Genomic DNA, 56542 nt, shown 5'->3' with positions numbered 1-56542 from the left:
GGCCGTCATGTGCGGTGTAGTCGGCGCCCTCTCGGCCTTCTACCACGACTCCCTGGACATCAATAACCCGCAGCATCGCGAAATTTCCGCGATCCGTCTGGTTGCCAAGATGCCGACCCTGGCAGCGATGGTTTACAAGTACTCCATGGGCCAACCCATGATGTACCCGCGCAACGACCTGACGTACGCGGAAAACTTCCTGCACATGATGTTCAACACCCCGTGCGAGATCAAACCGATCAGCCCGGTACTCGCCAACGCCATGGACAAGATCTTCATCCTCCATGCCGACCACGAGCAGAACGCATCGACGTCCACCGTACGCCTGGCAGGCTCTTCGGGTGCCAACCCGTTCGCCTGTATCGCCGCCGGTATCGCCGCACTGTGGGGCCCTGCTCACGGCGGTGCGAACGAAGCCGTTCTGACCATGCTTGACGAGATTGGCGATGTTTCCAACATCGACAAATTCATCGCCAAGGCCAAGGACAAGAACGATCCGTTCAAACTGATGGGCTTCGGTCACCGGGTTTACAAAAACCGCGACCCACGCGCAACAGTCATGAAGCAGACCTGCGACGAAGTGCTGAAAGAACTGGGCATCACCAACGATCCGCAACTCGAACTGGCCATGCGCCTGGAAGAGATCGCCCTGACCGATCCGTACTTCATCGAACGCTCTCTGTACCCGAACGTCGACTTCTACTCGGGGATCATCCTCAAGGCGATCGGCATTCCGACCAGCATGTTCACCGTGATCTTCGCTTTGGCGCGGACTGTCGGCTGGATCTCCCACTGGAAAGAAATGCTCTCCAGCCCGTACAAGATCGGCCGTCCGCGCCAGCTGTACACCGGCTACGAGTCGCGTGACATCACCAAGCTGGAAGACCGCAAATAAGACTTGTCTTGCGATAACGTCTTGAAGTTGCACCGGGAACGGCCTCTTATATAGAGGCCGTTTTTGTCTGTCTGGGGTTTTTTTTGGGGGGGGGCATATCCGTTGCCGCGGTAACGGCCTCCTATGGTTTCGCTCTTACAGCGAGCCACTGTTTCCAAACGTGACCCGCCGTAAGGGCGCAGCCCTGGAAGCCGTTACCGCAGCAACGGATATAAACACACCATCAACAGACAACACGCCCACAAAAAATGCCCCGATCTCTCAACCGGGGCATTCAGCACAACCTATACAACCATCAAGCGATCAGTGCGAAACCGCCCCACTCGCCCCCAACCCCGTCTGCGAACGCACAAACTGCGGGAAGAACAGCGCCCGCTCGTTATCCGCCGCCGCCGACTTGTCGGTGATCGAGAAGAACCAGATCCCGACAAAAGCAATGACCATCGAGAACAGCGCCGGGTACTCGTACGGGAAGATCGCCTTCTCGTGATGCAGGATTTGCACCCAGATGGTCGGGCCAAGCACCATCAGGCCTACCGCACTCAACAGCCCCAGCCAGCCGCCGATCATCGCGCCGCGAGTGGTCAGCTTCTTCCAGTACATCGAAAGCAGCAGGACCGGGAAGTTACAGCTCGCCGCGATGGAGAACGCCAGGCCAACCATGAACGCGATGTTCTGGCTTTCGAACAGGATGCCCAGGCCGATGGCCAGAACACCCAGTGCGATGGTGGTGATCTTCGAAACGCGGATCTCGTCCTTATCGTTAGCCTTGCCCTTCTTGATCACGCTGGCATACAGGTCATGCGACACCGCCGAAGCACCGGCCAGGGTCAGACCCGCCACAACCGCCAGAATGGTCGCAAACGCCACGGCCGAGATGAAGCCAAGGAAAACACTGCCACCCACCGCGTTAGCCAGGTGCACCGCCGCCATGTTGTTGCCGCCGAGCAAAGCGCCCGCCGCATCTTTGAACGCAGGGTTGGTGCTGACCAGCAGAATCGCGCCGAAGCCGATGATGAAGGTCAGGATGTAGAAGTAACCAATGAAACCGGTCGCATACAGCACGCTCTTACGCGCTTCCTTGGCGTCACTCACGGTGAAGAAACGCATCAGGATATGCGGCAGGCCTGCGGTACCGAACATCAGCGCCAAAGCGAGAGAAAACGCCGAGACCGGATCTTTCACCAGGCCGCCAGGGCTCATGATCGCTTCACCTTTGGGGTGAACCTTGATTGCCTCGGAGAACAGCATGTTGAAGTCGAAGTTGACGTGCTTCATGACCATCAACGCCATGAAAGTAGCACCGGACAGCAACAGCACAGCCTTGATGATCTGCACCCAAGTGGTCGCCAGCATGCCGCCGAACAGCACATACATGCACATCAGGATACCGACCAGAATCACCGCAACGTAGTAATCGAGACCGAACAGCAACTGGATCAGCTTGCCGGCACCGACCATTTGCGCGATCAGGTAGAACGCCACCACCACCAGCGAACCGCAGGCAGACAGGGTGCGGATCTGGGTTTGCCCGAGGCGATAGGACGCCACATCGGCAAAGGTGTACTTACCCAGGTTACGCAGACGCTCGGCGATCAGGAACAGAATGATCGGCCAGCCCACCAGGAAGCCGATCGAGTAGATCAACCCATCGTAGCCGGAGGCAAACACCAGCGCGGAAATCCCCAGGAAAGACGCGGCCGACATGTAGTCACCAGCAATCGCCAGACCGTTCTGGAAACCGGTGATCTTGCCACCCGCCGCGTAGTAGTCGGCCGCCGAATTGTTGCGCTTGGACGCCCAGTAGGTGATGCACAGGGTCGCGCCGACGAACACCACGAACATGGCGATCGCGGAAACGTTGAGCGGTTGTTTGTGGACTTCGCCGGTCAAGGCTTCTGCGGCCCAGACTGCCGGAGCGAACGCTGCGATGCTCAAAAGAGCCAGTAGACGCCGGATCATTGCTGAGCCTCCTTGAGAATCGCATTGTTCAGGTCGTCAAACTCGCCATTGGCGCGGCGCACGTAGATAGCGGTCAGGACGAAAGCCGAGACAATCAGCCCGACACCGATCGGGATGCCCCAGGTGATCGAAGATTCAGGACTGAGCTTCGCCCCGAGCTCTTGCGGCGCATAGGCGATCAGAAGAATGAATCCCGAGTAGAGCCCGAGCATGATCGCCGAGAGTATCCAGGCGAACTTTTCCCTTTTCTGCACCAGCTCCTTGAAACGCGGGCTGTTTTGAATCGAGAGGTAAATGCTGTCGTTCATTGTTTTTATCCTCGCAGCACAGATTATTGTTGGAACAATACTCACTGTATGCGGCTGCGAGCCAGGTTCCAGACGACCTTAGTAGTATAACGCCATGACGTACTTGCCAATTTCAGGTACACACAAAACAACTGTGGGAGCGGACTTGCTCGCGAAAGCGTCGTGTCAATCAACACATCAGTCGACTGACAGACCGTTTTCGCAAGCAAGCCCGCTCCCACAGGGTTAGACGGTGAAGTGTTTATTTAGTCCATTCAGCTACACGATCCGGATGCTTGGCGACCCAATCTTTCGCCGCAGTTTCAGGTTTGGCACCATCCTGAATCGCCAGCATGACCTCGCCGATTTCGTCTTTCGACGCCCACTGGAAGTTCTTCAGGAACTTGACCACTTCCGGTGCCTTGGCATCCAGCTCTTTGCTGCCGATGCTGTTCACGGTTTCAGCTGCGCCATAAACGCCTTTCGGGTCGTCGAGGAAGCGCAGTTTCCACTTGGCGAACATCCAGTGCGGGACCCAACCGGTGACGGCGATGGATTCTTTTTTCTTCTCGGCACGGGTCAGCTCGGCGATCATGCCGGCGCCGGAACTGGCCTTGAGACTGTATTTGTCCAGACCGTAATCCTTGATGGCCTGATCGGTCTTGAGCATCACGCCTGAACCGGCGTCGATGCCGACGATGCGATTTCTGAAGCTGTCATCGGTTTTCAGATCTTCGATCGACTTGGCCTTCACATACTCCGGCACGATCAGGCCGATTTTCGCATCCTTGAAGTTCGGGCCGTAATCGACGACCAGATCCTTGTTTTTTGCCCAGTATTCGCCGTGGGTGACCGGCAGCCAGGCCGAGAGCATGGCGTCGAGTTTGCCGGTGGCAACGCCCTGCCACATGATCCCGGTGGCGACGGCTTGCAGTTTTACGTCGTAGCCGAGCTTCTGCTTGATCACTTCGGCGGCCACATGAGTGGTCGCGACGCTGTCGGACCAGCCGTCAACGTATCCGATGTTCAGGGTCTGTTTTTCAGCACTGGCAAATGTGGAACTCATCGCAAGCACCAGAGCGGCACCTGCGCCTAAAAGTCGTCGCATCTTCATCGTTACTTCCCCGAAATGCTGAGCCCGACGGATGCCGGGCATCGTCAACGTATTGTTATGGTGCACAGCGCCCCCATCACGCCTGACCGCAAACTCGTTCGAACATCAGCGGAGCACTGACGCTTTTGATCATCAACCCCACGCCTTCGACGACCTGCTCTGTCAGCGACCTCAAGGCAACGAGAAACGACATCAGAAGGCCATTAACCTTCTCTATATATAGATGACACCAGACAATCCGCCCGAACTTTGCATGTCAAAACCAAGGGCGCCCCTAACCCTATATAAATGCAGGTAACATGCGTCGCTTTGCAGCCACACGGCCTGACCATGTTCGCGACTTCGCGCTTTGCTTTTCTCCCCTATCTTTTCGCCTGCCTGCTGGGGCTGTTTGCACTGTGCGGCTTCTGGTACGGACTCGGTAAACCGGTGATCCTGCCGGATGCCGCCACCGCGACGCACAAACTGCAATGCGCGTCCTACACCCCGTTCGACAAAGACCAGTCGCCGTTCGACGTGCCGCTGAAACTGCGCCCGGAGCGCATGGACGCCGACCTTGCGCTGCTGGCGACGCGGTTTCAATGCCTGCGCACCTATTCCATGGCAGGGCTCGAGGCACTCCCCGACCTGGCGCGCAAACATGGCCTGAAATTGATGATCGGCGCCTGGGTCAACAGCAATCCGGTGGACACCGAGAAGGAAGTCGACCTGCTGATTGCTTGCGCCAACGCCAACCCGGACGTGGTCAGCGCGGTGATCGTCGGCAACGAAGCGTTGCTGCGTAAAGAAGTGACCGGCGGGCAACTGGTGAAGCTGATCAACAAGGTCAAAGGCCAGATCAAACAACCGGTGACTTACGCTGATGTCTGGGAGTTCTGGCAAAGGCATCCAGACATCGCCCCTGCCGTGGACTTCATAACGATCCACTTGCTGCCGTACTGGGAAGACCATCCATGGAACGTCGACGTGGCCTTGTCGCAAGTAGCCGCGATACGTCGCAGTTTCGGCAGCATGTTTGCACCAAAAGAAATAATGATCGGCGAAACGGGTTGGCCAAGCGAAGGCCGTCAACGCAAGACTGCCGTGCCGAGCCGGGAAAACGAAGCCAAATATATCCGCGGGTTTGTCGCGATGGCCGAGAAGGAAGGCTGGCATTACAACCTGATCGAAGCGTTTGACCAGCCATGGAAGCGCGGCAGCGAAGGTGCGGTGGGCGGGTATTGGGGGCTGTTCGATGCCGATCGTCAGGACAAGGGCATGCTCGCCGGGCCGGTGACGAATGTACCGTACTGGAAAGAATGGCTGGCCGTTGGCGGTTTGATTTTCCTCGGTACGCTGATCCTTGGCGGCCGCGTTCGCAATACTCGCTCAGCACTGGTATTGCCACTGCTGGGCGCCCTCGCCGCGTGCTCAATCGGTGCCTGGGGCGATATGGCCCGGGTCACCACGCGATTTGCCAGCGAATGGCTGTGGGTCGGACTGTTGACAGCGCTGAATCTGAAAGTACTGGCGCATGCCGCGCTGACATTGAGCGCGCGTACCGGCTGGCGTGAACGTGCTTTCAATCTGCTGGAGCGTCGCGCCGGCTGGCTGGTGGCCACAGCAGGTTTTGCAGCCGCGGTGATGATGCTGGAGATGGTGTTCGATGCGCGTTACCGCAGCTTTGCGAGCATGGCATTCATCCTGCCCGCGCTGGTGTACCTGTGCCGCCCGGTCAGCGTGCCGCGTCGGGAGATTGCTTTGCTGGCCCTTATCATCGGGGCCGGTATCGCACCGCAGTTGTTCGAGGAGGGGTTGCAGAACCAGCAGGCCTTGGGCTGGGCACTGGTCAGCGGCTTGATGGTGGCGGCATTGTGGCGATGCTTGCGGGTTCGCACTCGCTGATCTTCAGCGTCTGCGCCGGCCCCTTGGCGAGCAAGCCCGCCCCCACATTTGGACCTGACTGCACACAAATCCCTGTGGGAACGGGCTTGCCCGCGATGACTGATTGTCAGACGCCGCGAGATTGCCGGACCAGGCGCAACCCGGCAATCACCAGCGCAAACACCGCCAACGTGGTGTTGTACAGCGCCAGCGCCGGCAGCCCGAACACCAGCGCCAGCACCGCCAGCCACCACCCGGCCCTGCCCGGCAACACGAATCCGATCAATGCCGCACCCAACGCCGCCCAGCCCAACACCTTGAAGTGAGTCATCAGCCCCAGGCTGGAACGCATCTGGCACTCCCAGCGACTGGCCTCATCTACGCAGATGCCCACCCATTTGCCATCCTCCATGAAGCCGTATCGCGCGCCATAACTGGCGGCGAGCCATAACGGCAGCAGAACGAGCAACAGCATCACGGGCACGCGGCGGGACATGAATGACTCCAATCAACAAAAATCGGCGGCCAGCTTAATCTGCCGCCCGGCATACGCAAGCGCTAACAACAGTTAACTATTCATCCGCGCGATGCAAAGTGTATCGTCCGGCTACTATTACTCCGAATTCTGCCTGTTTGGTGCCGCGCCATGGCACTTTGGCACAACCCCGGTGGTCATAGCCTGCGAACCTCATTCGGCACCTTCCTCTAAGGGATCCAGTCATGCTCCGTTCCTTGCGCTTCGCCGCGCTGTTCAGCGGCCTTATCTTGAGTGCGTCCGCACTGGCGGCGGATATCGACGCCGCCAGTTATGGCTACCCCCTGACCAACCCGTTCGAGGCGACCATCGCCACGACTCCGCCGGACCTGCGCCCGGAACTGCCACTGGACGACGACATCAATCAGTCCGACCGCAGCGTCACCTTGCGCCCGGAGCGGGCATTCATCCTGCCGGACAATTTCTGGGCGGTAAAAAAACTCACTTACCGCATCGCCACCCAGGACAAACCAGCACCGCTGATCTTCCTGATTGCCGGCACTGGTGCGCGTTATGACAGCACGCTCAACGAATACCTGAAAAAACTCTATTACAAGGCCGGCTATCACGTCGTGCAGTTGTCCTCACCGACCAGCTTCGACTTCATCAGCGCCGCGTCGCGCTTCGCCACACCGGGCGTGACCAAGGAAGACGCCGAGGACATGTACCGTGTGATGCAGGCTGTGCGGGCGCAAAATCCGAAACTGCCGGTCACTGACTACTACCTCACCGGCTACAGCCTCGGTGCGCTTGATGCGGCGTTCGTCGCGCATCTGGACGAAACCCGCCGCAGCTTCAATTTCAAAAAAGTCCTGCTGCTCAATCCGCCGGTCAACCTTTACACCTCGATCACCAACCTCGACAGGCTGGTACAGACCGAAGTCAAAGGCATCAACAACAGCACAACGTTCTATGAGTTGGTGCTGGGCAAATTGACCCGTTACTTCCAGCAGAAAGGTTACATCGACCTCAACGACGCCCTGCTCTACGACTTCCAGCAATCCAAACAGCACCTGACCAACGAACAGATGGCGATGCTGATTGGCACCTCGTTCCGTTTCTCGGCCGCCGATATTGCCTTCACCTCGGACCTGATCAACCGTCGCGGCCTGATCACCCCGCCGAAATTCCCGATCACCGAAGGCACCAGCCTCACGCCGTTCCTCAAGCGTGCACTGCAATGTGACTTCGATTGCTACCTGACCGAACAGGTGATCCCGATGTGGCGCGCGCGCACCGATGGCGGCAGCCTGTTGCAATTGATCGATCAGGTCAGTCTGTATGCGCTCAAGGATTACCTGCACGACAGCCCTAAAATCGCCGTGATGCACAACGCCGACGACGTGATCCTCGGCCCGGGCGACCTGGGCTTCCTGCGCAAAACCTTTGGCGATCGCCTGACCGTTTATCCACTGGGCGGCCATTGCGGCAACATTAACTACCGCGTCAACAGCGACGCCATGCTGGAGTTCTTCCGTGGCTAAATATCTCCTGCTGATAGCAGCACTCCTCTGTGCAGGCATGGCCCAGGCCGATAACAGCAAAGCCAATGCACCGGTGGTGGTCGACAGTGACGGTTTCAAGGAGCCGCTGTCCAAACTCAAATTCAACCCGGGGCTGGACCAACGCGAATTCGAGCGTTCCACGCTCAACGCGCTGAACGTGTATGACCCGCTGGAAGAGTGGAACCGTCGCGTTTACCACTTCAACTACCGTTTCGATCAATGGGTATTTTTGCCGGTGGTCGACGGTTATCGCTACGTCACGCCGAGCTTCGTGCGCACCGGCGTGAGCAACTTTTTCAACAACCTGGGCGACGTACCCAACCTGATCAACAGCCTGTTGCAGTTCAAGGGCGAGCGCTCCATGAAAACGACTGCACGCCTGTTGTTCAACACCACCATCGGCGTCGCCGGTCTGTGGGACCCGGCGACCGCCATGGGCCTGCCACGCCAGAGCGAAGACTTCGGCCAGACGCTGGGTTTCTATGGTGTGCCGGGAGGCGCCTATTTTGTGCTGCCGGTCCTCGGCCCATCGAACCTGCGTGACACTGCAGGTCTGGCCGTGGACTACAGCGCCGAATCGGCGGTCAACTTCTTGAACGTGTCAGAAGTCAGCTCCAACCATCCGGAGATCTGGGCCCTGCGCGCAGTAGACAAGCGCTATCAGACCAGTTTCCGCTACGGTCAACTGAACTCGCCGTTCGAGTACGAAAAGGTGCGTTACGTGTACACCGAGTCGCGCAAGTTGCAGATTGCCGAGTAACGTTTTTACGGGAGCCACATCCGGCAAATGTGGGAACAAGCTTACTCGCGAAAAGGGAGTGTCAGTCACCTGTCCATTGACTCAGACGCCGCCTTCGCGAGCAAGCCCGCTCCCACAGGGGTAACGTGCTCAGCCTTTAAAGGCTTTCCAGAGCTTGTTGACGAACGAAGCTTTAGCCACCTTTCCCGCTCGGCATGTACGCCGCAGACTTGCTGGGCATTGAGCGCCAGGTCATCACCGAGCACACGGGGCATTCTTGAGCGCTGCGCGAGGCCGGTGCTACCATGCGCCACCGCCAGAACAGGCAAGGAACCACCGGGTTTATGAGCACAATCCGCGAGCGCAACAAAGAACTGATCCTGCGTGCCGCCAGCGAGGAGTTTGCCGACAAAGGCTTCGCAGCGACCAAAACCAGCGACATCGCCGCCAAGGCGGGATTGCCCAAGCCCAACGTCTACTACTACTTCAAATCCAAGGAAAACCTCTACCGCGAGGTACTGGAAAGCATCATCGTGCCGATCCTGCAGGCGTCGACGCCGTTCAACGCGGACGGCGTACCGAGCGAAGTACTGAGCGGCTACATCCGCTCCAAGATCCGCATCTCCCGCGACCTGCCCTTCGCGTCCAAAGTATTTGCCAGCGAAATCATGCACGGCGCACCGCATTTGAGCGCCGACCTGGTCGAGCAACTCAACGGCCAGGCCAAGCACAACATCAACTGCATCCAGACCTGGATCGACCGCGGCCAGATCGCGCCGATCGACCCCAACCATCTGATGTTCAGTATCTGGGCTGCCACCCAGACCTACGCCGACTTCGACTGGCAGATTTCTGCGGTCACCGGCAAGGACAAGCTGGACGAAGCGGATTATGAGGCGGCGGCGCAGACGATTATTCGGTTGGTGCTCAAAGGGTGTGAACCGGACTGAGACACCGCGATGACGCGATCGCGAGCAGGCTCACTCCTATAAGGGCTCGGAGGCATTCAGACATTTTGTGCCTGACCACGATCCTGTAGGAGTGAGCCTGCTCGCGATAGCGGTTAATCAGACGCTAAAGATCAAGAAACCACCCCCGCATCCGCCCGCAAGTCCAGCACCTCCACCGCTTTGATCGCCACCTGCTCATCAATATCCGACAGATCGCCGCTGATCCCGATCGCGCCGAGCACGTTCCCCGCCTGATCCCGAATCAACACACCACCCGGTGCCGGCACCACGCTGCCCTGGCCCATGCTGTTCAGTGCGGCAATGAAGGCCGGCCGTTGTTGCGCGTCCAGCGCCAGCAGGCGCGAGCCTTTACCTAGCGCGATGGCGCCCCAGGCTTTGCCGATGGCGATTTGCGGGCGAAGCAGGCTGGCGCCGTCTTCGCGTTGCAGGGCGACCAGATGACCGCCGGCATCAAGTACCGCGATGGTCAGCGGCGCGGCATTGATGCCTCGCCCTGCGCTGATGGCTTCACTGACCAGGTTGACTGCGACTTTCAAGGTTAAAGCGCTCATGGTGCCGTCCTCATTTTGTTATAGGGAAAGTCGTGGGACTGCGGTTTTGTGCCGCAGGCCAATGCAACAAATAGAACACAATGAGTTATTTTTTTGTATACAATAATTATCGAAAATCGCTACATGCGACGAAAAGCCACAGCAGAATCGGCTTCCGACGAATGAAACGAACGCTTGATAAAATGGATTGACCTGCGCCGTCCGCCGTGAATACACTCTGCGCAAAGCCACTTGTATACAATTACAAAACGTAAAGAGGCACAAAACCATGAGCAAAATGAGAGCAATCGAAGCCGCCGTTCTGGTGATGCGCCGTGAAGGGGTTGATACCGCTTTTGGCATCCCGGGCGCTGCAATCAACCCGCTGTACTCCGCCTTGCAGAAAGTCGGTGGCATCGATCACGTCCTCGCTCGCCACGTTGAAGGCGCCTCGCACATGGCCGAGGGTTACACCCGCACCAAGGCCGGCAACATCGGCGTGTGCATCGGCACCTCCGGCCCGGCCGGTACCGACATGGTCACCGGGCTCTACAGCGCCTCGGCCGACTCGATTCCCATCCTCTGCATTACCGGCCAGGCACCCCGCGCCCGTATGCACAAGGAAGACTTCCAGGCGGTCGACATCACCAGCATCGTCAAGCCCGTCACCAAGTGGGCGACCACGGTTCTGGAACCGGGCCAGGTGCCTTACGCGTTCCAGAAAGCTTTCTTTGAGATGCGCTCCGGCCGTCCAGGCCCGGTGCTGATCGACCTGCCGTTCGACGTGCAGATGGCTGAAATCGAATTCGACATCGACGCCTACCAGCCGCTGCCGCTGGCCAAGCCGACCGCAACCCGCGTGCAGGTGGAAAAGGCTCTGGCCCTGCTCGATCAGGCCGAGCGTCCATTGCTGGTCGCCGGTGGCGGCATCATCAACGCCGACGCCAGCGATCTGCTGGTGGAGTTCGCCGAGCTGACCGGTATTCCGGTGATCCCGACCCTGATGGGTTGGGGCACCATCCCGGACGATCACCCGCTGATGGTCGGCATGGTCGGCCTGCAGACTTCGCACCGTTACGGCAACGCGACGATGCTCAAATCCGACGTGGTACTGGGCATCGGTAACCGCTGGGCCAACCGCCACACCGGTTCGGTTGATGTCTACACCGAAGGTCGCAAGTTCATTCACGTCGACATCGAAGGTACGCAGATCGGTCGTGTGTTCACACCGGACCTGGGCATCGTGTCCGACGCCGCTGCCGCATTGACCGTGTTCATCGAAGTGGCGCGTGAATGGCAAGCCGCCGGCAAGCTGAAAAACCGCAGTGCCTGGCTGCAGGATTGCCAGCAGCGCAAAACCAGCCTGCATCGCAAAACCCACTTCGACAACGTGCCGGTCAAGCCACAGCGCGTTTACGAAGAAATGAACCAGGTGTTCGGCAAGGACACCTGCTACGTCAGCACCATTGGTCTGTCGCAAATTGCCGGCGCGCAGTTCCTGCACGTCTACAAGCCGCGTCACTGGATCAACTGCGGCCAGGCAGGCCCGTTGGGCTGGACCATTCCGGCAGCGCTGGGCGTGGTGAAGGCCGATCCGAACCGTAAAGTCGTGGCCCTGTCGGGGGACTATGACTTCCAGTTCATGATCGAAGAACTGGCGGTCGGCGCTCAGTTCAAACTGCCGTACATCCACGTCGTGGTGAACAACTCGTACCTGGGTCTGATCCGTCAGGCACAGCGCGGGTTCGAAATGGACTACTGCGTGCAGCTGTCCTTCGATAACCTCAACGCGCCGGAACTCAACGGTTACGGGGTTGACCACATCGCAGTGGCTGAAGGCCTGGGCTGCAAGGCACTGCGTGTGTTCGAACCGTCGGAAATCGCCCCTGCCCTGCGCAAGGCCGAACAGATGATCGAAGAGTTCAAGGTGCCGGTGATCGTCGAGATCATTCTGGAGCGTGTGACCAACATCTCCATGGGTACCGAGATCAACGCCGTCAACGAATTCGAAGACCTGGCACTCGTCGGCAACGACGCACCGACGGCGATTTCGCTGCTTGATTAACTGTTGACCGCTCTCCCTGTGGGAGCGGGCTTGCCCGCGAAAGCAATTGCACATCCGACAATGATGTTGGCTGATCCACCGCTTTGGCGAGCAAGCCCGCTGCCACAAGGGGAACTTCACAAGATTTACGGGAGACCACCATGCCGCGTTTCGCAGCCAACCTGTCCATGCTGTTCACCGAACAGGATTTCCTTGCCCGTTTCGACGCCGCCGCCAAGGCCGGTTTCAGTGGTGTGGAATATCTGTTTCCGTACGACTTCAGCTCCGCCGAAATCAAGGCAAAACTGGAGGCCAACGGTCTGACCCAAGTGCTGTTCAACCTGCCGGCCGGTGACTGGGCCAAAGGTGAGCGCGGTATCGCGTGCCTGCCGGATCGGGTCGAAGAATTCCGCGCCGGTGTCGATCTGGCCATTGCCTACGCGCAAGTGCTGGGCAACACCCAAGTCAACTGCCTGGCCGGTATCCGTGCGCAAGGCGTGGACGATGCCACCGTGGAAAAGACCTTCGTCGCCAACCTCAAGTACGCGGCCGACAAGCTGCAAGCGGCGGGCATCAAACTGGTGATGGAAGCGATCAACACCCGTGACATCCCAGGCTTCTACTTGAACAACACCGCGCAAGCCCTGTCGATTCGCGAACAGGTCGGCAGCGCCAATCTGTTCCTGCAATACGACATCTATCACATGCAAATCATGGAAGGCGATCTGGCCCGCACCCTGCAATCGCACCTGGGCGAGATCAACCATGTGCAGCTCGCAGACAACCCCGGGCGCAACGAGCCAGGTACCGGTGAAATCAACTACCGCTTCCTGTTCGAACACCTGGACCGCATCGGTTATCAGGGTTGGGTCGGTTGCGAATACAAGCCGCTTACCACCACTGAAGCAGGGCTCGGCTGGTTGAAAACCCACAACGCAATTTAAGAACAACGCAAAACCTGTAGGAACGGGCTTGCTCGCGAATGCGGTGGTTCAGTCAACACGGATATTGAATGTTCCACCGCATTCGCGAGCAAGCCCGCTCCCACCCAAAGCAACACCCCAAATTTGCTTGAGCAAGACAAAAACAAGAGGATTTTCTCATGGCTAAAATCGGATTTATCGGCACCGGCATCATGGGCCACCCAATGGCGGCGAACCTGCAGAAAGCCGGTCACAGCCTGTTCCTGTCGGCGCACCACGACCCCGCGCCTGCCGACCTGGTTGCCGCGGGTGCCGTCGCGCTGGCCAACCCGCGCGAAGTGGCTCAGGAAGCCGAGTTCATCATCGTCATGGTCCCGGATACCCCGCAGGTCGATGACGTGCTGTTCCGCGCCGACGGCGTCGCTGCCGGTATCGGCAAAGGCAAAGTCGTGATCGACATGAGCTCGATCTCGCCGACCGCCACCAAAGCCTTCGCGGCGAAGATCAACGAAAAAGGTGCGCAATACCTCGACGCACCTGTGTCCGGTGGTGAAGTCGGTGCCAAAGCCGCGACCCTGAGCATCATGATCGGTGGCGACGCCGATGCCTTCGAACGCGCACTGCCGCTGTTCCAGGCCATGGGCAAGAACATCACGCTGGTCGGTGGCAATGGCGACGGTCAAACCGCAAAAGTGGCGAACCAGATCATCGTGGCCCTGAACATTCAGGCCGTGGCTGAAGCCTTGCTGTTCGCTTCGAAAAACGGTGCCGATCCAGCCAAGGTGCGTGAAGCGCTGATGGGCGGCTTCGCATCCTCCAAGATCCTCGAAGTGCACGGCGAACGCATGATCAAAGGTACCTTCGATCCAGGCTTCCGCATCAGTCTGCACCAGAAGGACCTGAACCTGGCTCTGCAAGGCGCCAAGGAACTGAACATCAACCTGCCGAACACCGCCAACGCCCAGCAAGTGTTCAGCACCTGCGCGGCCATCGGTGGCAGCAACTGGGATCACTCGGCGCTGATCAAGGGCCTGGAACACATGGCCAACTTCTCGATCCGCGACAAGCAGTAAGCCTTTGCCCCGCGTTCCATGTGGGAGCGGGTTTGCTCGCGAAGAGGCAATGTCAGTCGACACCAAGGTTGACTGACCCCGCGCATTCGCGAACAAGCCCGCTCCCACACTGGATCTGAGTTGCCCTTTCGAATAACAAGAATTCCGGGAGCCCGCCATGTCGGTCGATCCGCAACAACTGCTGCGCGAGCTGTTTGCCACAGCCATCGACGCGGCCCACCCGCAGCAAGTCCTCGAAGCCCACCTGCCAGACGATCGCACCGGTCGGGTCATCGTCATCGGCGCCGGTAAAGCCGCGGCCGCGATGGCGCAAGTGGTCGAACGCTGCTGGCAGGGGGAAGTCTCTGGCCTGGTAGTGACTCGTTACGGTCACGGCGCCCCATGCGAAAAAATCGAAGTGGTCGAAGCTGCGCATCCGGTGCCGGACGCTGCCGGCCTGGCCGTGGCCAAGCGTGTGCTGGGCCTGGTGAGTAACCTGAGCGAAGACGACCGCGTGATCTTCCTGCTCTCCGGTGGCGGCTCTGCCCTGCTCGCCTTGCCGGCCGAAGGCATCACCCTCGCTGACAAGCAATCCATCAACAAAGCCCTGCTCAAATCCGGCGCGACCATCGGCGAGATGAACTGCGTGCGCAAGCACCTCTCGGCGATCAAGGGCGGACGCCTGGGTAAAGCCTGCTGGCCTGCCACGGTCTATACCTACGCGATCTCCGATGTACCAGGCGACCTCGCCACGGTCATCGCCTCTGGCCCGACCGTGGCCGACCCCAGCACCTCGGCTGAAGCACTGGCGATCATCAAGCGCTACGGCATCGAGATCCCGGCGTCGGTACGCACCTGGTTGCAAAGCCCTGAATCGGAGACCGTCAAACCCGGTGATCCGAGCCTGGCCCGCAGTCATTTCCAGTTGATCGCCCGTCCTCAGCAATCGCTGGACGCCGCGGCGGTGAAGTGCCGTCAGGCCGGTTTCAGCACGCTGATCCTCGGCGATCTGGAAGGTGAATCGCGCGAAGTGGCGAAAGTCCACGCCGGCATCGCTCGCCAGATCATCAACCACGGCCAGCCACTGGCGGCGCCGTGCGTGATCCTCTCCGGCGGTGAAACCACCGTGACCGTGCGCGGCAATGGCCGTGGCGGGCGCAACGCCGAATTCCTCCTTAGCCTGACCGATAGCCTCAAAGGCCTGCCCGTCGTCTACGCCCTGGCCGGTGACACCGACGGCATCGACGGCTCGGAAGACAACGCCGGTGCCATCATGACCCCGGACAGCTACAAGCGCGCCGCGGCACTGGGCTTGAGCGCCAGTGACGAGCTGGATAACAACAATGGCTACGGCTATTTCGAGGCGCTCGATGCGCTGATCGTCACCGAGCCGACCCGCACCAACGTCAACGACTTCCGCGCCATTCTGATTCTCGAGAGCTCTAAATCATGACGCCTGATAAAAAGGTCAAAATCCTCGCCACCCTCGGGCCTGCTGTCGATGGCATCCAAGACATCCGCGAACTGGTCGAGGCCGGAGTGAATATCTTCCGCCTGAACTTCAGCCACGGCGACCACGCCGACCACGCCAAGCGCTATCAGTGGATCCGCGAAGTCGAGCGTCAGCTCAACTATCCGCTGGGCATTCTGATGGACCTGCAAGGGCCAAAACTGCGTGTCGGCAAATTCGCCGAGGGCAAGGTGCAGTTGCATCGCGGTCAGGCGTTCCGTCTGGATCTGGATGCGACTCCCGGCGATGAGCGCCGGGTCAACCTGCCGCATCCGGAAATCATCGAGGCGCTGGAAGCCGGCATGGATCTGCTGCTCGACGACGGCAAACTGCGTCTGCGCGTGGTGACTAAGTACGACGATGCGATCGACACCACCGTGCTCAATGGCGGCGAGCTGTCAGACCGCAAAGGCGTGAACGTGCCGCAAGCGGTGCTCGACCTCAGCCCGTTGACGGCCAAGGATCGCCGCGATTTGAGTTTTGGTCTGGAGTTGGGTGTGGATTGGGTGGCGCTGTCGTTTGTCCAGCGCCCGCAAGACATGCTCGAAGCCCGCGCACTGATCGGCGACAAAGCCTTCCTGATGGCCAAAATCGAAAAGCCTTCGGCCGTCGAGCAACTGCGCGAAATCGCCGAGCTGAGCGACGCGATCATGGTGGCTCGCGGTGACCTGGGCGTGGAAGTCCCTGCCGAGAGCGTGCCGCAGATCCAGAAAAACATCATCAGCACCTGCCGTGAATTGGGAAAACCGGTGGTGGTGGCAACGCAGATGCTCGAGTCGATGCGCTTCTCTGCGACGCCGACCCGCGCTGAAGTCACCGACGTGGCCAACGCCGTGGCCGAGGGTGCCGATGCGGTGATGCTGTCGGCGGAAACCGCGTCGGGGGAATACCCGCTGGAAGCCGTGCAGATGATGAGCAAGATCATCCGTCAGGTGGAAAACGGCCCGGATTATCAGACGCAACTCGACGTCAGCCGCCCCAAGGCTGAGGCGACTGTTTCCGATGCCATCAGTTGCGCGATCCGACGCATCAGCAACGTGCTGCCAGTGGCCGTGCTGGTCAACTACAGCGAGTCCGGAGCCTCGACGTTGCGTGCGGCGCGGGAACGGCCCAAAGCACCGATCCTCAATCTGACGCCGAACCTGCAAACCGCTCGCCGTTTGAGCGTGGCGTGGGGCATTCACTCGGTGGTCAACGATCGTCTGCGTCAGGTCGATGAGGTGTGTTCTACCGCGCTGGAAATCGCCCAGGCGCAAGGCATGGCCGAGCGCGGTGACACGCTGTTGATCACTGCCGGTGTGCCGTTCGGGCAGCCGGGCTCGACCAACTCGCTGCGCATTGAGACGTTGATTTAACTCCAACATGATCGTTCCCACGCGCAGCAAAGGAACGATCAGTACTGACTTTCAGAACTGCCATGCCTGCCAACTCTTTCAACACCCACTGCCCCGACTGGGCCGAGGCTTTGCTCAACGGTTTCAGTCAAATCTTCTTCCAGCGTCATCCGCTGTGCGGCCTGCTGTGCCTGCTGGCGATCCTGCTCACCGCTCCGGTGCTGTTTGCCGGCGCGCTGCTGGGTGCCATGGCCGGATTGCTCACCGCGCAACGACGCAACTATGCCAAGGCTGATCGCCAGGCCGGATTGTTCAGCTACAACGGTGTCTTGCTCGGCCTGCTGCTGAGCCTGTACTTCCCGTGGTCGCCGATGCTGCCGCCGTTGATTCTTGCTGCCGGTGGCCTGAGCGCAATGCTCACACAGCAATGGCTCAAACATGTGTACCACCGCCGATCCATACCGGCCTATACCTCGCCGTTCGTGGGCATAAGCTGGGGGCTGCTTCTCTTCGCAGCGCCGCCCATGCCCATGCCTTCTGTCGAACTCAATAACGTGAGCCTGCTCGCCGCCGAGTTCAGAGGGTTGGGCCAGGTGATGTTTCTCGGTCATCCGCTGGCCGGCACCTTGATCGCCATCGGTTTGCTGATAGCTGATCGTCGGGCCTTTGCCTGGGCGCTGTTGGCAAGTGCAATCGGCCTCGGTTCAAGCCTGCTGCACCACGAAACCAATACCGCCCTGCTCGGCCTGGGCAGCTACAACGCCGTACTCGCCGCACTCGCCTTCAGTGCACAACGTCAACAACCGTGGCTGCCGTTGCTCGGCATCGTCCTCGCGCTGCTGGTGACACCCCTGTTTGCCGCCGTCGGTCTGGCCACGCTGACCGCGCCATTCATTCTCGCCTGCTGGCTGATCCGCGCTGGCATCCAGATGCTCGGCAACGCAACGGTTAACAGCACGCCTTGCGCTCATGGGGAGAATCAACCTAGGCTGCGCTGATCTTCGATTCAGGCGTTACATATGGACAGCAGCAAGCGTTGGCGTGATCAGCTTTACGTAGTGATTTTCCAGACCGACACCACGGCTGGGCGGCGTTTCGACGGCATTTTGCTGTTGATCATCCTCGCCAGCCTGGTGGTCGTGATGCTCGACAGCATCGACAGCGTTCACCGCAACTATGCCGATGCACTGGCGTACATCGAGTGGGGCTTCACCATTATCTTTCTCGGTGAGTACATCCTGCGCCTGTATTGCTCACCGAAGCCGTTGCGTTATGCCTTCAGTTTTTATGGGCTGGTGGATTTGCTGGCAATCGTGCCCGGCATCCTCGCCCTGTATTACAGCGATGCACAGTATCTGCTGATCATCCGCATCATCCGGATGCTGCGGATTTTTCGCGTGCTCAAACTCAGCCCGTACCTCAAGCAAGCCAACTATCTGATGTCGGCGCTGCGCGGCAGCAAGCAGAAGATCGTGGTGTTTCTGGTCAGCGTCTGCACGCTGGTGACGGTGTTCGGCACGCTGATGTACGTGATCGAAGGCCCGGAACACGGCTTCACCAGTATTCCCAAAGGCATCTATTGGGCAATCGTGACGCTGACCACCGTGGGCTTCGGCGATATCGTGCCGACAACCCCGCTGGGCCAGGTGATTTCGTCGCTGGTAATGATCACCGGTTACTCGATCATCGCCGTGCCCACCGGGATTTTCACCGCCGAACTGGCCAACGCCATGCGCGGCGAACATCTGCAACACGATTGCCCGGTGTGCAAGAAAAACAGCCACGAACACGACGCAGCTTTCTGCTCCCGATGCGGCAATGCACTGTTCAAGAAAATGGAATAAGCAAAGTGCTTTTTAATCTTTAAGCGACTATGCGTGCCCCGTTATAGTCAGTGGCAAGTGGCCTCACCTTTGGCACAACACCCCCACAGAACAAGGAATGCGCAGTGAAAAAACTCTTTGGCGCCTCACTTCTCGCCGCCGGTCTTGCGTTCGGTAGCGTGGCTCAAGCCGCACCGACCCTGCTGAACGTTTCCTACGACGTGATGCGCGATTTCTACAAGGACTACAACACTGCGTTCCAGAAACACTGGCAAGCCGAGCACAACGAAAACATCACCGTGCAGATGTCCTTCGGCGGTTCGAGCAAGCAAGCGCGCTCGGTGATCGATGGCCTGCCGGCCGACGTCATCACCATGAACATGGCCACCGACATCAACGCCCTGGCCGATCACGGCAAACTGGTGCCGGAGAACTGGGTTACCCGACTGCCGGACAACAGCGCACCGTTCACCTCGGCGACCGTGTTCATTGTGCGCAAGGGCAACCCGAAAGCCCTGAAAGACTGGCCGGACCTGCTTAAAGACGGCGTGCAGGTGATCGTGCCAAACCCGAAAACCTCGGGTAACGGCCGCTACACCTACCTCTCGGCCTGGGGCTACGTGCTGAAGAACGGCGGTGACGAGAACAAAGCCAAAGACTTCGTCGGCAAACTGTTCAAGCAAGCGCCGGTGCTGGATACCGGTGGCCGCGCCGCGACCACCACATTCATGACCAACCAGATTGGCGACGTGCTGGTGACTTTCGAGAACGAAGCGGAAATGATCGCCCGCGAATTTGGCCGTGATCAGTTTGAAGTCATCTACCCAAGCGTCTCCGCCGAAGCCGAGCCACCGGTGTCGGTGGTCGATAAAGTCGTCGACAAGAAAGGTTCGCGCGCAGCCGCTGATGAGTACCTGAAATACCTGTGGTCGCCTGAAGGTCAGGAAATCGCTGCGGCCAACTACCTGCGTCCGCGTGACCCGGCGGTGCTGGCCAAATACACCGACCGTTTCCCGAAAGTCGACTTCCTGTCGGTGGAGAAAACCTTTGGTGACTGGCGCACCGTGCAGAAGACCCACTTCAATGACGGTGGGGTGTTTGACCAGATTTACAGCCAGTAATAGTCAAGCGGCTCTATGAAAAGGCGATCTCAACGGGTCGCCTTTTTTGTGGGAATTTGAAATCACCACCATGTCCCCTATGACGAACAGTAAAGCGCAGCAGTAAACATACGCACGCTACCGAAGAAGATGTAGCTGAATGTATCATCGACGCTCAATGGTCGAACGCAAGGTTCACCGAGGTGGCAACCACCTGACTGCAGCCATTCATTGCTCAAAGAAATAATCGATATCAACCGAAGGCCTCTTCTGCCAATACGATTTGTCCCATAGCCTCTGCGCATTCCCTTTCGCTGGATCGAGAAACCTTATGACCACCGCCACTCACGCAATGACCCGAGGCATGGTGCTGCTGTTCGCCTTCTGCTGCGGCGCCATCGTTGCCAACATCTACTACGCCCAGCCGATCATCGGCCTGATTGCGCCGGACCTTGGCCTCTCCGACACCATGGCCAGCTTCATCGTCTCGCTGACGCAAATCGGTTATGCGCTGGGCCTGTTCTTTCTGGTGCCGCTGGGCGATCTGCTGGAAAACCGTCGGTTGATGATCATCACCACGGTGGTGGCAATTGCCAGCCTGCTCGGCGCCGCATTTACCGATCAGCCCAACGTGTTTTTGCTGATCTCGCTGCTCGTGGGTTTCAGTTCCGTGTCGGTACAGATCCTGATTCCGCTGGCCGCGCATCTGGCGCCGGAGGAATCTCGCGGGCGCGTCGTCGGCGCAATCATGGGTGGTCTGCTGCTGGGTATCCTGCTGGCGCGGCCGGTGTCGAGCGTGGTTGCCGATCATTTCGGCTGGCGGGCGATGTTCATGATTGCGGCAGCATTGATGGCGGCGATCAGCGTGGTGCTGGCATTGACCGTGCCCAAGCGCCAACCGGATCACAGCGCCTCTTACGGGCAACTGCTCGGTTCGCTGTGGACGCTGCTGCGCCAACAACCGGTGCTGCGTCAGCGCGCGTTTTATCAGGGGTGCATGTTTGCCACGTTCAGCCTGTTCTGGACAGCGGTACCACTTGAGTTGGCGCGCAACCACGGCCTGTCACAAAGCGAGATCGCGATCTTCGCCCTGGTCGGCGCCATCGGTGCCATCGCCGCCCCCATCAGCGGACGCCTGGCCGACGCTGGCCACACCCGCATCGCTTCGCTGCTGGCGATGCTGTTCGCCAGCCTGAGCTTCCTCCCCGCCTTCATCCACCCGGCCTACAGCGTGATCGGCCTGGCCGTGACCGGCGTGGTATTGGACTTCTGCGTACAGATGAACATGGTCCTCGGTCAGCGTGCGGTCTACTCGCTGGACGCGAAAAGCCGTGGTCGCCTGAATGCGCTGTACATGACCAGCATCTTCATCGGCGGCGCCTTCGGCTCGTCGGTCGCCAGCGCGGTGTTCGAGCATGGCGGCTGGTTGTGGATCGTGATTGTTGGCAGTGCGTTTCCATTGTTGGCGTTGTTGCGTTTTTTGGGTGCATCGCAACGGCGATCGCTGGCGACTGCGTAACACGTAAAAAGCATCGCAGGCCAACTGGCCCGCGATGCTTTTCAATACCTGACCAGCTTCTCCATCGCCGCATCCGCCAGAAAGGAGGAGCGGCTTTTGACGTTGTGTTCGCGCACATAGCGGTCGATTCGCTGAATCACATAACCGGGCAGGGTCACGTTGACCTTCTCGGTCTTGCCCAGGTATGGCGAGATATCCAGCTCCAGCATGCCCCAGCCCATCCCGGCGAACTCCGGATTGTTGCGATGCGCCGCAGCAGAGGTCGGCATCGGAATCGCCTCTCCGTCCGCCGCAATCTCCTGCAACATGATGTGGGCGATTTCAACGGCTGCATTGTAGGCATCTTCAAAGCTATCCCCTGCCGTCACGGCGCCGGGAATATCGGGGATCTGAATACCGATGGCGGTGTTCTCATCGCCCCACTCGATGCAGATTGGATATTGCATTATGGATCTCCTTCGAAACTGGCTGGCGGGTTGTACAACCCGGCACGCCTCCTGATGCTTTTGACCGTCCCCAACGGCAAATCCTTTTTCGGGTGAGGAACGGGAATCGTGTATGGGTTGTAGCGGTGCCTGAAGAGGTGATGACTGCCGGTAATCCTGTCCAGCGTCCAACCCGCCTCCTCCAGCTCCTTGATCAATAACCTGCTCTGCACCAACCGCCTCCTTGCCCCGGCCCATTAAAAGTAACCCTAGAGTTATCTTTACTCAAGCACAGAAATCCAAAGAGCGACGTCCGGTTGTTTTACAGAGTGTGATTGATTGCAGCCACAGACAGCACAACGGCGATCCAGGGATCGCCGTTTTTCATCACTGCCCGAACTGCTTGCCCAGCCCCGGTGGCACGCCGTGGATGTCGGTGTCTTCCCATGGGCCGTTGGGGCTGATCGAGCGGCTCCAGCCGTTGTTCCAGCGATAGTAGGTGCGCTGGCGGTAGAACGTGTCGGACTGGTCGTCAAGCACATAAACGCCGAGTTTCTGATCCCAATGGCTGTTGCCGCCCGGTGGCGGGGCGAAGCTGGCCGAGGTGCGCGGGACAGGTTTGGCCGGTTTGGCCGGAATGCTTTTGCCCGGTATCGGCGAGGTCGAAGGGGTCGGGCTGGGTTGTGACGGCGGAATCGGCGGCAGGTGGGTGGTCCGTTCCGGTCGTTGCACCGCACATGCACTCAAGCCCAGGGCCAATGTGAGAACCGTGATTCGGGCGATGGTGTGCATGGCGGTGCTTTCCTGTGTTGCCCGGTTACTTGTCCGGGCTGTCGATGGTCAGTTTTTGCAGCGCGGTGGTGCTGCTGGCCAGCGGGCCGCTGCGGCCAACCCACTCACCGGCGGTCGGCTGACCGGCACGGGAGATGCGCGCAACCAGTTGGACTTCAGGGAAGTTCGACAGTTTCAACTGCGGCATCATCGCGTCGGCATCGCCCAGTTCGACCGTGACCGGCAGATCGGCCACGGTCAGGCGCTTGGCCGCCAGCGGTGCCGGTGGCCCGGACGTGGCGCGGGCGAAAATGAACACGCTGTCGCCCGGTTGCACCTTGTCTTTGAGTTCATTAGCCACATCGACGCGTACCTTAAGCCGTGCGGCAGGCTTGGCAGCCGGTGCCTGGGCGACCTTGCCGCCGCTGGCTTGCAGGCGCTCGGCGGCACGTTCGATCCCGCCTTGCAGCGCTTCGCGGGATTTGTCGCTCGCAGGCAATTGCGCCAGCAAACGGTTCCAGTAGTCGATGGCCTCCTGATAACGCTCGCCTTCGAACGCGGCGATGCCGAGCAGACCAAGGCTGGTGACTTCCTTTGGATCGGCCTTCAGCGCTTCATCGGTCAGGGCCTGGATCTTGCTCGACCATTTTTTGCCATCGGCGAAATACTGCGCCTGCGCCCACTGGCCGAGCAGTTCCGGTTGGCGACCAGCGAGATTGGCGGCACGTTCAAACATCTTCGCCGCGTCCGCCGGACGCTCCTGAGCCATGTAGGTACGACCCAGGAAATACAGACCTTCAGCAGAATCCGGTTGTGCCGCAACGGCACGTTCCAGACGCAGGGTCATTTCTTCCATCGACTGCGGTGCCTGGGCGAATTCGCGGGTCAATTCGACCTTGTCGGCGGCGCCGAAGTGCAGGTACAGGGCCAAACCCAACACTGGCACCAACACGGCGGCCAGCAGCGGCAGCGGTTTACCCAGTTTCGAGACACGCGGCGCGGTAACGCCTTCGGTGTCGGCGAGCAATTCACGCGCGGCTTCGGCGCGGCCGCTGTCCATTTGCGCGGCATCCAGCACACCTTCGGCCTGCTGCGATTGCAACTCGGCGACACGTTCCTGATACAACGCAACGTTGAGGGCAGTACGATCCTCTTCACGCTGGGCGCGGCGTTCACGCAATACAGGGATCAGCAGAAAACTCAGGGCGACCAGAAGCAACAGCCCTGCGGCAAGCCAGAAATCAATCATTCTTGGTTTTTATCCAACAGTTGGTCGAGGCGCTGACGCTCTTCGGTAGACAGCGATTGCGGGGTGTCGGCGCGTTGTGCGCGACGGCGGCGGACGATCACCGCGATCACCACGAAACCACCGAGCAGCAGGCCGGCCGGGCCGAACCACAGCAGCGCGGTCTTGGCGTTGAGTGCGGGCTTGTAGCGGACGAAATCGCCGTAGCGATCCACCATGAAATCGATGATCTGCTGGTTGTCCTTGCCCTCGCCGAGCATGCGGAAAATCTCTTTGCGCAGGTCAGCGGCAATCGGTGCATTGGAATCGGCGATGTCCTGGTTCTGGCATTTGGGGCAACGCAGTTCCTTGGTCAGTTCGCGGAAACGTTCGCGATCACCTTCCTTGGCGAACTCGTAGGTGTCGATCGCGGCATGGGCCACACCGACCAGGCTCAAGCCCAACACAATAGCCGCTAAAAAACGCTTCATGGCTTGGCCTCATCGACCAGCGCCTGATACTTGGCCGCGAGTTTTTCGCGCCAGACCTGTTCGTCGATCACACCGACGTACTTGTCGCGGATGATGCCCTTGGCGTCGATGAAGAAGGTTTCCGGCGCGCCGTAGACACCGAGGTTCAGCCCCAGCGAGCCTTCGTCGTCACGGATGTCCAGTTGATACGGATTGTGGAATTCGGCCAGCCACTTCAAGGCATCGGCGTTGACGTCCTTGTAGTTGATCCCGTAGATCAACACGCCACGCTCGGCGAGTTTGTTCAGCACCGGATGCTCGACCCGGCAGGAAATGCACCAGGTGCCCCAGACGTTAACCAACGCCGGTTTGCCGAGGATGTCAGCCTTGGTCAGGGTCTTGTCGCCCTGAACCGCCGGCAGCGAAAACTCCGGGAACGGCTTGTTGATCATCGCCGACGGCAGCTCTGCCGGATCGAGGTACAGACCGCGATACAGAAACACTGCCACCAGCAGGAAAAGCGCCAGGGGTACCAGCATCAACCAACGTCTCATGCAGCCGCTCCCGTCATGCCCAGCGCTTCACGCACTTTGGATTTCACCTTGACCCGATAACGCCGATCCAGCGCCGCGAGCAATCCGCCCAGACCGGTCAGCAGACCGCCGAACCAGATCCAGCGCACGAACGGTTTGACGTGAACCCGTACCGCCCACGCGCCGTTTTCCAGCGGCTCACCAAGGGCGACGTAGAGGTCACGGGTGAAACCGGCGTCAATCCCGGCTTCGGTCATCATCGAACTCTGTACGGTGTACAGGCGTTTTTCCGGGTGCAATACACTGACTTCCTTGCCGTCGCGGATCACCCGAATGGTGCCTCTGTCGGAGGTGAAATTCGGCCCTTCGAAGTGTTTGGCGCCTTCGAAGACGAAGTGATAACCGGCCAGATCCATCGATTCGCCCGGCGCCAGACGCAGGTCGCGTTCGGCACTGTTCTGGCTCGACAACACCACGCCCAGCGCGCAAACGGCGATGCCGAGGTGGGCGATCTGCATGCCCCAATAACTGCGGGTCAGGGTCGGCAGACCTTTGATCAGACCTTTGTGGCGAGTCTTGTCGAAAATATCGCGCACGCCGGCAAGCAACACCCACGCGGCGAGCAGGAAGGTTGCGATAACGGCCCAGTTGAAATCGCCATAAGCGACACCGGCGACCACCGCCAGCGCGACGCTGCCCAGCAACACCGGGGTCAGCATGCTTGCCAGCCATTTCACCGGGGTGTCTTTCCAACGGACGATCACACCAACCGCCATCACCATCATCAACAACGCCATCAATGGAATGAACAGCGCGTTGAAGTACGGCGGGCCGACCGACAGTTTGGCGCCGCTGATGGCATCAAGAATCAGCGGGTACAACGTGCCGAGCAGAATCATCGACGCTGCCACAACCAATACCAGATTGTTGCCCAGCAGCAGGGTTTCCCGCGACCACAGGTTAAAGCCGACCTGGCTCTTGACCACCGGCGCGCGCAACGCAAACAGCGTCAGCGAACCGCCGACCACGAACAGCAGGAAAATCAGGATGAACACGCCGCGCTCCGGGTCGGAGGCGAACGCATGTACCGAAGTCAGCACGCCGGAACGCACGAGGAAGGTACCGAGCAGGCTCAACGAGAACGCAGCAATCGCCAGCAACACGGTCCAGCTCTTGAACACACCACGTTTTTCCGTGACCGCCAGCGAGTGAATCAACGCGGTGCCGACCAGCCAGGGCATGAACGAGGCGTTTTCCACCGGATCCCAGAACCACCAGCCGCCCCAGCCGAGTTCGTAGTAGGCCCACCACGAACCGAGCGTGATGCCGATGCCGAGGAAGGCCCAGGCGACGATGGTCCATGGCCGCGACCAACGCGCCCACGCGGCATCGAGACGCCCCCCCAGCAGTGCGGCGATGGCGAAGGCAAAGGCTACCGAGAAACCGACATAACCCATGTACAGCATCGGCGGATGGACGATCAGGCCGATGTCTTGCAGCAATGGATTGAGGTCGCGACCGTCCGCCGGAATTTGCGGCAGGATGCGCGAGAACGGGTTCGACGTCAGGATCAGAAACAGCAGGAAACCGGTGCTGATCATGCCCATCACCGCCAATACGCGGGCGAGCATGACTTGTGGCAACTGGCGGGAAAATACCGACACGGCGAAGGTCCAGCCACCCAGGATCAGCGCCCACAACAGCAACGAACCTTCGTGGGCGCCCCACACGGCGCTGAATTTGTAGTACCACGGCAAGGCGCTGTTGGAGTTCATCGCAACGTAGGCCACGGAGAAGTCGTCGGTCATGAAGGCGTAGGTCAGGCAGCCGAAGGCAAACACCAGAAACGCGAACTGCCCCCACGCCGCCGGTTGGGCCAGGCCCATCCACAAACGGTCGCCGCGCCAGGCACCGAACAGCGGCACCACGGCCTGCACCAGCGCAAAACACAGCGCCAGAATCATCGCCAGATGACCCAACTCAGGAATAAAAATCGCCGAAGTCATCGATCAACCCTCCTTCGCTTGAGTCGGCGCGGATTGACCGCTGTCTTTCAACGCTTTGGTTACTTCCGGCGGCATGTACTTCTCGTCGTGCTTGGCCAGCACTTCATCGGCGACGACCACGCCATCGGCGTTGATCTTGCCCAGGGCCACGATGCCCTGCCCTTCGCGGAACAGATCCGGGAGGATGCCGCGATAGGTGATGGTCACGGCTTTGTTGAAGTCGGTGACGACGAATTTGACGTCCAGCGAGTCCGGCGAACGTTGCAGCGAGCCCTTCTCGACCATGCCGCCGGCACGGATGCGCGTGTCGTGCGGTGCTTCGCCGTTGGCGATCTGGGTCGGGGTGTAAAACAGATTGATGTTCTGCTGCAGGGCGCTCAAGGCCAGGCCGACGGCAGCGCCGACCCCGACCAGAATGGCCAGAATGATGATCAGACGTTTTTTGCGCAGCGGATTCACTTGCCGTTCTCCCGGCGCAGACGACGCGCCTCTTGTTGCAGATAGTGCTTGCGGGCCGCGATGGGCTTCACCACGTTGTAGATCAGCACCGCCAGACAGATGCCGTAGGCCGACCAGACATACAGGCCATGATGGCCCATGGCGAGGAAATCGCCGAATGAAGCAAAACTCATCGCGAGGCCTCCAGACTGTTCTGCACTTCTTCTTTAACCCAACTGGCGCGGGCTTCACGTTTGAGCACTTCAAGGCGCATGCGCAGCAACAGCACGGCGCCGAAGAAGCAGTAGAAACCCAGCACCGTCAGCAGCAGCGGCAGCCACATCTCGGCCGGCATCGCCGGTTTTTCGGTGAGGGTGAAGGTCGCGCCCTGGTGCAGGGTGTTCCACCACTCCACCGAGTACTTGATGATCGGGATGTTGATCACGCCGACGATGGCCAGCACCGCGCAGGCCTTGGCGGCGCTGTCGCGGTTGCTGATCGCATTGCCCAATGCGATCACGCCGAAATACAGGAACAGCAGAATCAGCATTGAAGTCAGCCGCGCATCCCAGACCCACCACGACCCCCAGGTCGGTTTACCCCAGATCGCCCCGGTCACCAGCGCCACGGCAGTCATCCACGCGCCGATCGGAGCGGCGCATTGCAGGGCGACGTCGGCCAGTTTCATCTTCCACACCAGCCCGACCACACCGCACACCGCCAGCATCACGTAGATCGACTGAGCGAGCATCGCAGCGGGCACGTGGATATAGATGATGCGAAAGCTGTTGCCTTGCTGATAGTCCGGCGGCGCGAAGGCCAAGCCCCAGACCACGCCGACGCCAATCAGCAGCAACGCTGCGATGCTCAGCCACGGCAGCAACTTGCTGCTGATGCCGTAAAACCACTTGGGCGAGCCGAGCTTGTGAAACCAGGTCCAGTTCATACTGTTTCCATCACGGGTGCCGCTCATCGTCGCGAGCTGGCAAAGGGTCATGCTTTTTCTTTAAAAAAAAGCGATCAAAAAATGATCAGACCTCATTATTATTCGCCGACGCTGATCTTCAGGCCAGCAGCTATTGCAAACGGTGTCAGGGTGATCGCCAGGGCGGTCAGGCTACCCAGCCACAGCAGATACCCGGTCGCCGGCATGCCTTGCAACGCCGCCTGCAAGGCGCCACTGCCGAGGATCAATACCGGGATGTACAACGGCAGAATCAGCAGCGCCAGCAACAGGCCGCCACGCTTCAAACCGACCGTCAGTGCCGCGCCCACCGCACCGAGCAAGCTCAGCACCGGTGTGCCCAGCAACAACGAAAGCAACAAAACCGGCAGACACGCGGCAGGTAAACCCAGCATCAACGCCAGTAAGGGCGAGAGCAGAACCAGTGCCAGACCGGAGAAAAGCCAGTGTGCCAGCACCTTGGCCAAGACCAGAAGTGGTAGCGGGTGCGACGAAAGGACCCACTGCTCAAGGGAGCCGTCTTCGAAGTCACTGCGAAACAGCCCGTCCAGCGAGAGCAGGACCGACAAAAGCGCCGCCACCCAGACTAACCCCGGGGACAGGTTTTGCAACACTTGAGTTTCCGGGCCGACGGCCAGCGGGAACAACGCGATGACGATGGCGAAGAAAATCAGCGGATTGGCCAGTTCCGCCGGGCGGCGAAACAGCAGTCGGGATTCACGGGCAACCAGCAGGCCAAACACACTCATACAGCCCAGTTCCCCAGATCGATGTCGCGATAACCGGCCGGCATCCGGCTCAGTGTGTGGTGTGTGGTCAATACAACGAGGCCTCCGCGTTCGCAGTGGCTCGCCAGATGCGCTTCGAGTTGCGCCACGCCCTGCTTGTCGAGGGCGGTGAAGGGTTCGTCGAGAATCCAAAGTGGAGGGCTGTCGAGATACAACCGCGCCAGCGCCACGCGGCGTTGTTGCCCGGCGGAAAGCGTGTGACAGGGAACATCTTCGAATCCGCGCAATCCTACGGCTGCCAGCGCTTGCCAGATCGACTCGCGTTCGGCGGGTTGATGCAGGGCGCAAAGCCAGGACAGATTTTCTTCCGGGGTCAGCAGATCCTTGATTCCGGCGGCGTGGCCGATCCACAACAGGTTGCGCGCCAGTTCGGCCGGCTGTTCGGTCAGGGGCTGACCGTTGAGCAACACCTGGCCGCTGGTCGGCTGCATCAAACCGGACAACAACCGCAAAAGACTGGTTTTACCGCTGCCGTTGGGCCCGCTGATCTGCACCATATCGCCACTGGCCAGCCTCAATTCGAGATTTTCGAAAAGCAGCCGCAGATCACGTTCACACGCGAGGGCAACAGTTTGCAGGACAGGACTGGTCAAGGGATCACGGGCCTTATACGGTTCAAGTCGGCTCTGGCACGGCCGTTAAAGAGATGCAGCATAGATGCATTGACGGCTCGATCTAGAGAGCTGCGTCAAACAATTGCTATGTTTTTTGAACGAAGCGCAAGACGGGCGGCATTATACATGCCGTGCCTTACTCTCAAGAGTGCAATTTCCTCAGGTTGTGTCCGCGTATGACAGGCGAAATGAACGTCCTCCCGCTCCCGCCAACCACCCCGGCGAATGCTCGCCCGCAGGTGGGTGAGTTGCTCAAACTGCTGACCCCGGTCGAAGGCTTGATCGGTGCCGGCCAGAGCGCCAAGGCCGAGGTGTTATCGCTCAAACAGGCGGATCAGACCTTTCAACTGCTGCTCAAGGTGACCCTCGACAGCGGTCGGCAAACCACCGTGCAAGCGACCAGCAACCTGCCGTTGGCGCAAGGCACCAGTCTGGCGATCACTCAGCCGTCGGCGGGCAATCTGGCGATTACCGTGCAGCAGGCGATTGCCAGCAGCGTCGCCACCCTCACCCGCATCGATACCGCGCAATTGCCGGTCGGCACATTGCTACAGGGCAAAGTGGTGACTTCGCAGGCGTTGCCGCAGCCACCGGGGCAAGCGACGGTTTTTCGTTCGATGGTCAGCCTGCTCAATACCGCGCTAAGCGGCAGCACGTTGACCGTCGACAGCCCACAGCCGCTGCGCATCGGCACCTTGCTTTCGGCACGGGTACAGGATTCCCAAACCCTTACATTCGTACCGCTGAGCAGTCGTCAGGAGCAATTGGCGGTGAGCCAGCAACTGGTCGGTCAGCAAAGCCGCCAAGGTTCGCTGGATGGATTGTTGAAGGTGCTGCAAAGCCTGCCGCCAGCCACCGATCAGACGTCGGCGGATGTGCGCGCCGCCGTCAACAAACTGCTCGCCGGCCTGCCGGATGTGCAGCAAATGAGCACGGCCAAAGGCGTTGCCTTGGCGCTGGCCAACAGCGGCGCGTTCCTCGAAGCGAAACTGCTGACCGGACAAACCCCGACGCTGGCTCCGGACATGAAAGCCGATCTGCTCAAGCTGATCGCGCAACTGACGCCTGGGTTGCCGAGCAGCACCAGTTTCAACGCTATCCTCGCCGCCAACACACTGGCGCAAGCGCTGCCGAGCTTCGTGCGCAACGCCCTCGGCACCCTCGGCCAGGTCAGTGCCAAACCGGTGCCCGGCGGCTTTCCGCTGCCCGACCGCTTGCTGCAAAGCCTGGAAGGCGAAGGCGATCTGGAGCATCTGTTGCGCCTGGCGGCCGCTGCGGTTTCACGCCTGCAAAGCCATCAGTTGTCGAGCCTGGAACAGACTGGCGTCACCGATGACGGGCGCCTGCTCAGCACCTGGCAACTGGAAATCCCCATGCGCAACCTGCAGGACATCGTGCCGCTGCAGGTCAAGTTCCAGCGCGAAGAGGCGCCGGAAAAAGAGCCTCAATCCAACGAGCGCCGCGACGAACGCGAACCCAGGCAACAATTGTGGCGCGTCGATCTGGCGTTCGACATGGAACCGCTGGGGCCCATGCAGATTCAGGCGCAGTTGATCAGTGGCAGCCTGTCGAGTCAGCTCTGGGCCGAACGTCCTTACACCGCTGACCTGATCGAAAACAATCTGGCCGCGCTACGCCAGCGCCTGCTGGATCGCGGCTTGAATGTCGGCGATCTCGACTGCCACCACGGCACCCCGCCGCAAGGCAACCAAACCCGTCTCGAACACCGCTGGGTTGATGAAACTGCATGAACGACGCTACCGCTCCACGCCAGGCCATCGCCCTCAAATACGACGGCAACCACGCCCCGACCCTCACCGCCAAGGGTGACGAGGAACTGGCCGAAGAAATCCTGCGCATTGCCCGCGACTGCGAAGTGCCGATTTATGAAAACGCTGAACTGGTGCGCTTGCTGGCGCGCATGGAACTGGGCGACAGCATTCCCGAAGAGCTGTATCGCACCATTGCCGAGATCATCGCGTTTGCGTGGAACCTGAAGGGGAAATTCCCCGAGGGGCATGATCCGGATGCGCCGATGGTCGAGAAGGATGTCACCGAACGAGGGGATGATTATTAACCGCCCGCACATCTGACTGAAACCCGAGAGTCCTCGATATAACGTCTTGCGCAGGATGAATGAGAACGCCGCTCCTCGGACGGCGTTCGTCCTCTCGGCTTATCAGCCATCCAGGTACTCATCATAGGTGCGACGAATTGAGCGCCAGCCATCCTCGCTGAAGGCGACTCCACCTAACAGGCGCTCTGCCGTCTGATCAAAAGCGGTCACATCGGCCCATAACCGATCAGTATCGATGTCACAGAAACAGGCATTCATCGGTGACGAAATCAAATCGTGGGTCGGCTTATACTCGTCGCCTTCACCGATGATGCAGACATAGCCCTTGAAGGACTTTAACTGCGCCAGGCTTTGCTCCAGCATCGGCTCGCTGATTGAAAAAACACCGCTTTCGATGCAAATGACATCAGAAACAACGGCAGGGGACTTCAGCACGGCATCGCGCATATTGCTGACATCACCGAAATACGCCTCGTATACCTGATCCAGCAGTGAAGAGTCGTAGCACTCAACGAACAATTTGGGGGTGATGGTGCCGTGCATGCGAGCCGCAGCCTCAATCATCACCGGCCCGTCAGCGCCCATGACCAACTCCATATGCACCGCCCCGTAGCTGATGTCGAGCGTCTTGGCGGCACGCTTGGCGTAATCGCTCAAAACCTGGCAAACCGGGGCATCAAGGGGCAGCATGAAGGTGAACTTCTTTACGAAGTTGCAGCCGGCAATGTCCAGTTCGTCACTGCGAACATAGCGACAAACGGCTGAAACTACGTAATTGCCTGCGCAAGCCACCATATCAACCACATACTCCGCCCCCTGGATCATGGGCTGGATCAAAAAGTGGTCGTTGACCGTCCAGGTCGCAGAAAATGTGTCCCAGGAGGTACTGTCCAGCGCCTGTTGCAGTTCAGCGCGGTTGTTGCACAGTTGCACACCTTCGCCACCGGCGGACGATTGCGGCTTGAGAATGCAGGGATAGTGCTCCCACTCTGTCATCGCCGCCCCTACACTTTCGGGCCCGCTGAGGACAAGGGTGGGAATAAATGCCAGCCCCGCTTGCGCCAACGAGTACTGCATCTGATCCTTGTGTCGACGTCGGAAGGAGGTGGCCGGGTCGTTCCCTGGCAACGAATAGAGAGCGGCGAGTTTTTCCGCTAGAAACACACCATTCTCACTCCCCGCCAACACAGCATCGAACAAACCACTCTCCACGGGAGGTAGCTGGTCTTCGCTGGTAAATATTCCTTTATAGAGTTCGGCCTGAAACTCACCTTTCTTTTTCGCATTGAGTTTCGGAATCCGTGCCACTTTATCGAGTTCAATGATTGCGTAGCAATCAACCCCTCGCTCTTTCAGATAACGAACTAGAATATTGGCGTTTGATACAGGATTAGCAATTAAACATGACGGCATTTTCTTATTCCTTTAGTGACCGAATTCCATCAAACATATCAACTGGCAGCGACACAAAGTCGCAGGCCTCAAGTTCAATATCAAAGTACTCACCCAACACATCCACCAACTCATGGCGTGAAGTGACAATGCGGCGATTGCGCGTACGCTGCTGGATGGATACCAAGACATTATTAATCAGATAGCTGCCCCCCTGAAGCGATGGCCGGGAACACACCAGATTGTTTTTAAAGGGCGACAACGGTGAGTAGGCGTTGAAAAATTGCCCAACCACAAATTCATGAGCGTCGTAACTGGCGTCTCGCAGTACGTACATGTTTATCCATTGCACACCGCGCCGATATTGGATGTCCCATATAGAGATGCCAACCCGTTGCACTCGATACTCATGAACACCTTGCACAACCTGGGCATTGTGCAATAAGCGCAAGGGGTACAAAAAACCCCGATAGCCAAATCCAACGTCACATATCCACTCTTCATCATCGACCCGCACCAATAACACCATATGGGTCGACAGGTTCATGGCCCCGCCTTCACGAGATACCGCCGACAGGCTTCGCCGGACACTGAAACCAAGTGTTTCCAGCACCACAGCCAGCAAACCGTTCATTTGTGTACAACCGCCGCCCCGACGACCCGAAATCAATTTGTCGCAGACCTGATCCATGTCGAAGGAAGGCGCGATGCCCAGAAAAACATCGAGCATGTCGTACGCGATGGTACTGGCGTGGGCAAAGTGGATATCAGTCAGCGTGCCGGCACTTATATCCGTGGGCACATCCAGGTTGATTCTCTTGAAGTAAAGCGCCAGCCAGTCAGGTACTAAAGAGGCGCGCGCCTCTCGCAGGCACGATGAAATCGTTTCGGCATTCACAGATGCAACCTCGCAAAAACAGGGCGAATTCTTTTATATCGGGAGAAGGAGCGTTGGCGTAATCCGAACCAGGAAGTGGTTACCCGATATTTTCACCGTTGCCCACTTTAATAACAGAGCCGGTTGTATTTAACTGACGGCTCGCCAATAAAAAAACAATATTGGCTACTTCCTCGGGCTGCATTATTTTTCTTCCCGGTATCGACTTTAAAATATCGCGCTCGCCCCCTTGGGCAAAGGCCTTGAACATATCAGTGCCGACAAATCCCGGAGCAACGGCGTTGATTTTCACGTTAAATCTTGCCAACTCCAATGCCAATCCAAGCGTCAATCGTTCGATAGCGGCTTTCGCACATCCGTAGGCGGTATTGCCAAGTTTGACTTTAGTCGCGGCCACCGAACTGATGTTGATGATATTGCCGAAGCGAGCGGCGGCCATCACCGGTGCGAAGACGTTACAGTAATTCAAGATACCGCCAAAATTGGTGTCCATCACCAGATGAAACATTTCATGGCTAGTGTTCAAGAAAATCCCGTCTCCGGTGATACCGGCATTATTGACCAGCACCGTGGGCACGCCTTCGAGGCGGATGCGATCACAAAAAGCCTGCACCTGATCAATTCGCCGACCATCCAGTTGCACAGCGTTCAAGCCAGGGAAGTCCGCCATGAAACGGGCCGCTGCCTGCTCGTCGCGAGCATAGGTAACGAACACCTTATAACCGGCTTCAAGAAACTGTTCGGCGATACAACGACCGATACCCCGGGTGCCACCCGTCACTACTGCAATGCCGCTCATACGCCCTCTCCTTCCAGCGAAATCACGCCACGGCAATAATTAATGACCTCGTGATGGATTCTGAAACTGTATTGGTCGTCAGGGCTCTGAACCCCTGGCTTTTTATCGATCACCAGGCGAAGCGACAACCGTGGGATGATCGGTTCGAGAAAAGCGACCCGGGAAACCGTAAACGCCTCGACTGCCGTCCCTTTCATCCGGGCGATACAGTCACCGACGAAACCAATGATGCAAGCGCCTGGGACAATCGGATAATCGGGAAAATGCTCTGCGAATATCGGCGCCGCAGCGTTTACGGTCAGGCATGCGTCGAAGCGCTGGGCGGAGACCACAACGGCGTCCACTCGAAAAATCTGCAACTCATCCATTAGCCGAAATCCTTTTGCTGAAGTAGGCTTCCGGAAATACTTCCGTAATGACCGATGCGACCAAAATGCTCATGTAAGAACCGATCAGGAAAACCGGCCAGTACGCTTCAAACCCCAGACTCAAACCTGCCAACACCGCGTTTATCGAGAAGGTCATGCACCATGCCTTGGTGATGGTGTTGTTGATGTCGAAAAACTCAGTCGACTGACGGGCATTGTCATCAACGCCTTCACCGCCGTACTGCAAGGTGAACGGTTGTCCGCGCAAAACACTCGACCACCCGACACCGGTCAGCACGCCATACAGTAAGAGTTTGACGTTTTCGAACGTAGAAAGCCCTGGCCAATACACCGACACCAATGCCATCCCGAGCAGACAAATAACCAGCGCGCACTCAATGACGAAGCCCTTTCGAAGGTTGTCGTAACACAAGACAAACATCAAAAAGGAGACCGCCAGAGCCGCCTTCGCAAAGTTGCCGTTGAACCACTCAACCAGGTAAGGAAACAACAACGATGGAATCATGAGCTTGATCATGGCCGCCGCTCCTTCAGGCTTAAAACCGTGATAGTCGCCAACGCATAATCCTGGGCGCCAGAATCAAGCGTAGCGAACACTTCGACCCGCCCCGCGCCGTTGTCGATGCTGACCCGCCCCGTCAATTGCGATATCCGTTTAGGGTTCAAGACTCGCAGACCGGTAATCAATGCCGGGACGTAGTGTGTCGACGGTGTCGTGCCGCAAGCTCCGCGTACACATCGCACCGCAAACTGATTGAGCAGTTCGGATAGCACAACGACTGCGCAATAGTCTTCGATGTAATGATCGAAGCGGCCCTCATTCAATTGACTGCTCCAGCCATGTTCCGACTGGTCAACGGGGGGGCACATTTCCAGATAAGCCGTCATTTGGAAGGCGCCGCTGTCACATCTCCGGCCTTGAAAAAACGCAGTAACCTGAGGCTGCGGCCGACAATCAAACCATTGATAAGTCCAGACCCCAATGCCGACCAGGCTGCCAACGACACGTCTTGCGCCAGTTCAGGGTGCATTTCCGCCTGGTAACCACTGTAGTAACGCCAGGCGAAGAAACACCAATACACAATCAACACCTTGACCGTGCCACCCATCACCAGACGCTCGCCCTCGCGTTCCACGTTGTGATACGAGTAGAAGCGCAAAGCCAGCCACCATCCCGCCAGCAATCCCAGGGCATAAACCGACAGCGGAATGACGAACCCTTGGGAGAGCTTCAGCGAAACCAGGGAAATGGCGACGAAGATCACCGGGGTAATTTGCAGCGACCTTTTCGACTCATGATTCCTGAAACAGGCAATGACGCCGCAATATGTCACGATGAAGAAAACCGCATAAACCCACAGCGGTGTACCACGCAAAATGTCCAACATAGAAACCCCTTGGTACTGCATATACCTGAGACAAACAGTGACGATCAGCCCGCAATCGAAAGTTGGTTGCGATGGTCGAGCAAACGGTTGAGCTTACCTCGTGGGTTATAGGAAAAGTCTGCATTACTCGCCCACTTGACCACTGCTACACCGCGCGTCACCGCCTCCTTCAACTTCGGAATATGGAAGAGTTGGTCTTCCAGGCGTGCCGACCAAGAGGCATTCATGACCGATGGTTCGATATCGACGAGCACCGTGACACAGTCCTTGCCGGCATCAGTGGTCGACAGACGTACCTGAAACGCCTCTGACGGCACAGCCGCAGCGACCAAGGCCTGTTCGATCAGCGTCAGGCTAATCCGGTGACCGCCGAGACTGAACTCCTCGGCGACGCGTTGGCCGATCTTGAGGTAGTAGTGATTGTCCTCCTCTTGGGTCAACACTCCGACATCACCGATTCGGTAGCGAATGATGGGCACCACCGGGGCTTTCAGATCGGTGACCAGCAACTCGCCGGCATCGGTCTGTTCCATAAAAAACCAATCGGACAGTATCAAGTGCAGATGCGGCTCCATGGCCGGTGTACTCACCGCTGCAAACCCCAGTTCCGTTGCACCGTACACGCTATAGAACAGGGCTTTGGGCCACAGGCGCTGAATATATTCGCGCTTACCCAGATGGAATGCCTCGCCGACAAAAACGATCTTGGTGATCGCCAGATCCACATCGAGCTTTTCTGCTGCCTGCGCGACCTGGATGATCCCGGTCGGTGAACCTACTAATACGTTTGCGTTGAAACGGCCCATGGTGGCGAGCAACGACGGCATGTTGTTCATCACGTCGGGACGCCCCACCGGCAACACCGTCGAGCCGATAGGCTCGAGCATCCGGCACATCCCTTCGTAGTTGTAACCCAGGCAGCCGGCGGTCAGCAGGTTCACCACGGTATCGTCAGCACAAAACACATGCTCGGCCATGAAACCGCGGACTTGGTAGGGGTAACTGTCTTCTGTGACGCGCTGAAAAATCCGACTAGCCAATACCAGCGGAGACGATGTCGTGCCCGACGTAGCGATGACATAACACTGTTTTAGCTTGCCTGCGTCAATCAGCGTATCACTCACCTCCATGAGCGTTTTCTTGCTCAAAGGTGGGTATTTCTGTACGAAATCTTCATACCCCGTGACCGTGGGAAAATTCAGCGGATAATCCAGTCCGGCATACTCGCCGACCATCTTGTTGAACTTATCGATATCGAACGAAGTGCGGCTTTTTATAGTCATTATCCGATTCTTTTAAATATCATCGACGCGGCGAGGCCGCCCATGCCGAAAGAGTTTTTTTGGCAGTAATCCACGGAACGCTGCTGGGTGAAGGGAGAAACATTGACCATGCAGTCAGGGTCCCGAGACTCAAGGTTGATCGTCCCGGGAATGAAACCCGAGCGCAGACTGATCAATGTATTGAGGGTTTCCATGGCTCCTGCGGCGGCAATCATGTGCCCGTGTAAAGACTTGTTGGCGGTGACAGGCACCTGTTCTCCAAGTACAGCGCAAATGGCTGCAGACTCGTGAAAGTCATTCAGGATCGTTGAGGTCCCATGCGCATTGACCATGCCAATATCACTCGACCGCAACCCTGCATGACTCAATGCCCGGATCATGGCCAACTTCATCTCGGCGCTGTCGGGTGCCGGCTTGACGATATGACTGGCGTTGGTACTGGTGCCAAAACCCACCAGTTCCATCAACGGTTCACGCCCTGCTTTCAGACACGAGTCCAGAGACTCCACGAGAAACAGCACTGCACCTTCCGCTGGCAGATAACCCGAACGCCGCGTATCAAAGGGCCGTGACAGGCCTGTGGGATCGAGTCGTTCATCAGTGGCGATAATATCGACCGACTCCAGGCCGATGTAATGCTCGGGGGTGACCTTCGCCGAGATACCGCCGACGATCGCCGCATCTACTCGTCCCTGCCGCACGGCTTGAAAACCGGTACCGATGGCCTGCAAGGAGGCGGAACACAGCCCCAGATGTACCGATGCCGGACCTTTAAACGGAACAAACTTATGGACAGTGCGCAGCGCATTGGTTGGGTCGTAACGAATGAAGTCCTGCACTCGAAAGTGCTTCTCGAGGGCTAGATCAAGATCGGCAAACTGCCCGCCAACCTTGTTCAGGTCGTACGCCAGATTGACCGTTTGTCGAATGTCCACCACGGGTTCGTCGACGCCCAAAAAACAACCGATCCGGTGCTCACCGATGGCGACCGGGTCGAAGGGCACCGATGCCAGTAGATTGTCCATGGCCTTACGGGTGTAGAACTCATCATGACTGAATCGCTGCCGTTCGCCCTGGGTCGGAAAGTTTCCCGATTCGGGGATTCCTGCGAAATGGCTCCTGAACGTAGCGGTGTCATATTTGGCGATTTTTCTCACACCGGAGCGCCCATCACGCAGCGCTTCTTCAATAGCGGCATAGTGATCGCCCAACGGCGTGCAACAACCGAAGCCACTGATGACAACTTTTTGCTGATTCATGACGACACCCTCTGTGATGGCGTTGATGACTTGCGCAACACGATCAAACCCAAGCCCATCCCTGCACCTTCGCCATGGATAATGATCAACCGGCCCGGCTCAATAGTCGGGTCGGCCAACGCACACACCAGATCGACCAAGCCGCTCGTGGCCACCGCATACCGCGACCTGGTTTTGTATCGACGCAATTCGAAGGTGTTCAAACAACTCTCCAACGCCTGCACCTCCGCATCGCCAATGCCGGGTGCACCGTTGTCGTAAAGCACCACTACCGGATGACTTTCTCGGACCCAAGGCTCCAACTGTGCATAGGCCTCGACCCAATCCTGGCGAGTGGCGAACATGCGGGTGGAGAAGCGACTAACCGCCAGAAACACTTCTGCCAGTGGCTGGACTTGCTCCCGGGAAACCCGATCCGGAGTTTCGACCACCAACGACACGGCGCCGCTTGTTCCCTGGACGCTTGAGCGATGTGACTCCCTACCATCGATCAAGCCCATTTTTTTAAAGACCTGGGCGTTATCGGCTTTGGACATATCACCGTAAGCACAGATCAAGGCACCGCCCGACTCGCTGCTTGGCAGGTTATAGAAAGCTTCCTCCAGCAACGAGAGCCCGCCCAAGGACATCTTGCGTAACGGATAGCCGCCACCGCGAAGCCCGAAGAGCTTTGATAAATGGTAGAGGCCATTGGTGGGCAGCTTGCGAAACAGCCGCAAAGGATGCACGGTGTTGGTCATTACCCCCAGGTGAGCGAGCAAAATAGCCTTATCGGTGTAGTACTCGCTGGACGATTTGAACTGCCAGACCACCTCATGGAAGTCACGAACCGTTTCATAGCTGGTGTACACGCACATGGCGTCTTTTTCAGCCGGCGTGAAGCCAATGTTTTGCTCGGCCATGCTCATGGCCGAGAAAGCGACATTAAGGCTAAAAATCGTTTGAGACGTCAGCATGGCTCGATCTTCGCGGGCGATGCGCGGAACAATCGCTGCTAACAACTTCGCCTCCCCTGGCTGGTTGTCCGGTAACTCGTTCGGGGGGTCAGTCAGACACCGAACCAAGTCATACGTGTTCAACGCGGCCTGTTCAATACCATAGCCGGTGATGAATAGATTAGGCATTTAGAACCGCCTCGATTCGTTGCGCGCAGAATTGTGGCGTCAAGTATTTATCTAGCGACTTGGGATTTACCTCCATATTGCTGTCTACTCCTAATATGTCATTAACAAGTTTTTTACCCGCCTCAGTCCACCCCCCTTTAGTATGAAATTGCGGATCGATCAGCAACCTCGTAAATGGCCATATATCATGTGGTTCAATACCTGAATCTATCTGCGCTTTGACCTCATAACAAAAATCAATGAAGTCGATGGAAGAGAAGCCCATTTCCTCAAACGATGCATTGTTTTCGATATTATCTGAAGCATCCAAAAAAAGTATATTCGCGGTGATTTCTTTAACCTTGGCGAGATACATAACACTCCTTATTGTTCTCTCAATACACGGTTATCAATGCTACTTACATAGTAAATATCAGCTCAAAACAGAAAGCAGAAAAAACCATAGAAAGAGCCATCCCACAACACGCTCCTATCTATTTATTTAGGCACCACCACTCAACATAAAGCTTCTATTCAAAAAGCTTTGCCAGCCAAGCAGAACGAACCAACTCAACGAGTTATCAAGTTATCGACGGCGGACAACTATCGCAAGTCAGCGAGATCCCACAAAAATGTAGGAAGTGGACTAAGACCGTGTAATTTTGCTCCGAGGAAGGGCAACGAATCTGAACGTCAATTTCTTTCGCCTTCCGTATTGCTATAAATAAAGTTGCCAACTTCAGTTCTATTACTGATTTGCCCCCCTCAAATACGACGGCAACCACGCTCCGACCCTCACCGCCAAGGGTGACGAGGAACTGGCCGAAGAAATCCTGCGCATTGCCCGCGACTGCGAAGTGCCGATTTATGAAAACGCTGAACTGGTGCGCTTGCTGGCGCGCATGGAACTGGGCGACAGCATTCCCGAAGAGCTGTATCGCACCATTGCCGAGATCATCGCGTTTGCGTGGAACCTGAAGGGGAAATTCCCCGAGGGGCATGATCCGGATGCGCCGATGGTCGAGAAGGATGTCACCGAACGAGGGGATGATGATTAAGGCCTAAAAGCAAAAAATCGCAGCTTCGCCAGCGCCTACATTGGAATGAGTTTCCCTGTAGGCGCTGTCGAAGGCTGCGATCTTTTGATATTGCTTGCCGCTCGAAACTCGAAACTTCTAGCTGCTCTTGTGCAACTTGCGCATCAACTCCGCCTCAGCCTGGGTCAAGCCACAGGACTGAGTCAGCTCATCGACGCTCGCGCCCATGCCCACCAGTTTCGCCGCCTGGGCGAACGATAGGCTGGAAGGGTCGCGCTGTTCCAACTGAACAATCTTGTCCGGCAAAGGACCGACGACCGCGCGCAACTCGTGCAGGGCTTCACCCATGCGCACGTTGCCGTTCTGGTAATCATCGACACGCTTGGCCAGCTCTTTGATGCGCTGATCACGCAGCGCATCGCCCTGAGCCTGTTGTGCCGCGATAACCTTTTGCGCCTTGATGTACGCCAGAAACATTGCCAGCGTGCCTGCCCAGAAAAGGAACAGGACAATGACCGCCACCTCGAGAATCAATCAGATGCTCTCCAGTTCCGACCATTCTTCTTCGCTCATCATCTTGTCCAGCTCGACCAGGATCAGCAACTCGTTGTTCTTGTTGCACACGCCCTGGATGAACTTGGCCGATTCTTCGTTACCGACGTTCGGTGCGGTTTCGATTTCCGACTGACGCAGGTAAACCACTTCGGCCACGCTGTCGACCATGATGCCAACCACTTGCTTGTCGGCTTCGATGATGACGATACGGGTGTTGTCGCTGATCTCGCCGGTGCTCAGGCCGAAGCGCTGGCGGGTGTCGATCACGGTGACCACGTTACCGCGCAGGTTGATGATGCCCAGCACGTAGCTGGGTGCACCCGGCACCGGAGCGATCTCGGTGTAACGCAGGACTTCCTGAACGCGCATCACGTTGATGCCGTAGGTTTCGTTGTCCAGTTTGAAGGTCACCCATTGCAGGATCGGATCTTCAGAACCTTTTGCATTCGTCGCCTGACTACTCATACCCTGACCCCTCGAAAAAACCGCACTGGGCGGTGTGTGTTCTGTGTGGTGGCATTCAACAATGCCATCGCCTACTTGTTATGTCGGCTGCTATGTCGGTTTATGTAGGGGCTTGTTGCCGCCCAATTGCTTTGCCCCGCCGCTGGCGATCAACTCGGCCAGCGCGGAAACGTCAAGCAATGCACACATGTGCTCAATCACCGTGCCGGCGAGCCATGGCCGCTGACCCCGGTGACTTCTCCATTTGATTTCATTCGGGTCCAGACGCAACGAGCGACTGACCTGATGCACCGCCAGGCCCCACTCGTAACCTTGTACCGAAATCACGTACTGCAAGCCCTGACGGAAATCATCGCGATAGCGATCCGGCATGACCCACCGCGCGGTATCGAGAACTTTCAGGTTTCCAGCCTGACTCGGCAGGATCCCGAGAAACCATTCTGGCTGACCGAACAGCGGCGTCAGCTCGTGACCGGCCAGCGAATAGATCGAACCGAGGCACACCAGCGGCACCGCCAGCGTCAATCCGGCAACGTCGAACAGCAAACATTCGAAAGCTTCCGATGCCCACGCTGGACGGCCGTCGGTTTCCACCGGTGGCGGTGTGTTGCTCGGCGGCAGATGCACTTCAACCAGTGGCGGGACCAGCGTCTGTTCGACGGGTGCAGGGACGACCGGTGCAGGCTCGATCACTGCCGGTTCTGGCGCGGTCTTGAGCAATTGGGTTTGCAGCAGCGGTGCCAACGTCGAAACCGAGGCGCGAACCGGTTCGGCTTCTTCGATCAACGCCACTGGCGCCTTGGCGACGGGTGCGACGGCAGGCACGGCCACAGGCGCAACAGCTTTTTGTGCATCACGCGCCTGCTCTTCCAGTACCGCCGCCTGAAATTCATCCAGCGCTTCAGCGCTTTCAATCACCTCAGGCTGCGCCGCCACCTGCGCCGGCAATTCGTCGGGAATTTCCTCCAACAAACTGTCCAGATAAGACTGCAAAGCCAACTGCGGCTTGGACGTCAACTTCAGCGGCCGATTCATGCTCAGGCCACCTGCGGAACAAGTTGTTGCGCCAGCAGATGCTTGAGCAACGCGCGGTAGGCCAGCACGCCACGGCTCTTGCCGTCGAATTGCGACGGCGTGACACCGGCACGGCTGGCATCGCGCAGACGCGTATCGACCGGGATGTAACCCTGCCAGATCTCGTCCGGAAATTTGTCGCGCAGTACGCGCAAGGTGCCCAGCGACGCCTGGGTGCGGCGGTCAAACAGGGTCGGCACGATGCTGAACGGCAGCGCCTGTTTGCGCGAGCGGTTGATCATTGCCAGGGTGTTGACCATGCGTTCCAGGCCTTTGACCGCCAGATGCTCGGTCTGCACCGGAATCACCAGTTGCTGGCTCGCCGCGAGGGCGTTGACCATCAGCACGCCGAGCAACGGTGGGCTGTCGATCACGGCGTAATCGAAATCCTGCCACAACTGCGCCAGACTCTTGGCGATCACCAGCCCCAGACCACTCTGCCCCGGCGACTGACGCTCAAGGGTCGCGAGTGCGGTGCTCGATGGCAGCAGGGAAATACGTTCGTCGCTGGTCGACAGCAGCAACTGCCCCGGCAGGCCTTGCGGCACGCTGCCCTTGTGCAGAAAAAGATCGTAGTTGCTGTGTTCCAGGCTGTCGGGGTCATAGCCGAAATAGCTGGTCATCGAGCCGTGCGGGTCGAGATCGACCACAACCACGCGCTTGCCCGCCTCGGCCAGCAACCCGGCTAAAGCGATGGAAGATGTGGTTTTACCAACACCACCCTTTTGATTGGCGACTGCCCAGACTCTCATTCGGTTCGTTCCTCCCGGCCGATATGCTCGACCGAGACATAGCTCAGCGTGTTAATGCGGGCGACGGAGAATTGACGGCACTCTCGCGTCCCGGCGTCTTGACCACGGTCGGTGCAGTTTGTGTGCCAGCACGCTTGAGTGCGGCATCCGGTTTGGCGTTGGCCGTTCCGGTGCCCGTAAGGCTGCGACGCACATCGAGATTTCGCGACACCACCAGCACCACACGACGGTTTTTCGCTCGGCCTTCGGCCGTGGCGTTGTTGGCTACCGGCTGGAATTGGCCGTAACCCACCGACGCCAGGCGACCGGGGTTCACGCCCTGCATCGCCAACATACGCACGATGCTCGCCGAGCGCGCCGAAGACAGCTCCCAGTTGGTTGGGTACTGCGCAGTGCGAATCGGCTGGTCGTCAGTAAAACCTTCGACGTGGATCGGGTTGTCGAACGGTTTGAGGATCGCCGCGACCTTGTCGATGATGTTGAAGGCGACGTCACTCGGCATGGCGTCACCGCTGCCGAACAACAGGCTGGAATTGAGTTCGATCTCGACCCACAACTCGTTACCGCGCACGGTCATCTGGTTGGAGGCGATCAAGTCGCCGAACGCGGCGCTGATGTCATCGGCGATGCTTTTCAGCGGATCACTGGCACCGGCGATACCGGCGTCGACCTGATCGGCATCCTTGACCAACGGCTTGGCCGGGGTCACGGTCTTGGGTCGTTCGTCGCCAATCGGAATCGGCTTGAGCGAGCGGTCGGAGTCGGTGAAGACGCCGATCAGCGCTTCGGAAATGACCTTGTACTTGCCTTCATTGATCGACGAGATCGAGTACATCACCACGAAGAACGCGAACAGCAAGGTGATGAAGTCCGCGTAGGACACGAGCCAGCGCTCGTGGTTGACGTGTTCTTCCTGGTGGCGACGACGAGCCATGAGGTCAGTCCCTTAATCCATGAAGCCTTGCAGCTTCAACTCAATGGAGCGAGGGTTTTCACCTTCGGCGATCGACAGGATCCCTTCCAACAACATTTCGCGATAACGCGACTGCCGCAACGCGATTGACTTCAGTTTGGCCGCCACCGGCAACAGGATCAGGTTGGCGCTGGCCACACCATAAATGGTGGCGACAAAAGCCACGGCGATGCCGCTACCCAATTGCGTCGGATCGGCAAGGTTGCCCATGACATGAATCAGGCCCATTACCGCACCGATGATGCCGATGGTCGGCGCGTAGCCGCCCATGCTTTCAAAGACTTTGGCCGCTTCGACGTCGCGCGCTTCCTGGGTGTAGAAATCCACTTCAAGAATGCTGCGGATCGCTTCCGGCTCGGCACCGTCGACCAGCAGTTGCAGGCCTTTGCGCGAGTAGCTGTCGGGTTCGGCGTCGGCCACGCCTTCCAGCCCCAGCAAACCTTCCTTGCGCGCAGTGAGGCTCCAGTTGACCACCCGATCAATGCCGCCCGCCAGGTCGACTCGCGGCGGAAAGAAGATCCAGGCGAGGATCTGCATCGCGCGTTTGAACGCGCTCATCGGTGATTGCAGCAGCGCAGCACCGATGGTGCCGCCCAGTACGATCAGTGCCGCCGGGCCGTTGGCCAGCGCACCGAGGTGACCACCTTCAAGGTAGTTACCGCCGATGATGGCGACGAACGCCATGATGATCCCGATAAGGCTTAGAACATCCATCAGATACACGCCTCGACGATGTGCTTGCCGATATCGTCCAGACCGTACACCGCGTCAGCGAGATCGGCTTTGACGATGGCCATCGGCATGCCGTAGATCACGCAACTGGCTTCGTCTTGCGCCCACACGGAGCTACCGCCCTGCTTGAGCAGACGCGCGCCCTCACGGCCGTCGGCGCCCATGCCGGTCAGTACCACCGCCAGAACTTTGTCACCGTAGGATTTCGCGGCAGAACCGAAAGTAATGTCCACACACGGCTTGTAATTCAGGCGCTCGTCGCCCGGGAGGATTTTCACCGCACCACGGCCGTCGATCATCATTTGCTTGCCACCCGGCGCCAGCAACGCGAGGCCCGGACGCAGGATGTCGCCATCCTCGGCTTCCTTGACGCTGATGCGGCAAAGCTTGTCGAGTCGCTCGGCGAACGCCTTGGTGAACGCCGCCGGCATGTGCTGGATCAAGACGATCGGTGCCGGGAAGTTGGCCGGCAATTGCGTCAAGACGCGTTGCAGGGCAACCGGGCCGCCAGTCGACGTACCGATGGCAACCAGTTTGTAGGCCTTGCGTTTCGGCGCGGGCGATGATGCGCTGGCGGCCGAAGTGCGGGTGGGCGCCGGAGCAGGTGCCGGACGAGCCGCAGCGCTGCTGTGGCTGCTGAAGCTCGACGCCGCTGGCGTGGGTGTCGGCGCAGGCGCAGCCACCGGAGCCGGTGCGCTATAGCCACTGAAACGACGATTACTGCGCGAGATGCTGTGCACCTTCTCGCACAGCAGTTGCTTGACCTTCTCCGGATTGCGGGAGATGTCTTCGAAATTCTTCGGCAGGAAATCCACCGCGCCGGCATCCAGCGCATCCAGGGTGACCCGGGCGCCTTCGTGTGTCAGCGAGGAGAACATCAAGACCGGGGTCGGACAGCGCTGCATGATATGCCGCACAGCCGTGATGCCATCCATCATCGGCATCTCGTAGTCCATGGTGATCACGTCTGGCTTGAGGGCCAGGGCCTGATCGATCGCCTCTTTACCGTTGGTTGCCGTGCCGACAACCTGGATGCTCGGATCCGCAGAAAGAATTTCCGAGACGCGGCGGCGGAAAAAACCCGAATCGTCCACCACCAGGACTTTGACTGCCATAAACACTCCATTAGGTGCAGCGGGACGTTATCGCCCCGCTGCCCCGGATTCAAATACGCCGTGCGGCGTAACGCTTGAGCATGCTTGGAACATCGAGAATCAGTGCAATGCGGCCGTCACCGGTGATGGTGGCGCCGGACATGCCCGGAGTGCCCTGCAGCATTTTGCCCAATGGCTTGATGACCACTTCTTCCTGGCCGACCAGTTGATCGACGACGAAGCCGATCCGCTGAGTGCCCACCGAAAGGATCACCACATGGCCTTCGCGCTGCTCTTCGTGAGCGGCGGAGCTGACCAGCCAGCGCTTGAGGTAGAACAATGGCAGCGCCTTGTCCCGCACGATCACCACTTCCTGGCCGTCCACGACGTTGGTCGTCGACAGGTCGAGGTGGAAGATTTCGTTGACGTTGACCAACGGGAACGCGAACGCCTGATTGCCGAGCATCACCATCAGGGTCGGCATGATCGCAAGCGTCAGCGGTACCTTGATGACAATCTTCGAGCCCTGGCCCTTGGTCGAGTAGATGTTGATCGAACCGTTGAGCTGGGAAATCTTGGTCTTCACCACGTCCATGCCGACACCGCGGCCGGACACATCGGAGATCTCGGTCTTGGTCGAGAAGCCCGGGGCGAAGATCAGGTTGTAGCACTCGCTATCGCTCAGGCGATCGGCCGCGTCCTTGTCCATCACACCGCGTTTTACCGCGATGGCACGCAGAACGTTCGGGTCCATGCCTTTGCCGTCATCGGAGATCGACAGAAGAATGTGATCGCCTTCCTGCTCGGCCGCCAGAACGACTTTGCCGCCCCGCGCCTTGCCTGAATCTTCACGTTCTTCCGGCGATTCGATACCGTGGTCGACCGCGTTGCGCACCAAGTGGACCAGCGGGTCGGCCAGAGCCTCGACAAGGTTTTTGTCCAGGTCGGTTTCTTCGCCGACCAGTTCCAGGTTGATCTCTTTCTTGAGCTGACGCGCCAGGTCTCGAACCAGGCGTGGGAAGCGCCCGAAGACCTTCTTGATCGGCTGCATCCGGGTTTTCATTACCGCGGTCTGCAAGTCAGCCGTCACCACGTCCAGGTTCGACACGGCTTTGGACATGGCTTCGTCACCACTGTTCAGACCCAGGCGCACCAGACGGTTACGCACCAGCACCAGTTCGCCGACCATGTTCATGATTTCGTCGAGACGCGCGGTGTCGACCCGCACAGTCGTCTCGGCTTCGCTCGCCGGTTTTTCCGGTGGCGGTGCTGCTGGAGCGCGGGCAGGCGCCGGTGCGGCAGCGGCAGCCGGTTTTGGCGTTTCGGCTTTTGGTTCAGGCTTGGCCGCAGGTTTGGGCGCAGCAGCGGCCGGGGCCTTGGCGGCTGGCGTGGCAACAGTCGAAGCGGAACCCGTAGCAGCGGTGCCAACTTCAGAGAACTTGCCTTTGCCATGCAATTCGTCGAGCAGCGATTCGAACTCGTGATCGCTGATCAGATCGCTGCCGGCAGCGGCGGCCGCCGGTGCGGCTGGCGCAGCAGGTGCCGAGGCAATCGCCGACTCCAGCGCATCAACGGCGAAATTGCCTTTGCCGTGCAACTGATCGAGCAACGCTTCGAATTCGTCATCGGTGATGTCCGAGCTGTCGCCCGCCGCCGGTGCTGCCGGAGCTGCCGGAGCCGCCGCCGGTGCTACAGCGTCAGCCGCGAACTGGCCTTTACCGTGCAACTGATCGAGCAATGACTCGAACTCGGCATCGGTAATTTCATCGCTGGCGGCCGCATCCGCAGTTGGCGCAGGCGCAGCAGCCGCCGGGGCTTGGGCTTCAGCCTTGACGGCGTTCAGCGAGTCCAGCAGTTGTTCAAATTCGTTATCGGTGACGTCGCCCGAATCGCCTTCGACGACCAGGTCTTCGATCATCTCGGCCACGGGAGATGCCGGGGCTTCGTCCGCCGTTTGCGGCTCGGCCAGACGCGCCAGGGCGGCCAGCAGCTGCGGGGTGGCCGCCGTGATCGGTGCACGTTCGCGGACTTCGCTGAACATGCTGTTCACCGCGTCCAGTGCTTCGAGGACAACGTCCATCAGTTCTGCATCAACGCGCCGCTCACCCTTACGCAGGATGTCGAACACGTTTTCGGCGATGTGACAGCACTCCACCAGCTCGTTGAGCTGAAGGAAGCCGGCGCCCCCTTTTACAGTGTGGAAACCGCGAAAAATTGCATTGAGCAGATCTGCATCATCCGGACGGCTTTCCAGCTCGACCAGTTGTTCGGACAGTTGCTCAAGAATCTCGCCGGCCTCAACCAGGAAATCCTGAAGGATCTCTTCATCGGCGCCGAAGCTCATTAATGGGGTGCTCCTACAGGTCTAAAAACCCAAAAAACCTAAAATTCCAAAACTCTAGAACCCAAGGCTGGATAACAAATCGTCCACATCGTCCTGACCGGACACAACGTCTTCTCGTTTATCGGCATGAATCTGCGGACCTTCACCCTGCGAGAGATGTTTTTGTGGATCTTTTTCTGCAAGCATCGCCTCACGGTCATGTTCGATGCCCGCAAAGCGGTCAACCTGACTGGCCATGAGCACGAGTTTGAGCAAATTGCTTTCGACTTCGGTGACCAGTTGCGTCACACGCTTGATCACCTGACCGGTGAGGTCCTGGTAATCCTGGGCGAGGAGGATGTCGTTCAGATTGCCCGACACCGCACGGTTGTCCGTGCTGCTGCGCGACAGAAAACCGTCGACCCGGCGCGCCAGTTCACGGAACTCTTCAGCCCCGACCTCGCGACGCATGAAGCGCCCCCAATCGGCACTCAAGGCCTGGGCTTCGTCAGCCAGACCATTGACCAGCGGCGTGGCGCTTTCCACCAGATCCATGGTGCGGTTGGCCGCGGCTTCTGTCAGCTTGACCACATAGCCCAGACGCTCGGTGGCGTCGGTGATTTGCGACACTTCCTCAGCCTGCGGCATGTGCGGATCGATCTGAAAGTTGACAATCGCACTGTGCAGTTCGCGCGTGAGCTTGCCCACTTCCTGATACAGGCCGCGGTCACGGGTCTGATTGAGCTCATGGATCAGTTGCACAGCGTCGCCGAACCTGCCTTTTTCAAGGCTTTCGACCAGTTCGACCGCGTGTTTTTTCAGGGTCGACTCGAAATCGCCCTGTGAAGATTCGTTATGCTCCATAGCTCCCCCGCGCGTTCATCAGCCGATGCGTTCGAAAATCTTCTCGATTTTTTCTTTCAACGCCTGGGCCGTGAAAGGTTTGACCACGTAGCCGTTAACACCGGCCTGGGCCGCTTCGATGATCTGTTCGCGCTTGGCTTCAGCGGTCACCATCAGCACGGGCAGGTGCTTGAGTTTTTCATCGGCACGCACGTGGCGCAGCAGGTCGATACCGGTCATGCCCGGCATGTTCCAGTCCGTTACCAGAAAGTCGATGTTTCCGCTGTTGAGTACCGGAATGGCGGTAATGCCATCGTCGGCCTCGACGGTGTTGGTGAACCCCAGATCACGCAGCAGGTTCTTGATGATCCGCCGCATCGTTGAGAAGTCATCAACGATGAGGATTTTCATGTTTTTGTCCAATTCGACCTCCAAGCAGTCTTAAACGCGCCCAGCACCTGGACGCGCCATTTCAATCATTCCGGCGTAGCACTCGAAGACTGTCTGGAACACAACGGAGCAAGACCGGTGCCGCTCATCACCGCACCGGCCTCGTTCGCAGTGTCCCCACACTGCCTTCAGCGCGCTCGCCACTCCCCCAAACGCCCCCGCAAACGGGCCGCGCACTGGCTGTGTAACTGGCTGACCCGCGATTCACTGACGCCAAGGACTTCACCGATCTCCTTGAGGTTCAGCTCTTCGTCGTAGTACAGCGCCAACACCAGTCGCTCACGCTCCGGCAAATTGGCAATCGCGTCCGCCAGCGCTGCCTGGAAGCGTTCATCTTCCAGATCGCGTGACGGCTCAAGATGAGCACTGGCGCCATCCTCGTGCAGCCCTTCGTGTTCGCCGTCCTGCAACAGGTCGTCGAAACTGAACAAGCGACTGCCCAGGGTGTCATTCAAAATCCCGTAGTAATCGTCGAGACTCAATTGGAGTTCGGCCGCAACCTCGTGATCTTTAGCATCACGGCCGGTTTTAGCTTCAATTGCGCGAATTGCGTCGCTGACCATACGGGTGTTGCGGTGAACCGAGCGTGGCGCCCAGTCCCCTTTGCGCACTTCGTCGAGCATCGCGCCGCGGATTCGAATGCCCGCGTACGTTTCGAAACTGGCACCTTTGCTGGCGTCGTATTTGGTCGAGACTTCAAGCAGACCGATCATGCCGGCCTGGATCAGATCCTCGACCTGCACGCTGGCCGGCAGGCGTGCCAGCAAGTGGTAGGCAATGCGCTTGACCAGTGGCGCGTAACGCTCGATCAGTTCGTACTGCGCGTCACGCGCCGACTTCTTGTAGTAATTCATACCGCTGGCTGTCATAGCACGGGCCCTGCCGTTTGCTGCACGAGGCGCTCGACGAAAAACTCAAGGTGGCCACGCGGGTTGGCCGGCAGTGGCCAGGTGTCGACCTTCTGCGCGATGGCCTTGAACGCCAGTGCGCACTTGGAACGCGGAAAGGCTTCATAGACTGCACGCTGCTTCTGCACGGCCTTGCGCACGCTTTCATCGTAGGGCACGGCGCCGACGTATTGTAGGGCCACATCAAGGAAGCGATCCGTGACCTTGGTCAACTTGGCGAACAGGTTACGGCCCTCCTGCGGGCTCTGCGCCATGTTGGCCAGGACGCGGAAGCGGTTCATGCCGTAATCACGGTTCAACAGTTTGATCAATGCGTAGGCGTCGGTGATCGAAGTCGGCTCGTCGCAAACCACCAGCAACACTTCCTGCGCCGCGCGCACGAAACTGACTACCGAGTCACCAATGCCCGCAGCGGTGTCGATCACCAGCACGTCGAGATTGTCGCCGATGTCGCTGAAGGCCTGAATCAGGCCGGCATGTTGCGCCGGGCTCAGGTGAACCATGCTCTGGGTGCCGGACGCCGCCGGCACGATGCGAATTCCGCCCGGGCCTTGCAACAGCACGTCGCGCAGTTCGCAGCGGCCTTCGATCACATCGGCCAGCGTGCGTTTGGGGGTCAGCCCCAGCAGAACGTCGACGTTCGCCAGTCCCAGATCGGCGTCCAGCAGCATGACCCGACGGCCAAGCTCTGCCAGCGCCAGCGACAAGTTCACTGACACGTTAGTTTTCCCGACGCCACCTTTGCCGCCGGTCACCGCGATCACCTGTACGGGATGCATGCTGCCCATGTTATTTCTTTACCTTGTCTTGCATAGACGGAGGCCACATTACTGGCTGCGCGTTCACAACCTGAACAATGCATGGCAGACCATCGATGTAGGTACAAAAACTGTTCATGAATACCTCAGCCTACCTGCTTGGTCGGGCTGTGATAGATATCAGCGAACATGTCAGCCATGGCTTCTTCGCTGGGTTCTTCCTGCATTTGCACGCTGACGGCGCGGCTGACCAGTTGATGACGGCGCGGCAGATGCAGATCATCCGGAATCCGTGGGCCATCGGTCAGGTACGCGACCGGCAATTCATGACTGATCGCCAGGCTCAACACTTCGCCAAGGCTGGCCGTTTCATCCAGTTTAGTCAGGATGCACCCGGCAAGCCCGCAACGCTTGTAACTATGATAAGCGGCGGTTAGAACCTGTTTCTGGCTGGTGGTTGCCAAGACCAGATAATTTTTTGAACGTATGCCACGCCCCGCCAGACTTTCGAGCTGCATGCGCAGTGCCGGATCGCTGGCTTGCAGGCCCGCGGTATCGATCAGCACCACGCGCTTGCGCAGCAATGGATCCAGCGCCTGCACCAGCGATTGGCCCGGGTCGACGTGCGTCACCGGCACATTGAGGATACGGCCCAGGGTCTTCAATTGTTCCTGAGCGCCGATACGGAAACTGTCCATGCTCACCAGCGCAACGTTCTGCGCGCCGTACTTAAGCACATAACGGGCAGCGAGTTTAGCCAGCGTGGTGGTCTTGCCCATACCTGCCGGACCGACCATGGCGATCACCCCGCCTTCTTCCAGCGGCTCGACTTCCGGTACGGCGATCATCCGCGCCAGGTGCGCCAGCAGCATGCGCCAGGCCTGACGAGGTTCTTCGATATCGGTGATCATCGCCAGCAGATCGCGCGACAACGGACCGGAGAGACCGATACGTTGCAGACGACGATACAGGTTGGCTTGCGCCGGACGCTTGCCTTGCAACTGATTCCAGGCCAGCGTGCCAAGCTGCACTTCCATCAGTTCGCGCAGGCTGTTCAATTCAAAACGCATCGAATCCAGTGCACGCGGATCAACACCACCGGAAGACTGCGCAGGCGCCGGGGCCGGACGCGCTGGTGCGGCGTAAGTCGGCTCGCTCAGCGGTTCAGCAGCGGTCAGCGGCAGGCCAGCGGTCAACGGCAGGCCGGCGAAGATCTGGCGATTGCTATTGCCATCGGCTTCGCCACGCAGGCTCAACTCGGCCTGAGCGGTGACGATGCGCGACTGGGTCTTGCGCAGCTCATCTTCGAGTTCAATGTTCGGAACCCGCGGCGCCAGCGCCGACAATTTGTAATCCAGCGCCGCCGTCAGCTCGACGCCGCCGGCAATGCGGCGGTTGCCAATGATGGCGGCATCAGCGCCCAGCTCATCACGAACCAGCTTCATGGCCTGACGCATATCGGCGGCGAAAAAACGCTTAACTTGCATAAACCACTACCTCAGCCGTTGGGCCCTACTGTCGCAACGATCGTCACTTGCTTGTTGTCCGGAATTTCCTGGTAGGCCAGCACATGCAGCCCTGGGACGGCGAGGCGACCAAAACGCGAGAGCATCGCGCGGATCGGACCTGCTACCAACAGAATCACCGGTTGACCTTGCATTTCCTGACGCTGCGCCGCTTCGATGAGCGAACGCTGCAGCTTCTCGGCCATGCTTGGTTCCAGCAGAACGCCCTCTTCCGAGCCTTGTCCTGCCTTCTGCAGACTATTGAGCAATATTTGTTCCAACCTTGGTTCCAAGGTGATCACAGGCAGCTCGGACTCAGTGCCTACAATGCTTTGGACGATGGCGCGCGATACGCCGACCCGCACAGCAGCCACCAACGCGGCGGTATCTTGACTCTTCGCGGCGTTGTTGGCGATAGCTTCGGCAATGCTGCGGATGTCGCGCACCGGCACGTGTTCGGCCAACAGCGCCTGCAATACTTTGAGCAGTTGCGACAACGAAAGCACACCCGGCACCAGCTCTTCAGCCAGTTTCGGCGAACTTTTGGCCAGCAACTGCATGAGTTGCTGCACTTCTTCGTGGCCGATCAACTCGCTGGAATGCTTGTACAGAATCTGGTTCAGGTGAGTGGCGACCACGGTGCTCGCATCGACCACGGTGTAACCCAGCGATTGCGCCTGCGCCCGCTGGCTGATTTCGATCCACACCGCTTCCAGTCCGAAAGCCGGATCTTTGGCGTTGATACCGTTGAGCGCGCCGTAGACCTGCCCCGGATTGATTGCCAACTCGCGATCCGGGTAGATCTCCGCCTCGGCGAGGATCACACCCATCAGGGTCAGGCGATAGGCGCTCGGCGCCAGATCGAGGTTGTCGCGGATATGCACGGTCGGCATCAGGAAGCCCAGATCCTGCGAGAGCTTTTTGCGCACGCCCTTGATTCGCGCCAGCAATTGTCCACCCTGATTGCGATCCACCAGCGGGATCAGGCGATAGCCCACTTCCAGGCCGATCATGTCGATCGGGGTCACGTCGTCCCAACCCAGCTCTTTGGTTTCCATGGCGCGGGCCGGCGATGGCAGCAACTCTTGCTGACGCTTGACCTCTTGCAGCGCTTGAACCTTGGCGACACTTTGTTTTTTCCAGAACAGATAGGCGCCACCGGCGGCCAGCGCGGCCATGCTCAGGAACGAGAAGTGCGGCATGCCCGGCACCAGGCCCATGACCGCCATCAGCCCCGCTGCAACCGCCAGCGCTTTGGGCGAGGCGAACATCTGACGGCTGATCTGTTTGCCCATGTCTTCCGAACCGGAAGCACGCGTCACCATGATCGCTGCCGCTGTCGATAACAACAGTGATGGCAATTGCGCCACCAAACCGTCACCGATGGTCAGCAAGGCGTAAACCTTGCCCGCTTCGGCGAAACTCATGTGGTGCTGGAAGATACCGACGGCCACGCCGCCAATGAGGTTGATGAACAGAATCAGCAGACCGGCGATGGCGTCACCGCGCACGAACTTGCTCGCACCGTCCATCGAACCGTAGAACTCGGCCTCTTGGGCGACTTCCGAACGGCGAGCCTTGGCCTGGTTCTGATCGATCAGACCGGCGTTGAGGTCGGCGTCAATCGCCATTTGCTTGCCAGGCATCGCATCGAGGGTGAAGCGCGCGCTCACCTCGGAAATCCGCCCGGCGCCTTTGGTCACCACGACGAAGTTGATGATCATCAGGATCGCGAAGACCACGATACCCACCACGTAGTTACCGCCGATCACCACCTCACCGAAGGCCTGGATCACCTTACCGGCAGCCGCGTGACCATCCTGACCGTTGAGCATCACCACCCGCGTCGACGCCACGTTGAGCGCCAGCCGCAGCAGGGTCGCGACCAGCAGAATCGTCGGGAACACCGCGAAATCCAGCGGCCGCAGGGCGTAAACGCAAACCAGCAGGACGACGATTGACAGGGCTATGTTGAAGGTGAAAAACACGTCCAGCAGGAACGGCGGCACCGGCAACATCATCATGGCCAGCATGACCAGCAGCAACAGCGGCACGCCCAGATTGCCTCGACTGAGATCGGCAACGTTCGAGCGAGCACTGTTGAGTAACTGAGAGCGATCCACCGGTTTTCCTCGTTCCTTTAAAGCAAACTTTTGACGCCCAGAGCGGGCTCACGGCGGGTACTGCAAGAAGCTTTCCAACTTTTGCCGGGGAACGAAATAGCGAGGGAATAAACTCACTCCTACAGGGGACCGCATTCCAAATGTCAGATTGAAATGCATTCCAAACTGGGGAGCGAGCCTGCTCGCGAAAGCTGACTCCCAGGCAATATCTTCCCCCAAAAAAACCGCCGTTCCGAATCAACCGGGACGACGGTTTTTTTATCCATTCAATGACCACTCGTCTGAGACATGTCGACACCTGTCAGATCTGACAGGTGCGCAATCTCCAATTAAGCGCTCTGATAACCCCTGCCCGTTCCCACCGCGCAGGAGCCTCATCCATGACCACCTCAACCCCACCGGACAACACCGTCCTCGTCCTT

At 58.7% G+C, this 56542-nt stretch carries 58 protein-coding genes and 1 pseudogene (1 of these 59 cut by a window edge); 17 read left to right on the top strand and 42 right to left on the bottom strand.

All coding sequences use genetic code 11. From position 1 onward, the window contains the following. On the top strand, positions 1 to 895 hold the 3' portion of the coding sequence (gene gltA, locus AACY02_RS21205) for a citrate synthase (protein WP_221732168.1). Its footprint begins 395 nt before the window's first position; 895 of the gene's 1290 nt are visible here — the last part of the coding sequence; the start codon falls outside the window, past its left edge; the stop codon is at positions 893 to 895. A gap of 303 nt (positions 896 to 1198) precedes the next feature. On the opposite strand, the gene AACY02_RS21200 is transcribed toward gltA, so the two are convergent. From AACY02_RS21200 to AACY02_RS21190, 3 genes are all read right to left on the bottom strand, one after another. Beyond that, the gene (locus AACY02_RS21200; RefSeq protein WP_339433633.1) at positions 1199 to 2857 is read right to left on the bottom strand and encodes a cation acetate symporter; all 1659 of its coding nucleotides are present in this window, start codon (positions 2855 to 2857) and stop codon (positions 1199 to 1201) included. Continuing rightward, on the bottom strand, positions 2854 to 3165 hold the full coding sequence (locus AACY02_RS21195; RefSeq protein ID WP_339433632.1) for a DUF485 domain-containing protein: 312 nt from the start codon (positions 3163 to 3165) through the stop codon (positions 2854 to 2856). Before AACY02_RS21195 ends, AACY02_RS21200 begins: the two co-directional genes overlap by 4 nt. A 241-nt stretch (positions 3166 to 3406) precedes the next feature. Beyond that, positions 3407 to 4258, bottom strand: coding sequence for a glycine betaine ABC transporter substrate-binding protein (locus tag AACY02_RS21190; protein WP_339433631.1), 852 nt, complete (start codon positions 4256 to 4258; stop codon positions 3407 to 3409). A 288-nt stretch (positions 4259 to 4546) separates the two neighbouring features. On the opposite strand from AACY02_RS21190, the gene AACY02_RS21185 reads away from it, so the two are divergent. Then, entirely contained in the window at positions 4547 to 6142 is a 1596-nt protein-coding gene (locus AACY02_RS21185) for a glycoside hydrolase family 17 protein (RefSeq protein ID WP_339433630.1), read from the top strand. Between the two features lie 106 nt (positions 6143 to 6248). Here the strand turns inward: AACY02_RS21185 and AACY02_RS21180 are convergent, their stop codons facing one another. Next, entirely contained in the window at positions 6249 to 6617 is a 369-nt protein-coding gene (locus tag AACY02_RS21180) for a hypothetical protein (RefSeq protein WP_339433629.1), read from the bottom strand. Positions 6618 to 6841: 224 nt separating this feature from the next. Here AACY02_RS21180 and AACY02_RS21175 point away from each other — a divergent pair, with 224 nt between their 5' ends. The 3 genes from AACY02_RS21175 to AACY02_RS21165 all read left to right on the top strand — a co-directional run bounded on the left by AACY02_RS21175 (position 6842) and on the right by AACY02_RS21165 (position 9850). Beyond that, entirely contained in the window at positions 6842 to 8140 is a 1299-nt protein-coding gene (locus AACY02_RS21175; RefSeq protein WP_339433628.1) for a serine/threonine protein kinase, read from the top strand. Next, positions 8133 to 8921, top strand: coding sequence for an MlaA family lipoprotein (locus AACY02_RS21170; RefSeq protein WP_339433627.1), 789 nt, complete (start codon positions 8133 to 8135; stop codon positions 8919 to 8921). Before AACY02_RS21175 ends, AACY02_RS21170 begins: the two co-directional genes overlap by 8 nt. A 323-nt stretch (positions 8922 to 9244) precedes the next feature. After that, entirely contained in the window at positions 9245 to 9850 is a 606-nt protein-coding gene (locus tag AACY02_RS21165) for a TetR/AcrR family transcriptional regulator (protein ID WP_221731929.1), read from the top strand. Positions 9851 to 9981: 131 nt separating this feature from the next. On the opposite strand, the gene AACY02_RS21160 is transcribed toward AACY02_RS21165, so the two are convergent. After that, positions 9982 to 10422, bottom strand: a complete 441-nt coding sequence (locus AACY02_RS21160; RefSeq protein WP_339433626.1) for a GlcG/HbpS family heme-binding protein — start codon at positions 10420 to 10422, stop codon at positions 9982 to 9984. Positions 10423 to 10690: 268 nt separating this feature from the next. Between AACY02_RS21160 and gcl the strand changes: the two genes are divergently transcribed. The 9 genes from gcl to AACY02_RS21115 all read left to right on the top strand — a co-directional run bounded on the left by gcl (position 10691) and on the right by AACY02_RS21115 (position 21706). Then, positions 10691 to 12466, top strand: a complete 1776-nt coding sequence (gcl, locus tag AACY02_RS21155) for a glyoxylate carboligase (RefSeq protein ID WP_339433625.1) — start codon at positions 10691 to 10693, stop codon at positions 12464 to 12466. Between the two features lie 140 nt (positions 12467 to 12606). Continuing rightward, a complete protein-coding gene (gene hyi / locus AACY02_RS21150; RefSeq protein ID WP_339433624.1) occupies positions 12607 to 13389 on the top strand; it encodes a hydroxypyruvate isomerase in 783 nt (260 codons plus the stop codon). 158 nt (positions 13390 to 13547) lie between these two features. Then, on the top strand, positions 13548 to 14441 hold the full coding sequence (locus tag AACY02_RS21145) for a 2-hydroxy-3-oxopropionate reductase (protein ID WP_339433623.1): 894 nt from the start codon (positions 13548 to 13550) through the stop codon (positions 14439 to 14441). A gap of 157 nt (positions 14442 to 14598) precedes the next feature. Further along, the gene (locus AACY02_RS21140) at positions 14599 to 15873 is read left to right on the top strand and encodes a glycerate kinase type-2 family protein (protein ID WP_339433622.1); all 1275 of its coding nucleotides are present in this window, start codon (positions 14599 to 14601) and stop codon (positions 15871 to 15873) included. Further along, entirely contained in the window at positions 15870 to 17285 is a 1416-nt protein-coding gene (gene pyk, locus AACY02_RS21135) for a pyruvate kinase (RefSeq protein ID WP_339433621.1), read from the top strand. Before AACY02_RS21140 ends, pyk begins: the two co-directional genes overlap by 4 nt. Before the next feature lie 62 nt (positions 17286 to 17347). Next, positions 17348 to 18262, top strand: coding sequence for an urea transporter (locus AACY02_RS21130; RefSeq protein ID WP_339433620.1), 915 nt, complete (start codon positions 17348 to 17350; stop codon positions 18260 to 18262). A gap of 21 nt (positions 18263 to 18283) precedes the next feature. Further along, positions 18284 to 19108, top strand: a complete 825-nt coding sequence (locus AACY02_RS21125; RefSeq protein ID WP_339433619.1) for an ion transporter — start codon at positions 18284 to 18286, stop codon at positions 19106 to 19108. Between the two features lie 104 nt (positions 19109 to 19212). Next, a complete protein-coding gene (locus AACY02_RS21120; RefSeq protein ID WP_339433618.1) occupies positions 19213 to 20208 on the top strand; it encodes a sulfate ABC transporter substrate-binding protein in 996 nt (331 codons plus the stop codon). A 310-nt stretch (positions 20209 to 20518) separates the two neighbouring features. Next, positions 20519 to 21706, top strand: a complete 1188-nt coding sequence (locus AACY02_RS21115) for an MFS transporter (protein WP_339433617.1) — start codon at positions 20519 to 20521, stop codon at positions 21704 to 21706. A gap of 41 nt (positions 21707 to 21747) precedes the next feature. Here AACY02_RS21115 and AACY02_RS21110 read toward each other — a convergent pair whose 3' ends face one another. The 12 genes from AACY02_RS21110 to ccmA form a co-directional block, all read right to left on the bottom strand. Beyond that, positions 21748 to 22152 carry a type II toxin-antitoxin system HicB family antitoxin gene (locus AACY02_RS21110; RefSeq protein ID WP_221731941.1) on the bottom strand — a complete coding sequence of 135 codons (405 nt, stop codon included), beginning with the start codon at positions 22150 to 22152 and terminating at the stop codon, positions 21748 to 21750. Continuing rightward, on the bottom strand, positions 22152 to 22364 hold the full coding sequence (locus tag AACY02_RS21105; RefSeq protein WP_221731942.1) for a type II toxin-antitoxin system HicA family toxin: 213 nt from the start codon (positions 22362 to 22364) through the stop codon (positions 22152 to 22154). The genes AACY02_RS21110 and AACY02_RS21105 overlap by 1 nt, the downstream gene beginning before the upstream one ends. 154 nt (positions 22365 to 22518) lie before the next feature. Then, the gene (locus AACY02_RS21100) at positions 22519 to 22923 is read right to left on the bottom strand and encodes a hypothetical protein (protein WP_339433616.1); all 405 of its coding nucleotides are present in this window, start codon (positions 22921 to 22923) and stop codon (positions 22519 to 22521) included. A gap of 25 nt (positions 22924 to 22948) precedes the next feature. Next, on the bottom strand, positions 22949 to 24151 hold the full coding sequence (gene ccmI / locus AACY02_RS21095) for a c-type cytochrome biogenesis protein CcmI (protein ID WP_339433615.1): 1203 nt from the start codon (positions 24149 to 24151) through the stop codon (positions 22949 to 22951). After that, complete coding sequence (locus AACY02_RS21090; RefSeq protein WP_221731945.1) at positions 24148 to 24618, bottom strand: cytochrome c-type biogenesis protein; 471 nt, start codon at positions 24616 to 24618, stop codon at positions 24148 to 24150. Before AACY02_RS21090 ends, ccmI begins: the two co-directional genes overlap by 4 nt. After that, positions 24615 to 25151 (bottom strand): DsbE family thiol:disulfide interchange protein, encoded by a 537-nt coding sequence (locus AACY02_RS21085; protein WP_339433614.1) that lies wholly within the window; start codon positions 25149 to 25151, stop codon positions 24615 to 24617. The genes AACY02_RS21090 and AACY02_RS21085 overlap by 4 nt, the downstream gene beginning before the upstream one ends. Further along, positions 25148 to 27136 (bottom strand): heme lyase CcmF/NrfE family subunit, encoded by a 1989-nt coding sequence (locus AACY02_RS21080; RefSeq protein WP_339433613.1) that lies wholly within the window; start codon positions 27134 to 27136, stop codon positions 25148 to 25150. Before AACY02_RS21080 ends, AACY02_RS21085 begins: the two co-directional genes overlap by 4 nt. A 3-nt stretch (positions 27137 to 27139) precedes the next feature. After that, positions 27140 to 27595, bottom strand: coding sequence for a cytochrome c maturation protein CcmE (gene ccmE / locus AACY02_RS21075; RefSeq protein WP_339433612.1), 456 nt, complete (start codon positions 27593 to 27595; stop codon positions 27140 to 27142). After that, positions 27592 to 27768, bottom strand: a complete 177-nt coding sequence (gene ccmD, locus AACY02_RS21070; protein ID WP_221731948.1) for a heme exporter protein CcmD — start codon at positions 27766 to 27768, stop codon at positions 27592 to 27594. Before ccmD ends, ccmE begins: the two co-directional genes overlap by 4 nt. Beyond that, entirely contained in the window at positions 27765 to 28520 is a 756-nt protein-coding gene (locus AACY02_RS21065) for a heme ABC transporter permease (protein ID WP_221731949.1), read from the bottom strand. The genes ccmD and AACY02_RS21065 overlap by 4 nt, the downstream gene beginning before the upstream one ends. A gap of 98 nt (positions 28521 to 28618) precedes the next feature. Next, on the bottom strand, positions 28619 to 29287 hold the full coding sequence (ccmB, locus tag AACY02_RS21060; protein WP_007919970.1) for a heme exporter protein CcmB: 669 nt from the start codon (positions 29285 to 29287) through the stop codon (positions 28619 to 28621). Further along, positions 29284 to 29919 (bottom strand): cytochrome c biogenesis heme-transporting ATPase CcmA, encoded by a 636-nt coding sequence (gene ccmA / locus AACY02_RS21055; RefSeq protein WP_339433611.1) that lies wholly within the window; start codon positions 29917 to 29919, stop codon positions 29284 to 29286. Before ccmA ends, ccmB begins: the two co-directional genes overlap by 4 nt. 197 nt (positions 29920 to 30116) lie before the next feature. Here ccmA and fliK point away from each other — a divergent pair, with 197 nt between their 5' ends. Together fliK and AACY02_RS21045 are read left to right on the top strand one after the other, a co-directional pair. Further along, on the top strand, positions 30117 to 31691 hold the full coding sequence (gene fliK / locus AACY02_RS21050) for a flagellar hook-length control protein FliK (RefSeq protein WP_339433610.1): 1575 nt from the start codon (positions 30117 to 30119) through the stop codon (positions 31689 to 31691). Further along, positions 31688 to 32017 (top strand): EscU/YscU/HrcU family type III secretion system export apparatus switch protein, encoded by a 330-nt coding sequence (locus AACY02_RS21045; RefSeq protein WP_339433609.1) that lies wholly within the window; start codon positions 31688 to 31690, stop codon positions 32015 to 32017. Before fliK ends, AACY02_RS21045 begins: the two co-directional genes overlap by 4 nt. A 102-nt stretch (positions 32018 to 32119) precedes the next feature. On the opposite strand, the gene AACY02_RS21040 is transcribed toward AACY02_RS21045, so the two are convergent. The 11 genes from AACY02_RS21040 to AACY02_RS20990 all read right to left on the bottom strand — a co-directional run bounded on the left by AACY02_RS21040 (position 32120) and on the right by AACY02_RS20990 (position 40904). Next, a complete protein-coding gene (locus tag AACY02_RS21040) occupies positions 32120 to 33430 on the bottom strand; it encodes an ATP-grasp domain-containing protein (protein ID WP_339433608.1) in 1311 nt (436 codons plus the stop codon). Between the two features lie 4 nt (positions 33431 to 33434). Continuing rightward, on the bottom strand, positions 33435 to 34307 hold the full coding sequence (locus tag AACY02_RS21035; RefSeq protein ID WP_339433607.1) for an arylamine N-acetyltransferase family protein: 873 nt from the start codon (positions 34305 to 34307) through the stop codon (positions 33435 to 33437). A gap of 79 nt (positions 34308 to 34386) precedes the next feature. Then, the gene (locus tag AACY02_RS21030) at positions 34387 to 35106 is read right to left on the bottom strand and encodes an SDR family NAD(P)-dependent oxidoreductase (protein ID WP_339433606.1); all 720 of its coding nucleotides are present in this window, start codon (positions 35104 to 35106) and stop codon (positions 34387 to 34389) included. Continuing rightward, positions 35103 to 35474 carry a hypothetical protein gene (locus AACY02_RS21025; RefSeq protein ID WP_339433605.1) on the bottom strand — a complete coding sequence of 124 codons (372 nt, stop codon included), beginning with the start codon at positions 35472 to 35474 and terminating at the stop codon, positions 35103 to 35105. The genes AACY02_RS21030 and AACY02_RS21025 overlap by 4 nt, the downstream gene beginning before the upstream one ends. Next, positions 35467 to 36012 (bottom strand): hypothetical protein, encoded by a 546-nt coding sequence (locus AACY02_RS21020; protein ID WP_339433604.1) that lies wholly within the window; start codon positions 36010 to 36012, stop codon positions 35467 to 35469. Before AACY02_RS21020 ends, AACY02_RS21025 begins: the two co-directional genes overlap by 8 nt. Next, a complete protein-coding gene (locus AACY02_RS21015; RefSeq protein WP_339433603.1) occupies positions 36009 to 36383 on the bottom strand; it encodes a hypothetical protein in 375 nt (124 codons plus the stop codon). Before AACY02_RS21015 ends, AACY02_RS21020 begins: the two co-directional genes overlap by 4 nt. Beyond that, positions 36380 to 36883: a hypothetical protein gene (locus AACY02_RS21010; protein ID WP_339433602.1), complete on the bottom strand. Its 504-nt coding sequence runs from the start codon at positions 36881 to 36883 to the stop codon at positions 36380 to 36382. Before AACY02_RS21010 ends, AACY02_RS21015 begins: the two co-directional genes overlap by 4 nt. A 44-nt stretch (positions 36884 to 36927) precedes the next feature. Next, positions 36928 to 38166, bottom strand: coding sequence for a hypothetical protein (locus tag AACY02_RS21005; RefSeq protein ID WP_339433601.1), 1239 nt, complete (start codon positions 38164 to 38166; stop codon positions 36928 to 36930). Continuing rightward, entirely contained in the window at positions 38166 to 39425 is a 1260-nt protein-coding gene (locus tag AACY02_RS21000; protein WP_339433600.1) for a beta-ketoacyl-[acyl-carrier-protein] synthase family protein, read from the bottom strand. Before AACY02_RS21000 ends, AACY02_RS21005 begins: the two co-directional genes overlap by 1 nt. Next, entirely contained in the window at positions 39422 to 40549 is a 1128-nt protein-coding gene (locus AACY02_RS20995; RefSeq protein WP_339433599.1) for a hypothetical protein, read from the bottom strand. Before AACY02_RS20995 ends, AACY02_RS21000 begins: the two co-directional genes overlap by 4 nt. After that, the gene (locus tag AACY02_RS20990; RefSeq protein WP_339433598.1) at positions 40542 to 40904 is read right to left on the bottom strand and encodes an acyl carrier protein; all 363 of its coding nucleotides are present in this window, start codon (positions 40902 to 40904) and stop codon (positions 40542 to 40544) included. Before AACY02_RS20990 ends, AACY02_RS20995 begins: the two co-directional genes overlap by 8 nt. Before the next feature lie 388 nt (positions 40905 to 41292). Here AACY02_RS20990 and AACY02_RS20985 point away from each other — a divergent pair. Then, positions 41293 to 41586 (top strand): annotated as a pseudogene (locus tag AACY02_RS20985) (EscU/YscU/HrcU family type III secretion system export apparatus switch protein); the annotation flags it as partial. Between the two features lie 117 nt (positions 41587 to 41703). Here the strand turns inward: AACY02_RS20985 and AACY02_RS20980 are convergent. From AACY02_RS20980 to flhA, 14 genes are all read right to left on the bottom strand, one after another. Then, positions 41704 to 42099, bottom strand: coding sequence for a DUF2802 domain-containing protein (locus AACY02_RS20980; RefSeq protein ID WP_339433597.1), 396 nt, complete (start codon positions 42097 to 42099; stop codon positions 41704 to 41706). Continuing rightward, a complete protein-coding gene (locus AACY02_RS20975; protein WP_095050193.1) occupies positions 42100 to 42585 on the bottom strand; it encodes a chemotaxis protein CheW in 486 nt (161 codons plus the stop codon). 90 nt (positions 42586 to 42675) lie between these two features. Beyond that, entirely contained in the window at positions 42676 to 43620 is a 945-nt protein-coding gene (locus AACY02_RS20970) for a CheW domain-containing protein (RefSeq protein ID WP_339433596.1), read from the bottom strand. A gap of 2 nt (positions 43621 to 43622) precedes the next feature. After that, positions 43623 to 44411 (bottom strand): ParA family protein, encoded by a 789-nt coding sequence (locus tag AACY02_RS20965; protein WP_339433595.1) that lies wholly within the window; start codon positions 44409 to 44411, stop codon positions 43623 to 43625. 43 nt (positions 44412 to 44454) lie between these two features. Continuing rightward, positions 44455 to 45345 carry a flagellar motor protein MotD gene (gene motD, locus AACY02_RS20960; protein ID WP_339433594.1) on the bottom strand — a complete coding sequence of 297 codons (891 nt, stop codon included), beginning with the start codon at positions 45343 to 45345 and terminating at the stop codon, positions 44455 to 44457. Between the two features lie 12 nt (positions 45346 to 45357). Then, positions 45358 to 46098 (bottom strand): flagellar motor protein, encoded by a 741-nt coding sequence (locus AACY02_RS20955; RefSeq protein WP_339433593.1) that lies wholly within the window; start codon positions 46096 to 46098, stop codon positions 45358 to 45360. Beyond that, positions 46098 to 47231: a protein-glutamate methylesterase/protein-glutamine glutaminase gene (locus tag AACY02_RS20950; protein WP_339433592.1), complete on the bottom strand. Its 1134-nt coding sequence runs from the start codon at positions 47229 to 47231 to the stop codon at positions 46098 to 46100. The genes AACY02_RS20955 and AACY02_RS20950 overlap by 1 nt, the downstream gene beginning before the upstream one ends. Before the next feature lie 49 nt (positions 47232 to 47280). After that, positions 47281 to 49554: a chemotaxis protein CheA gene (locus AACY02_RS20945; protein WP_339433591.1), complete on the bottom strand. Its 2274-nt coding sequence runs from the start codon at positions 49552 to 49554 to the stop codon at positions 47281 to 47283. Between the two features lie 54 nt (positions 49555 to 49608). Beyond that, positions 49609 to 50397: a protein phosphatase CheZ gene (locus tag AACY02_RS20940; protein WP_221731958.1), complete on the bottom strand. Its 789-nt coding sequence runs from the start codon at positions 50395 to 50397 to the stop codon at positions 49609 to 49611. A gap of 18 nt (positions 50398 to 50415) precedes the next feature. Then, complete coding sequence (locus AACY02_RS20935; RefSeq protein ID WP_221731959.1) at positions 50416 to 50787, bottom strand: chemotaxis response regulator CheY; 372 nt, start codon at positions 50785 to 50787, stop codon at positions 50416 to 50418. Positions 50788 to 50954: 167 nt separating this feature from the next. Continuing rightward, positions 50955 to 51695, bottom strand: coding sequence for an RNA polymerase sigma factor FliA (gene fliA / locus AACY02_RS20930; protein WP_003222919.1), 741 nt, complete (start codon positions 51693 to 51695; stop codon positions 50955 to 50957). Beyond that, entirely contained in the window at positions 51692 to 52522 is an 831-nt protein-coding gene (gene fleN / locus AACY02_RS20925) for a flagellar synthesis regulator FleN (protein WP_003222917.1), read from the bottom strand. Before fleN ends, fliA begins: the two co-directional genes overlap by 4 nt. Before the next feature lie 116 nt (positions 52523 to 52638). Continuing rightward, entirely contained in the window at positions 52639 to 53979 is a 1341-nt protein-coding gene (flhF, locus tag AACY02_RS20920; protein WP_339433590.1) for a flagellar biosynthesis protein FlhF, read from the bottom strand. Between the two features lie 11 nt (positions 53980 to 53990). Next, the gene (flhA, locus tag AACY02_RS20915) at positions 53991 to 56120 is read right to left on the bottom strand and encodes a flagellar biosynthesis protein FlhA (protein WP_339433589.1); all 2130 of its coding nucleotides are present in this window, start codon (positions 56118 to 56120) and stop codon (positions 53991 to 53993) included. Positions 56121 to 56542: the final 422 nt, after the last annotated feature.

This window comes from Pseudomonas sp. EA_65y_Pfl2_P78 (genome assembly GCF_963970495.1).
Classification (GTDB): domain Bacteria; phylum Pseudomonadota; class Gammaproteobacteria; order Pseudomonadales; family Pseudomonadaceae; genus Aquipseudomonas; species Aquipseudomonas baetica_A.
The sequence above is the reverse complement of the archived record's forward strand: the minus strand, read 5'-3'. Positions and strand labels throughout refer to the sequence as shown.

What these genes read in the sequence shown, in the direction of transcription:
- AACY02_RS21085 (WP_339433614.1), bottom strand. Translation starts at nt 25,151, where the DNA reads ATGAGACGTTGGTTGATGCTGGTACCCCTGGCGCTTTTCCTGCTGGTG.
- AACY02_RS21045 (WP_339433609.1), top strand. Translation starts at nt 31,688, where the DNA reads ATGAACGACGCTACCGCTCCACGCCAGGCCATCGCCCTCAAATACGAC.
- AACY02_RS21090 (WP_221731945.1), bottom strand. Translation starts at nt 24,618, where the DNA reads ATGAAGCGTTTTTTAGCGGCTATTGTGTTGGGCTTGAGCCTGGTCGGT.
- AACY02_RS21025 (WP_339433605.1), bottom strand. Translation starts at nt 35,474, where the DNA reads ATGGATGAGTTGCAGATTTTTCGAGTGGACGCCGTTGTGGTCTCCGCC.
- AACY02_RS20955 (WP_339433593.1), bottom strand. Translation starts at nt 46,098, where the DNA reads ATGGATGTTCTAAGCCTTATCGGGATCATCATGGCGTTCGTCGCCATC.
- AACY02_RS20970 (WP_339433596.1), bottom strand. Translation starts at nt 43,620, where the DNA reads ATGAATCGGCCGCTGAAGTTGACGTCCAAGCCGCAGTTGGCTTTGCAG.
- AACY02_RS21005 (WP_339433601.1), bottom strand. Translation starts at nt 38,166, where the DNA reads ATGACTATAAAAAGCCGCACTTCGTTCGATATCGATAAGTTCAACAAG.
- AACY02_RS21040 (WP_339433608.1), bottom strand. Translation starts at nt 33,430, where the DNA reads ATGCCGTCATGTTTAATTGCTAATCCTGTATCAAACGCCAATATTCTA.
- AACY02_RS20940 (WP_221731958.1), bottom strand. Translation starts at nt 50,397, where the DNA reads ATGGAGCATAACGAATCTTCACAGGGCGATTTCGAGTCGACCCTGAAA.
- AACY02_RS21000 (WP_339433600.1), bottom strand. Translation starts at nt 39,425, where the DNA reads ATGAATCAGCAAAAAGTTGTCATCAGTGGCTTCGGTTGTTGCACGCCG.
- motD (WP_339433594.1), bottom strand. Translation starts at nt 45,345, where the DNA reads ATGGCTCGTCGTCGCCACCAGGAAGAACACGTCAACCACGAGCGCTGG.
- AACY02_RS20950 (WP_339433592.1), bottom strand. Translation starts at nt 47,231, where the DNA reads ATGGCAGTCAAAGTCCTGGTGGTGGACGATTCGGGTTTTTTCCGCCGC.
- AACY02_RS21160 (WP_339433626.1), bottom strand. Translation starts at nt 10,422, where the DNA reads ATGAGCGCTTTAACCTTGAAAGTCGCAGTCAACCTGGTCAGTGAAGCC.
- AACY02_RS20995 (WP_339433599.1), bottom strand. Translation starts at nt 40,549, where the DNA reads ATGCCTAATCTATTCATCACCGGCTATGGTATTGAACAGGCCGCGTTG.
- pyk (WP_339433621.1), top strand. Translation starts at nt 15,870, where the DNA reads ATGACGCCTGATAAAAAGGTCAAAATCCTCGCCACCCTCGGGCCTGCT.
- AACY02_RS20975 (WP_095050193.1), bottom strand. Translation starts at nt 42,585, where the DNA reads ATGAGTAGTCAGGCGACGAATGCAAAAGGTTCTGAAGATCCGATCCTG.
- AACY02_RS21175 (WP_339433628.1), top strand. Translation starts at nt 6,842, where the DNA reads ATGCTCCGTTCCTTGCGCTTCGCCGCGCTGTTCAGCGGCCTTATCTTG.
- AACY02_RS21080 (WP_339433613.1), bottom strand. Translation starts at nt 27,136, where the DNA reads ATGACTTCGGCGATTTTTATTCCTGAGTTGGGTCATCTGGCGATGATT.
- AACY02_RS21190 (WP_339433631.1), bottom strand. Translation starts at nt 4,258, where the DNA reads ATGAAGATGCGACGACTTTTAGGCGCAGGTGCCGCTCTGGTGCTTGCG.
- AACY02_RS20965 (WP_339433595.1), bottom strand. Translation starts at nt 44,411, where the DNA reads ATGAGAGTCTGGGCAGTCGCCAATCAAAAGGGTGGTGTTGGTAAAACC.
- AACY02_RS21125 (WP_339433619.1), top strand. Translation starts at nt 18,284, where the DNA reads ATGGACAGCAGCAAGCGTTGGCGTGATCAGCTTTACGTAGTGATTTTC.
- hyi (WP_339433624.1), top strand. Translation starts at nt 12,607, where the DNA reads ATGCCGCGTTTCGCAGCCAACCTGTCCATGCTGTTCACCGAACAGGAT.
- AACY02_RS21195 (WP_339433632.1), bottom strand. Translation starts at nt 3,165, where the DNA reads ATGAACGACAGCATTTACCTCTCGATTCAAAACAGCCCGCGTTTCAAG.
- AACY02_RS21130 (WP_339433620.1), top strand. Translation starts at nt 17,348, where the DNA reads ATGCCTGCCAACTCTTTCAACACCCACTGCCCCGACTGGGCCGAGGCT.
- AACY02_RS20945 (WP_339433591.1), bottom strand. Translation starts at nt 49,554, where the DNA reads ATGAGCTTCGGCGCCGATGAAGAGATCCTTCAGGATTTCCTGGTTGAG.
- flhF (WP_339433590.1), bottom strand. Translation starts at nt 53,979, where the DNA reads ATGCAAGTTAAGCGTTTTTTCGCCGCCGATATGCGTCAGGCCATGAAG.
- ccmI (WP_339433615.1), bottom strand. Translation starts at nt 24,151, where the DNA reads ATGATTGATTTCTGGCTTGCCGCAGGGCTGTTGCTTCTGGTCGCCCTG.
- AACY02_RS21110 (WP_221731941.1), bottom strand. Translation starts at nt 22,152, where the DNA reads ATGCAATATCCAATCTGCATCGAGTGGGGCGATGAGAACACCGCCATC.
- AACY02_RS21165 (WP_221731929.1), top strand. Translation starts at nt 9,245, where the DNA reads ATGAGCACAATCCGCGAGCGCAACAAAGAACTGATCCTGCGTGCCGCC.
- AACY02_RS21145 (WP_339433623.1), top strand. Translation starts at nt 13,548, where the DNA reads ATGGCTAAAATCGGATTTATCGGCACCGGCATCATGGGCCACCCAATG.
- AACY02_RS21185 (WP_339433630.1), top strand. Translation starts at nt 4,547, where the DNA reads ATGCAGGTAACATGCGTCGCTTTGCAGCCACACGGCCTGACCATGTTC.
- fliK (WP_339433610.1), top strand. Translation starts at nt 30,117, where the DNA reads ATGACAGGCGAAATGAACGTCCTCCCGCTCCCGCCAACCACCCCGGCG.
- ccmD (WP_221731948.1), bottom strand. Translation starts at nt 27,768, where the DNA reads ATGAGTTTTGCTTCATTCGGCGATTTCCTCGCCATGGGCCATCATGGC.
- AACY02_RS21030 (WP_339433606.1), bottom strand. Translation starts at nt 35,106, where the DNA reads ATGAGCGGCATTGCAGTAGTGACGGGTGGCACCCGGGGTATCGGTCGT.
- AACY02_RS21100 (WP_339433616.1), bottom strand. Translation starts at nt 22,923, where the DNA reads ATGCACACCATCGCCCGAATCACGGTTCTCACATTGGCCCTGGGCTTG.
- AACY02_RS21180 (WP_339433629.1), bottom strand. Translation starts at nt 6,617, where the DNA reads ATGTCCCGCCGCGTGCCCGTGATGCTGTTGCTCGTTCTGCTGCCGTTA.
- fleN (WP_003222917.1), bottom strand. Translation starts at nt 52,522, where the DNA reads ATGGGCAGCATGCATCCCGTACAGGTGATCGCGGTGACCGGCGGCAAA.
- AACY02_RS21010 (WP_339433602.1), bottom strand. Translation starts at nt 36,883, where the DNA reads ATGTTGGACATTTTGCGTGGTACACCGCTGTGGGTTTATGCGGTTTTC.
- AACY02_RS21015 (WP_339433603.1), bottom strand. Translation starts at nt 36,383, where the DNA reads ATGACGGCTTATCTGGAAATGTGCCCCCCCGTTGACCAGTCGGAACAT.
- ccmB (WP_007919970.1), bottom strand. Translation starts at nt 29,287, where the DNA reads ATGAGTGTGTTTGGCCTGCTGGTTGCCCGTGAATCCCGACTGCTGTTT.
- AACY02_RS20935 (WP_221731959.1), bottom strand. Translation starts at nt 50,787, where the DNA reads ATGAAAATCCTCATCGTTGATGACTTCTCAACGATGCGGCGGATCATC.
- AACY02_RS21065 (WP_221731949.1), bottom strand. Translation starts at nt 28,520, where the DNA reads ATGAACTGGACCTGGTTTCACAAGCTCGGCTCGCCCAAGTGGTTTTAC.
- AACY02_RS21020 (WP_339433604.1), bottom strand. Translation starts at nt 36,012, where the DNA reads ATGATCAAGCTCATGATTCCATCGTTGTTGTTTCCTTACCTGGTTGAG.
- AACY02_RS20990 (WP_339433598.1), bottom strand. Translation starts at nt 40,904, where the DNA reads ATGTATCTCGCCAAGGTTAAAGAAATCACCGCGAATATACTTTTTTTG.
- AACY02_RS21140 (WP_339433622.1), top strand. Translation starts at nt 14,599, where the DNA reads ATGTCGGTCGATCCGCAACAACTGCTGCGCGAGCTGTTTGCCACAGCC.
- AACY02_RS21200 (WP_339433633.1), bottom strand. Translation starts at nt 2,857, where the DNA reads ATGATCCGGCGTCTACTGGCTCTTTTGAGCATCGCAGCGTTCGCTCCG.
- fliA (WP_003222919.1), bottom strand. Translation starts at nt 51,695, where the DNA reads ATGACAGCCAGCGGTATGAATTACTACAAGAAGTCGGCGCGTGACGCG.
- gcl (WP_339433625.1), top strand. Translation starts at nt 10,691, where the DNA reads ATGAGCAAAATGAGAGCAATCGAAGCCGCCGTTCTGGTGATGCGCCGT.
- AACY02_RS21115 (WP_339433617.1), top strand. Translation starts at nt 20,519, where the DNA reads ATGACCACCGCCACTCACGCAATGACCCGAGGCATGGTGCTGCTGTTC.